Below are 57,671 nucleotides of genomic sequence, written 5' to 3'. Positions count from 1 at the left end.
CGGTCAGCCGCAAGATGGGGACCAGCCAAATATTGGGAATTGTCTTGGGGATCTGTTTGATTTCGCCTAACCAATTGCTTAATGCCTATGATTTTGCTTCAACTTCAGCGGCTGAGATTGCTTCTAAATGGACTTGGGATTTCGGTTTCTTTACCGTTGAAAAAGTCGGGTATCAAGCTCAGGTTTTACCTGCCCTCTTAGCTGGTTTATCCCTAGCTTATCTGGAACGCTTCTGGCGCAAACATATTCCAGAAGTTGTCTCTATGATTTTTGTACCATTCTTATCCTTAATGCCAGCCTTGATTTTGGCTCATACAGTTTTGGGGCCAATCGGTTGGACTATCGGTAAGGGAATTTCTTTCGTCGTTCTGGCTGGTTTAACGGGTCCTGTTAAATGGCTCTTTGGTGCTCTCTTCGGTGCCCTCTATGCACCGCTTGTTATCACAGGTCTTCATCACATGACCAATGCCATTGATACCCAATTGGTGGCAGATAGCGGAGGTACAGGTCTCTGGCCGATGATTGCCCTCTCTAATATTGCCCAAGGTTCAGCTGTTCTTTCTTATTATTGGATGAATCGCCATAATGAACGTGAAGCACAAATCTCTCTACCTGCTGCTATCTCAGCTTATCTGGGGGTCACTGAACCAGCTCTCTTTGGGGTCAATTTGAAATACATCTATCCATTTATCGCCGGAATGATTGGCTCTTCTATCGTTGGTCTTCTCTGTACGACTTTCAATGTTACGGCTAATGCCATCGGTATCGGTGGTTTGCCAGGAATTTTGTCTATTCAGGCTAAATATATGATCATCTTTGCCTTCCTGATGATTGTCGCTATCGTTATCCCGTTTGCTGTAACCATATTTTTCCGCAAGGCAGGTTTCTTTACCAAGACAGAAGATGCAACTGTTAAGGCTCCTCAAGTTGATGCCGTTGCAGAAGCTAAGAAAACAACAGAAGTTGAAAGCGGTACCTTGATTACAGTTCACAGTCCGCTTCAAGGGACAGTAGATGTGCTAAGTCAGGCACCTGACCCAGTCTTCGCCCAAGGGGTAATGGGACAAGGAGTCGTGATTGAACCAAGTGAGGGGGAACTAGTTGCTCCTGTGGATGCTACTATTTCTGTGCTATTTCCAACCAAACATGCGGTGGGTCTAGTGACTGATCAAGGTTTGGAAATGCTTATACATATTGGTATGGATACAGTTAACTTAGATGGAGAAGGTTTCACGGCTCATGTTAACCAAGGAGACCAAGTCAAAGCAGGCGATAAACTCATCAGCTTTGATATTGAAACCATCAAAGCCGCTGGCTACCCTGTTTCAACACCGGTTATTGTGACTAATCAAAATGACTTCCAAACAGATGCTCTAGGCAGCTTACCACATGATGTCAAACGTGGTGATGATATCCTAACAGCAAGTAAACTATAAGATACAAAGTCGTTAAGCACTCCAAAGGAATTTAGGAAATGGAGTGACGATTCATTAAGAATCAAGCAACATTTATCTAATTCCACTGGAGTGTAGGCGTGTTCAATTAATAAGATACAAAGCCATTAAGCACTCCAAAGGAATTTAGGGAGCTTAACGAAAAATCTCTAAAGATTCTAGAAGAGCGAGTCTAATTTCACAGAGTCGTAGGTGTATTCAGTTAATTAAGATACAGCAGAGGCTTGTTATCTAAGTGCTTTGCACTTGATAACAAACGCCAATCACTATGGTGAATTGGCGACCTCTCCTACTAATTTCGTTTGGTTAGTAAAATCGACTAACCAAACTTCGTGTCGCAAGGGCGTAAAAAGTGATGAAGATTTTAGAAAGGTGACGCCGTGTGCTGACACACAAGGAAGCTTATCTAAATCCTGAGCTTTTAGCCCGTGTTCAGTTAAAGCAGATACGCAGAAGCTTGCTATTTAAGGACTCAGTACTGATAACAGGCACCAGAGCGATCTGTCTACTTCTTCTGTTAATTTCGTTTGGTTAGTAAAATCACCTAAGCCAAATGTTGTGTCGCAAAGAGATAATTGGCTTTAGCGAAAATTCCTGACAGACAAGTAGAGATTTACTGTCTAAGTTCAAACGGCTATCTCAGTAGGTGCGTTTTATTAGAATTACATTGAAAATGTAATATAATAGACTAAAAAGTTATTGTAAACATAGAGGGGCTGAGACTTTTGTTTCAACCTCTCTAACTATGTAAAAAGGGGAATATATGACATTTGATAAAAGAAAAGTCGTCTATCAGATTTATCCAAAATCTTACAAAGACACTACAGGTAACGGTGTAGGAGATTTACGAGGAATTATTGAAAAATTACCTTACCTAGCCGATCTAGGTATTGATATGATTTGGCTTAATCCTTTCTATCCAAGTCCTCAGCGTGATAATGGTTATGATATTTCCGATTATACCGCTATTAATCCTGATTTTGGAACCATGGACGACTTTGAAGAAATGGTAGCCACTGCTAAGACTTACAATATAGACTTCATGTTGGACATGGTTTTTAACCACTGTTCTACTGAACATGAATGGTTCCAGAAGGCCTTGGCTGGCGATCCCTACTATCAAGACTTTTTTATCCTAAGAGACACCCCCACTGATTGGCAGTCTAAATTTGGCGGTTCAGCTTGGTCGCCTTTTGGTAATACTGGTCAATACTATCTCCATCTTTTTGATAAAACTCAGGCTGACCTTAACTGGCGTAATCCCAATGTACGTGAAGAGCTCTTCAAGGTTGTTAACTTCTGGCGAGGCAAAGGGGTCAAAGGTTTTCGATTCGATGTTATCAACTTAATCGGTAAAGATGAGATCCTGATTGACTGCCCAGTCGATGATGGCAAACCGGCCTATACAGATAAACCCATCGTTCATGACTATTTAAAAATGCTCAATCAAGCCAGCTTTGGTCAAGATGATGATAGCATGACTGTGGGTGAAATGAGCTCTACCACTATTGAAAATTGTCTGCTTTATTCAGCCGAAGACCGTCATGAATTGTCTATGACTTTCAATTTTCATCACCTCAAAGTTGATTATAAAGATGGTCAAAAATGGAGCCTTATACCCTTTGACTTTGAAACTCTCAAAGACCTCTTTCATACTTGGGGCGAAAAAATGAGTAAAGCCAATGGTTGGAGTGCTCTTTTCTGGAATAATCACGATCAGCCGCGTGCCCTCAACCGTTTTATTGATATTAAGAACTTCCGCAACGAAGGTGCCACCATGCTAGCAGCCAGCATTCACCTTTCTCGCGGCACCCCTTATATCTATATGGGAGAAGAAATTGGTATGCTTGATCCCGATTTTGACAGCATGGATGACTATGTGGATGTTGAGAGTATCAATGCCTATCAAATGATGCTGGAACAGGGCAAGACGGCAGAAGAAGCTTTGGATATTATCAAGGCCAAATCACGTGATAACTCCCGTACCCCTATGCAGTGGGATGATTCAGCCAATGCTGGTTTTACAACTGGAACCCCATGGCTTAAGATTGGCAAATCTTATCAAGATATTAATGTAGAGAAGGAGATTTCTGGTAAGATTTATCCATTTTACAAGGAATTGATCCGTCTACGTAAAGAAATGCCGCTGATTGCTGAAGGCAGTTACAGACCAGCCTATAGAGACAGTCGGCAGATTTACGCTTTTGAACGTGAGCTTAATGGAGAGCGTCTCCTTGTTCTCAATAACTTCTATGGCGAAGTGCTGACAGTAGATTTGGCTAGTGCATATCAAAACGGTCAGGTCCTTCTCAGCAATTATGAAAGTGATGGATTAGGAAAGACTATCACTCTTAAGCCTTATCAGACTCTGGCTATTTTAGCCAAAGGCTAAGGTAAATAGGAAAAAGAATAAAAGTAACCATGGCCACCCGTTTAACAGGTGGTCAATTTACGTCACTCCTATCAGAATGAGACAGAATTAAAGTCATAAGTGAGAGTAGGACAGACAGCTATCGTGACCATTTATCTCAGTTTTAACTGGATATAAAATCTAATTAATTGTACAGAAACTGTGATGACACCTATTCTTATAGGAAATTGATTCTTGTGTTTCTCCTAATTTTTCTGATAAAACCTTTTCGCAATACAAACCTTCCCATAGCTTATGCTTGACTTAGAGTTAACTCCAAGTGATACACTACTATCGTCGTTAGAGTCTTTTGAAGACTTGCAATCTTAATGTTGAGAAAGGAAATGTATATGTTTGATTACACACTTGCCAATGGTCAAAAAATTCCTGCTATTGGTTTTGGAACCTGGCAGACACCGGATGGTGATGTAGCTGAAAGTTCTGTGAAAGCTGCTATTGAGGCTGGTTACCGTCACATCGATACAGCTGCTATTTATGGCAATGAGGAGTCAGTTGGCCGTGGTATCAAAGCTGCTGGAGTGCCTCGTGAAGAGCTTTTCATTACAACTAAATTGTGGAATAGCAACCACTCATACGAAGCTGCCAAGGCTGCAATCGATGAGTCTATCGCTAAGCTAGACTGCGATTATTTGGATCTTTACCTGATCCACTGGCCAAATCCAAAAGCCTTCCGTGATAACTGGAAAGAAGCTAATGCTGGCGCATGGCGTGCCATGGAGGAAGCTGTAGAAGCTGGTAAAATCAAGTCTATTGGTGTTTCTAACTTCTTACAGCACCACTTGGATGCTCTGCTTGAAACAGCTAAAATCAAGCCTGTCATCAACCAAATCTACCTCAGCCCAAGTGTCCAACAAAAAGAGTTGGTGGCTTACAATAATGCCCATGACATTCTCAGTGAAGCATACAGCCCACTTGGAACTGGTAAAATCTTTAGCATTGACTCCCTCAAAGAACTAGCAGCTAAATATAATAAAACGGTTGCCCAAGTCGTTCTTCGCTGGAGCCTGCAAAAAGGATTCTTACCATTGCCAAAATCAGTCCATGAAGATCGTATCGTCGAAAATTTCCAAGTCTTCGACTTTGAATTAACAGCTGATGATATGGCAGTTATCGATGCCCTCGAAGGCCAAGCAGGAGAAGCACCAAAACCAGATGAAGTAAACTTCTAATGAGGCTAGAAAATCATATACGAAAAGTGTTCTGAATTAATCAGAGCACTTTTTTATTTTCCAAATATATCGTATAACGATATAAGGAGGAAATATGAGAACACAAGCATTAACAGAAGCAGTTTACTATATCTTGTAGTCCTACTTGAGCCAAAGCATGGCTATGGGATCATGCAGAAAGTTGTCCAAAGGTCGCATCAAGTTGGCAGCTGGCACGCTCTATGGGGTACTAACCAACCTGCAAAAGAAAGGATGGATCGTCCTCGTGTCCGAAGAAATCAAAGAACGCAAGAAAAAAGAGTATTTGATTACTGAACGAGGTAAAAAGACCTTAGAGGCAGAAATCAATCGTTTAGAAGAACTGGTCGATAATGGCCATAAGTATTTGAACAAATAGGAGATGAAAGATGAAGAGAAAAATAACGAAGTGGAAATTTTTTGGATCCGGTGATTTTCAAAAAGAAGAAGACTGGCTCAATAACATGAGTGCGCACGGTTGGGTTTTTGTAAAGCACAAGGGTGCATATAGGTATATCTTTGAGCCTTGTCAGCCTTCTCAGTATACTTATCGTCTGGATTACTTTGGCCGCAAGAGTAAGAAAGAAGTGGCAGACTACATTGGGCTTGTCCAAGAGACAGGAGCTGATTGTGTCGAGCAATTTAATAAGTGGGGTTATTTCCGACATACGGATCCTGATTTCAAGCTTTACTCAGATAGCGCTTCAAAACGAAGATTTTTAAATGAAATTTTGTCAGTATTAATGATGTTTATTCTGGGTCTAATATACTCTTTATGGAATCTACCACCACGATCACTTATTTGGATCCTGTGTGGTTTAACCTCATTTCTCATTTTGAGTCAAATCATCAGGATTCAGCGCCTCAAGCATGACCTCAAAAAATCTAGCCAACCAGATATCTTTGAAGATGGTGAGGTGTAGAGCACTTATTTTATGCAAGGCTTCCTACCTCTAGGGATAAGCTTTTCTTAAAGGTAAAAAGAATAGTTTCGAGACAGGAACTATTCTTTTTATTTGTTAGCTGGAGTAAACCTCCCAAATAGATAAATATTTTATATATTTATATTGACATCTCCAAACAATAGCAGTATATTTTATATATAAAAAAATTATATATGAATAGATAAATATAAACATGGAAGTGATGCGACTTACAAGTGTCAATAAACGTTTGCCTTAAATGCTAGGAGGTAACCTTATGCAATATCGAGTTAAAACTTACTTAGTTTGGACTTTTATATGGACTTGGGGATTTTGGGGATTGGCTATTGTGCTGAAGCGATTAGGGTATGATACTGGCTACATGCTTATGCCCCTGATGATTGTAGCCAGTTTTGGACCATTTTTAGGAGCCAAATCTGCTCTTAATCTGACATGGAGGGACCTTCCACGTTTTCTATTCTCAGGAACTATAACTTCTTGGAAACTTTTGTTACCTTTTATTGGATTATTGATCTTAAGCTCGTTTTTGTTATCAGGCGGTGACCCTGTCGGTCATGCCCCGTTATGGTTGTTGCCGATTGATTGGGCGATCAATATCATTATTATTGCCCTAATTGGAGGTGGCAACGAAGAGCCTGGTTGGCGTGGCTTCTTGCAGCCGGAATTGGAAAAAGTCATGCATGTTCCCTTAGCAACATTCTTGGTAGCTGTGATTTGGACGATTTGGCATCTGCCCTTGTGGTGGTTGGATAGAGGGCAAAATTCTTTCTTGGTATTTTTTGTCAGTGTGCTCTTTATGGCATTGTGGCTAGCCGCTTTACGCCGAGCGGGAGGGTCTGTCCTCATCTGTGTCCTATTTTATGCTGCCGTTAATCGTATTCCTATTACTTTCAATGGTGTTTATGGACTTTTGTCTGTAGGCGATACACACCAAATTTCAGTCCCTTATTTGGTTTTGGGTTTATTCCTCCTGACAGGCTATAGTCTATTTTTGATTGCAAAGAAGATGTAATAGGTACAAATGATCAAAAGTCCTAATTTTGGGACATTTTTGTTACAATAGAGCCATTGATAAATTAAAGGAGATTATTATGGTACGTTTACAAGATGATTTTTTTGAAGCGGTCAATGGTGAATGGGAAAAGACGGCTGTGATTCCCGATGATAAGCCCCGTACTGGCGGTTTTTCTGATCTGTCCGATGAGATTGAAGCTTTGATGTTGGCGACCACAGATGAGTGGTTAGCGGGTAAAAATTTACCTAGCGACCAGATTCTAACTAACTTTGTTAAGTTCCACAAATTAGTAGCCGACTATGATCAACGCGAGGCTCTAGGTGTAGCTCCTGTTTTGCCTTTGATTGAAGAGTATCAGGATTATAATTCTTTTTCGGAATTCGCCAAAGACGCTGGTAAACTAGAAATGCAGGGCAATCCCAATCTCTTGCCATTCAGTGTTTCACCTGATTTTATGGATGCTAGAACTAATGTTCTCTGGGCAGAAGCACCAAGAACTATCCTGCCAGATACCACCTACTACGCAGAAGGTAATGAGAAGGGCAAGGAACTCCTCGCCTTATGGCGCAAATGCCAAGAAGATCTCCTGCCTAAGTTTGGTTTCTCAAATCAAGAGATTGCTGACATGCTGGACAAGATTTTAGAGCTTGATGCTAAATTGGCCAAGTACATTCTCTCTAACGAGGAATCTTCAGAGTATGCTAAGCTTTACCATCCTTACAGCTGGACCGATTTCACCAAGTTAGCTCCTGAATTGCCTCTAGATGCTATCTTTATGGATATCTTAGGCCAAGTTCCAGACAAAGTTATTGTACCTGAAGAACGCTTCTGGACTAATTTTGCAAAAGACTATTACAGTCAAGCTAACTGGCCGGCCCTTAAGGCTGTTTTGGTTCGCTCTGCAGCCTTTTCTTATAATTCCTACCTAACCGATGAGATTCGTGTGATGTCAGGAGCCTTTGGGCGTGCCCTTTCAGGGACTCCGCAAGCCATGGACAAGAAAAAAGCAGCCTACTATTTGGCCCAAACACCTTATAATCAAGCTATCGGCCTCTGGTATGCTGGTGAAAAATTCTCTCCTGAAGCCAAATCCGACGTAGAAACTAAGGTTGCAACCATGATTGAAGTTTACAAAGAGCGTTTATCTAAGAATGATTGGCTCCAAAAGGCTACGATTGACAAGGCTATCACCAAGCTCAATGCTATTACGCCACACATTGGCTACCCTGAAAAATTACCAGAAACCTACGAGAAAAAGGTTATTGATGAAAACTTGTCTCTGGTAGAAAATGCTCAAAAGCTGGCTCAAATTTCTATTGCCCATGCTTGGAGCAAGTGGAACCAGCCGGTAGACCGCAGTGAGTGGCACATGCCTGCCCACATGGTCAATGCTTACTATGATCCACAGCAGAATCAAATTGTTTTTCCAGCAGCTATCCTGCAAGCGCCATTTTACTCACTGGAGCAAAGCTCATCGGCTAATTACGGTGGTATCGGAGCTGTCATCGCTCACGAAATTTCCCACGCTTTTGATACCAATGGCGCTTCATTTGACGAAAACGGCAGTCTCAAGAACTGGTGGACTGAAGAAGATTATGCAGCTTTCCAAAAGCGCACAGATAAGGTGGTTAAACAGTTTGACGGTATTGACTTTGCTGGCGGCAAGATTAATGGAAAGTTAACTGTCTCAGAGAATGTTGCTGACTTAGGCGGTCTGGCCTGTGCTTTAGAAGCAGCTAAAAAGGATACAGATTTTTCAGCCAAGGATTATTTCATTAACTTTGCTACCATCTGGCGGATGAAGGCAAGGGAAGAATACCTACAACTCCTGATTTCCATTGATGTTCATGCTCCAGGTAAGCTCCGTACTAATGTCCAAGTGGCTAACTTTGATGACTTCTTTAGTACCTTTGAAATCAAAGAAGGTGATGGCATGTGGCGAGCTCCAGAGGAACGAATTCTTATTTGGTAAATTTTTTCTCACTCAGTAACAGTTATTAAGGCCATTTTAAGTGATCTCAATTATACTGTAGTTAATCCTAAATAAACTTTTCTTTTTCATAATCTCCGGGAAGTGCCTGACCATTTGGTCAGGTTCTTTCTTTGTATCTAAAAGAGGCTCTTTGTCAACCGTAGTGGGTGACTTATAGCTAAGCACGAGAGGAGATAAATTTTGTCTTCTCTTTTTCTATGTTCAAAGCGAGGTAAATGCGTTTTTTTAAGCTGTCGAAGTTTCTGAATCCAAACGCATTGCGCTTGATGTCTTTGATGAGTTTGTTAGTAGCTTCTAACTTGGCGTTAGAATAAGAAAGTTCAATGGCATTGGTAATAAAATCCTTATAGCGACTGACAGTGTTCAAAGCAACTTTGAAGGTGTGATTGAGATACGGTAACGTATCATAGATGAGGTCAAAAAATTGCTTGGTATTCTTCTCCTGCAAGTGAAAAAGGAGCAGCTGGTAAAGGTCATAATAGCCTTTTAGTTCAGGGACTAGCTTGACTATCATCTTATTGAGACATTGTTTAGGCGTCAGCGTTTCTCTAAAAGTCCGAGAGTAGAAAGTGTTAAAAGAAAGTTTCCGGCTATCTTTTAGAATGAGCTTCCAGTGATATTTAAGAGCGCGGTATTCAAGGGATTTCTTATCCCATTGATTCATGATCTGAACTCTTGTTTGATTGAGCGCACGACTCATGAGCTGGACAATATGAAAGCGATCGAGGACAATTTTAGCTTTAGGAAATAGTCGTTTAATGAGAGGAATGTAACTTCCGGACATATCGACCGTGACGACTTTGACCCTATTTCTGGCTTCCTTAGAGTACTTAAAGAAATGATTTCGAATGGTTGCTTGTCTTCTGTTATCGAGAATAGTGATGATTTTCTTGGTCTTGAAATCTTGAGCGATGAAAGCTAGTTTGCCTTTTTGATAAGAGAATTCGTCCCAGGAGAGAACTTCTGGTAACGTGGCGTAATCCTCTTGGAAATGACATTGGTTGAGCTTGCGATAGACGGTAGAGGTAGAGACAGCCAACTTAGAAGCGATATGGGTTAAAGCTTCTCTATTGAGTAATAGCTGAGCCACCTTCAGTCTCACCATCTCAGAAATTTGGCAATTTTTCTTAACAAGATTGGTTTCAGATACAGTGACTTTACGACAGACTTTGCATTGAAATCGTCTCTTTTTCAAACGAATGAGACTAGGGAAGCCACCAATTTCGATAAAGGGGATTTTAGAAGGCTTTTGGAAATCGTATTTGATCTGTTTTCCTCTGCAATGTCTGCATTTCGGAGGGGGATAGGCAAGAGTTGCCATGACGTCGATATGAGTATTGTGCTTAATGACATGATTTAAGGTAATATTTTTATCTTTGATTCCGATGAGTTGTGTGGTATGATTGAGGTGTTCCATAAGAGTCTTTCTAATGAGTTGTTTGAACGCTTTTCATTATAAGTCTTGGGGGACTTTTTTTGTACTCAAAAAGCCCTATAACTTCCTAAGTGGAGTTACCCACTACAGAAATTATAGAGCCCTAAAAGAACAACTTTTAATGACTTATAGCGTTACATCAGTATCTGTCAGCCCAGATTCATTGTGTATCGCAGGCCATCGCACTTTTAAATGCCAAGAAGAAAGAATTTTAATTTAGCTGATTCTATCAGTAGGCGCAAGACCTAATGCAGCTTTGCTGACTTAACCCGACTTGTTCTAGATTATCACTTTAATCATAGAAAAATGCCCAGCCAAAAGCTGAGCATTTTTAAATTTTATTGTTGGTTGAGTTCATCTACCAAGTCTCTAACCTTTTTATTGTAATTGTCAATTCTGGGTAAGTTATATTGACTTTGCAGGCTGGTAAGTCCTGTTGAATTGGAAGGATCCAAGGTCGTCCCATCTGCTAGGTTGACCTGATAGGAGCCGTCTTCGTAAGTTGTCAAAGAAATTCCCGTAGCAGTGGTTAGGAAGTAAGTTTCATCTGCATAGGTTCTTGCTTCAGCCCCATCTTTAGTCTTGAAATCATAAGTATTATCAGCATAAGTAGTTAATACTGAACCGTCTTGATAATTAGCTTTAAGGGTTTGATTTTCATTGACTGTAACTTGAGCTCCCTCCTTGGTCTTATATTGACCAGGCTTAGCTTTAACAATGGTCGTCTCCAGTTGAACAGCCTCATTGCTGCTTGCTGCCGGTTGACTCACTGCCTGACTAGTCGATTCTTGATTAGTCGTAATAGCAGTAGCACTAGTCTTAGCCCGGTTAGGATTGATGATAACAGCTAAAATTGTTGCTACCGCCGTTAACAAGGTTAGATAGGTCAATTTTTTCATAATCATTTATATCTCCTTAAATTGTATTATACTAGAGGCACAAATAGAAGGCAAGAAAAATTTGCAAAAAAGCAAAAATTTAACTTAATCTTAATAAAAAGAAATAAAAAAACAAGACTCAAATACCCTAAACCACAGGTTTAGGGTATTTGGAATATAAATATTAAGGCGGTAGACGGATTTGAACCGACGATCAAGCTTTTGCAGAGCCGTGCCTTACCACTTGGCTATACCGCCTAATAACGAAGACTATTCTATCTTAAAAATGCCACTTCGTCAAGTAGACGGCAGAGTGAATATTAACGATTACAATGATGGATTTTAAATGTTAAATTTATATCTAGCCTTTAACAATCCAAGTTCCTGCCCCTTCTTTAATGGCTGGACCAAGGTTTTGAAAAGAAGTAATGATGGCTTGTCGCTTAGAATTGTTTTCAGTAAAAAGAATAGCTGAAGACACTTTTGGTAGCATACTGCCAGCAGCGAATTGTCCTTGATCAATATAGTTCATCAATTCAGATGTTGTTACTTGTTCCAGTGGCATTTGATTACTTTGGCCGAAATTGATATATACATAATCCACCCCAGTTAAGATTATTAATAAATCAGCATCAATGAGATCAGCTAGGGTTTGACTGGCAAAATCTTTATCAATTACGGCCTCTATTCCTTGTAGATCTCCTGTGTCTGTTCGGACAACGGGAACTCCGCCCCCTCCAGCAGCTATTGTAACTATTCCAAGATTTAGGAGGTCTTCAATAATTGGACTTTCCTTAATGGAGATAGGCAAAGGCGAGGGAACAACCTTGCGCCATCCTCGACCAGAATCTTCCTTAAACATGTTGATAGCTACCACTCCTTGAACATCAAAATTCAGAATCGAAATTTCTCTGAGGACATTTTTATTTGTCTGATCGCTAATCATTACTTCTTATTCGATTATCCCAAGAAAAAACATCTGGCTAATGGGAATATCAATCAATTAACAAAGAAAGAGGAACAATTTTTCAGTTACTATAGATTGACAGACAGAGAGTGTGAAATTTGTCAACTCTTACTCGAGCATAAAAATAATCAGGAAATTGCCGATTGCCTTTACCTATCCATCGGAACAGTCAAGGCACATATTCATAATATCTATCTTAAGATGGCTATTCATCAACGAGACCAAATTTATAGTCTCTTTGAAGATTTCCAAATGTAGAAAGATAGTTAATAACTTGCAAATAAGTGAGATTTTTGCTATGATAGCAGAGTCGCAATCGGCGATAATACTCATCTTGGATGAATCGTGGGTCTGTTGCCTTGGAGGTGGATTTGCGAGTTGAAATCCAAGAGAGGAAAAAAACAAAAGGAGAAACTACTCATGTCAGTAATTTCAATGAAACAATTGCTTGAGGCTGGTGTTCACTTTGGTCACCAAACTCGTCGCTGGAACCCTAAGATGGCTAAGTACATCTTCACAGAACGTAACGGTATCCATGTTATTGATTTGCAACAAACTGTTAAGTTAGCAGACCAAGCTTATGATTTTGTTCGTGACGCAGCTGCTAACGATGCTGTTATCTTGTTCGTAGGTACTAAAAAGCAAGCTGCTGAAGCAATCGCTGAAGAAGCAACTCGTGCTGGTCAATTCTATATTAATCACCGTTGGTTGGGTGGTACCTTGACTAACTGGGATACTATTCAAAAGCGTATTCGTCGTTTGAAAGAGATCAAACAAATGGAAGCTGATGGTACTTTCGAAGTACTCCCTAAGAAAGAAGTTGCCCTTCTTAACAAGCAACGTGCGCGTCTTGAAAAATTCTTGGGCGGTATTGAAGATATGCCGCGTATTCCGGATGTGATGTATGTTGTTGACCCACATAAAGAACAAATTGCTGTTAAAGAAGCTAAAAAGCTTGGCATTCCAGTTGTTGCTATGGTTGATACTAACACTGATCCAGATGACATCGATGTAATCATCCCGGCAAACGATGATGCTATCCGCGCTGTCAAATTAATTACTTCTAAGTTGGCTGATGCCATTATTGAAGGTAAGCAAGGTGAAGACAACTCAGTTGAAGAAGAGATGGCTGAACAGGCTGCCTCAACTGAATCTCTTGAAGAACTAGTTGAAGTTGTCGAAGGCGATAACAAGTAAAGAAAACATTAAAAATCTGTATGATAGGAAACTGAGGGAAAATTCTGGTTTTTAAGACTGTTTATATCAAAATAGCATAGTTTTAAAAGCAGGGCTCTAACGTATGTTTCTTTTTCATTAGGATTTTAGTACTATTGCAATTCAAATTGATTCATAGATAATCGCTTTGAATTGTCCCATTATTGTAAAACTACGAAAGGGGCGGGGCCGGCCTAGCCCTCGTCCCTTTCTTTCATCATATAAATTTGGAGGAAGAAAACTCATGGCAGAAATTACAGCTAAGCTGGTTAAAGAATTGCGTGAAAAATCAGGTGCAGGCGTTATGGACGCTAAGAAAGCCTTGGTTGAAACTGATGGTGATATGGATAAGGCCATTGAATTGCTTCGTGAAAAGGGTATGGCAAAGGCTGCTAAGAAAGCTGACCGTGTTGCTGCTGAAGGTTTGACCGGTGTTTATGTGGCTGGTAACGTAGCTGCAGTTGTTGAAGTTAATGCTGAAACAGACTTTGTGGCGAAAAACGCTCAGTTCGTTGAATTGGTAAATGAAACAGCTAAAGCTATCGCAGAACAAAAACCTGCTGATAACGATGCTGCCCAAAATATTAAACTGGCTTCAGGTGAAAGCTTGGCTGATGCTTATGTTAATGCAACAGCCACAATTGGAGAAAAGATCTCTTTCCGTCGTTTCCAAGTTTTGGAAAAAACAGATACTCAACACTTTGGTGCTTACCAACACAATGGTGGTCGTATCGGAGTTATCTCCGTTATTGAAGGTGGCGATGAAGCCTTGGCTAAACAAATCTCAATGCACATCGCTGCAATGAGTCCAAAAGTTTTATCATACAAGGAACTGGACCCACAATTTATTCATGACGAATTAGCTCAAATGAACCACAAGATTGACCAGGACAATGAGAGCCGTGCAATGGTTAACAAGCCAGCGCTTCCACACTTGAAGTATGGTTCTAAAGGTCAATTGACTGATGAAGTTCTTGCTCAGGCAGAAGCAGATATCAAGGCTGAATTGCAGGCTGAAGGCAAACCAGAAAAAATCTGGGATAAAATTATTCCAGGTAAGATGGATCGCTTCAAGCTAGATAACACTAAGGTTGACCAAGAATATACATTGCTTGCTCAAGTTTACATCATGGACGACAGCAAGACTGTTGAAGCTTATCTTGATTCAGTAAACGCTAAAGTCACTGAATTTGCTCGCTTTGAAGTTGGTGAAGGAATTGAAAAAGCTTCTAACGACTTTGAAAATGAAGTAGCTGCTACAATGGCTGCAGCGTTAAATAAGTAAGAGGTAAAATCATTAAGTAGTTCAAAGAAAAAAGTGGGTATTTTGAACCCAACTTAAAAGTAAAAAATTGAGCTGATAAAATAAGCGAAGGTATAGGGTTCCGAGTCTGCTTTGTCGTTGTACGAGGATTCTGAGGCAGTCTTTATAACTAGTTTGTGTATAAAATAGAAAGAGCTTGGGACAACAATCCTGAGTTCTTTCTATTTTTATATAGCTTATACAGCATTAAGTTGGTGGCATATTAGCAGTATGGTGCACAAGTGGATGGCAGCTACCTTAATAATGAAACTGAGGGTAATGATAAAAGACTCCATTGTAAAATTTAAACTCAATTTTAAATATTAAAGAGCATCAGAACTTCATCGATAAATTTCGGATACATCAGCTTAAGGGTTGATGATTTTGTGAGAGAAGCGCAACACTTCAAGAAGATTTATCATCCTTTTTATTTTATTTTGTAAGAGTTCCACGGACTTTTGAACTTTGCTGCAGTTACCATAACTCAACTTGAGTCTCTTAAAGGATTTTGACGTCAATGGTTGATTGTATCAATGGCTAGAACAAGATACACAGTCACATAAAATTTAAGAAATCCTGTGCCAAGTAGCTTTAAGTCCTCTGGCCAATTGACAGTTCATGTCAACAGGCTCTCATTCTTAGCTAAATTCCACTCCAAAATCACTACTCGAGCTATTTGCGAGTTTTCGCGAGAGACTCGCAAGCATTATGAATGGGAATAAAAATAAAAAAATTAATCTAAAGGTATTGACAAAGGAGGAGGTGTTTGCTAGAATAAGGGAGCTGTCCTCGAGAGAGGGGCAAGACCTTTGAGAACTGAATAGAGACGAACCAAGACGTGCGGGTTACGAGAGTAACCTGTCAAAGGACAATAAGTCAGCGATGACACAAGTGAGTTAAGCGCTCAAACTATTAGATGAGAGTTTGATCCTGGCTCAGGACGAACGCTGGCGGCGTGCCTAATACATGCAAGTAGAACGCTGAGTACTGGAGCTTGCTCTAGTACGAGGAGTTGCGAACGGGTGAGTAACGCGTAGGTAACCTGCCTGTTAGCGGGGGATAACTATTGGAAACGATAGCTAATACCGCATAATAGTGACTAACTCATGTTAGTGATTTGAAAGGTGCAAGAGCACCACTAACAGATGGACCTGCGTTGTATTAGCTAGTAGGTGAGGTAAGGGCTCACCTAGGCGACGATACATAGCCGACCTGAGAGGGTGAACGGCCACACTGGGACTGAGACACGGCCCAGACTCCTACGGGAGGCAGCAGTAGGGAATCTTCGGCAATGGGGGGAACCCTGACCGAGCAACGCCGCGTGAGTGAAGAAGGTTTTCGGATCGTAAAGCTCTGTTGTAAGAGAAGAACGATGTGTAGAGTGGAAAGTTACACAAGTGACGGTATCTTACCAGAAAGGGACGGCTAACTACGTGCCAGCAGCCGCGGTAATACGTAGGTCCCGAGCGTTGTCCGGATTTATTGGGCGTAAAGCGAGCGCAGGCGGTTTAGTAAGTCTGAAGTTAAAGGCAGTGGCTCAACCATTGTTTGCTTTGGAAACTGTTGAACTTGAGTGCAGAAGGGGAGAGTGGAATTCCATGTGTAGCGGTGAAATGCGTAGATATATGGAGGAACACCGGTGGCGAAAGCGGCTCTCTGGTCTGTAACTGACGCTGAGGCTCGAAAGCGTGGGTAGCGAACAGGATTAGATACCCTGGTAGTCCACGCCGTAAACGCTGAGTGCTAGGTGTTAGGCCCTTTCCGGGGCTTAGTGCCGGAGCTAACGCATTAAGCACTCCGCCTGGGGAGTACGACCGCAAGGTTGAAACTCAAAGGAATTGACGGGGGCCCGCACAAGCGGTGGAGCATGTGGTTTAATTCGAAGCAACGCGAAGAACCTTACCAGGTCTTGACATCCCGATGCCATCCCTAGAGATAGGGAGTTACTTCGGTACATCGGTGACAGGTGGTGCATGGTTGTCGTCAGCTCGTGTCGTGAGATGTTGGGTTAAGTCCCGCAACGAGCGCAACCCTTATTGTTAGTTGCCATCATTAAGTTGGGCACTCTAGCGAGACTGCCGGTAATAAACCGGAGGAAGGTGGGGATGACGTCAAATCATCATGCCCCTTATGACCTGGGCTACACACGTGCTACAATGGTTGGTACAACGAGTCGCAAGCCGGTGACGGCAAGCTAATCTCTGAAAGCCAATCTCAGTTCGGATTGGAGGCTGCAACTCGCCTCCATGAAGTCGGAATCGCTAGTAATCGCGGATCAGCACGCCGCGGTGAATACGTTCCCGGGCCTTGTACACACCGCCCGTCACACCACGAGAGTTTGTAACACCCAAAGTCGGTGAGGTAACCTTCGGGAGCCAGCCGCCTAAGGTGGGACGGATGATTGGGGTGAAGTCGTAACAAGGTAGCCGTATCGGAAGGTGCGGCTGGATCACCTCCTTTCTAAGGAAAAACTAAGTAACGGAGGGCGTTTAAAAGCGACTTGATTTTAGGAAACCAAGGCAGTATGCTTGCATACAAGGTGGTTTATCTAAATCACAAGCTTTTAGCCCGAGTACAATTTAGCCGATAAGGTTAAAGGTACCCTTATTTAGCTACGGAAGCACGTTTTAGGGCGTCTCTATTTAGTTTTCAGAGGTTTTGTGGGGCCTTAGCTCAGCTGGGAGAGCGCCTGCTTTGCACGCAGGAGGTCAGCGGTTCGATCCCGCTAGGCTCCATAGGATACGAGAGATGATTCGCTTTAGCGAAAACTTGTATTCTAAGCTAAATAAGATATTGTTCAAGAAATTGAACACGACCTCATTTTTTAGGAAAAAAGATAAATCTCCTTGTGTGCAAGTCACACAGCGTTGATTTCCTATTTTTCTACAAAAATGCCCAACAAGTTGGGACGGTCTTAGTATCTTAGACTTGTCCATTGAAAATTGAATATCTATCAAATAGTAACAAGAAAATAAACCGAAACGCTGTAAATATTTAATGAGTTTTTTAATAAGGTTAAGTTAATAAGGGCGCACGGTGGATGCCTTGGCACTAGGAGCCGATGAAGGACGTGATTAACGACGAAATGCTTTGGGGAGCTGTAAGTAAGCTGAGATCCAGAGATATCCGAATGGGGGAACCCGGCAACTACAGGTTGTCATCCATATCTGTTAAGGATATGAGAAGGAAGACGCAGTGAACTGAAACATCTCAGTAGCTGCAGGAAGAGAAAGCAAGAGCGATTGCCTGAGTAGCGGCGAGCGAAAGGGCAGGAGGGCAAACCAGGATGTTTACATTCTGGGGTTGTAGGACTGTGAAGAGTGATCAAACGTCATAAAAGAACGACTTGGGAAAGTCGGCCAAAGAGAGTAAAAGCCTCGTATTTGAAATGATGGAAGACGCTAACAGGATCCTGAGTACGGCGAGACACGAGAAATCTCGTCGGAAACTGGGAGGCCCATCTCCCAACCCTAAATACTCCCTAGTGACCGATAGTGAACCAGTACCGTGAGGGAAAGGTGAAAAGCACCCCGGAAGGGGAGTGAAAGAGAACCTGAAACCGTGTGCTTACAAGAAGTTCGAGCCCGTTAATGGGTGAGAGCGTGCCTTTTGTAGAATGAACCGGCGAGTTACGTTATTGTGCGAGGTTAAGTTGAAGAGACGGAGCCGTAGGGAAACCGAGTCTGAAGAGGGCGGATAAGTACAATGACGTAGACCCGAAACCAGGTGACCTACCCATGAGCAGGGTGAAGGTGAGGTAAGACTCACTGGAGGCCCGAACCAGAGTACGTTGAAAAGTGCTTGGATGACTTGTGGGTAGCGGAGAAATTCCAAACGAACTTGGAGATAGCTGGTTCTCTCCGAAATAGCTTTAGGGCTAGCGTCGACAATAAGAATCTTGGAGGTAGAGCACTGTTTGGGTGAGGGGTCCATCCCGGATTACCAATCTCAGATAAACTCCGAATGCCAACGATTTATGGTCGGCAGTCAGACTGCGAGTGCTAAGATCCGTAGTCGAAAGGGAAACAGCCCAGACCACCAGCTAAGGTCCCCAAATAATTGTTAAGTGGAAAAGGATGTGGGGTTGCACAGACAACTAGGATGTTAGCTTAGAAGCAGCTATTCATTCAAAGAGTGCGTAATAGCTCACTAGTCGAGTGACCCTGCGCCGAAAATGTACCGGGGCTAAAACAATTTACCGAAGCTGTGGATCCTTTAGGGATGGTAGGAGAGCGTTCTATGTGTGGAGAAGGTATACCGTGAGGAGTGCTGGAGTGCATAGAAGTGAGAATGCCGGTATGAGTAGCGCAAGACAGGTGAGAATCCTGTCCACCGTAAGACTAAGGTTTCCAGGGGAAGGCTCGTCCGCCCTGGGTTAGTCGGGACCTAAGGAGAGACCGACAGGTGTATCCGATGGGCAACAGGTTGATAGTCCTGTACTAGAGTATAGAGTGAAGGAGGGACGCAGAAGGCTAACTCAACCAGACGACTGGAAGTGTCTGGCCAAGCAGTGAGGTGTGGACTGAGTCAAATGCTTAGTCCTGTAACATTGAGCTGTGATGGGGAGCGAAGTTTAGTAGCGAAGTGAGTGATGTCAGGCTGCCAAGAAAAGCTTCTAGCGTTAATGTATACTCTACCCGTACCGCAAACCGACACAGGTAGTCGAGGCGAGTAGCCTCAGGTGATCGAGCGAACTCTCGTTAAGGAACTCGGCAAAATGGCCCCGTAACTTCGGGAGAAGGGGCGCTCAGCTAGACTGAGCCGCAGTGAAAAGGCCCAAGCAACTGTTTATCAAAAACACAGCTCTCTGCGAAATCGAAAGATGAAGTATAGGGGGTGACGCCTGCCCGGTGCTGGAAGGTTAAGAGGAGGGTTTAGCGTTAAGCGAAGATCTGAATTGAAGCCCCAGTAAACGGCGGCCGTAACTATAACGGTCCTAAGGTAGCGAAATTCCTTGTCGGGTAAGTTCCGACCCGCACGAAAGGCGTAATGATTTGGGCACTGTCTCAACGAGAGACTCGGTGAAATTTTAGTACCTGTGAAGATGCAGGTTACCCGCGACAGGACGGAAAGACCCCATGGAGCTTTACTGCAGTTTGATATTGAGTATCTGTACCACATGTACAGGATAGGTAGGAGCCATAGAGATCGGGACGCTAGTTTCGAAGGAGGCGCTGTTGGGATACTACCCTTGTGTTATGGCTACTCTAACCCGCTAGGCTAAGCGTCTAGGGAGACAGTGTCTGACGGGCAGTTTGACTGGGGCGGTCGCCTCCTAAAAGGTAACGGAGGCGCCCAAAGGTTCCCTCAGATTGGTTGGAAATCAATCGCAGAGTGTAAAGGTATAAGGGAGCTTGACTGCGAGAGCGACAACTCGAGCAGGGACGAAAGTCGGGCTTAGTGATCCGGTGGTTCCGCATGGAAGGGCCATCGCTCAACGGATAAAAGCTACCCTGGGGATAACAGGCTTATCTCCCCCAAGAGTTCACATCGACGGGGAGGTTTGGCACCTCGATGTCGGCTCGTCGCATCCTGGGGCTGTAGTCGGTCCCAAGGGTTGGGCTGTTCGCCCATTAAAGCGGCACGCGAGCTGGGTTCAGAACGTCGTGAGACAGTTCGGTCCCTATCCGTCGCGGGCGAAGGAAATTTGAGAGGCTCTGCTCCTAGTACGAGAGGACCAGAGTGGACATACCGCTGGTGTACCAGTTGTTCTGCCAAGAGCATCGCTGGGTAGCTATGTATGGAAGGGATAAACGCTGAAAGCATCTAAGTGTGAAGCCTCCCTCAAGATGAGATTTCCCATGATTATATATCAGTAAGAGCCCTGAGAGAAGATCAGGTAGATAGGTTGGGAGTGGAAGTAGTGTAAGCTATGAAGCGGACCAATACTAATCGCTCGAGGACTTATCCTAAAGAAGGTATTGACAGCGCGAGGTAAGGCTTGATACAATAGATAGGTATTCAATTTTGAATTGGCAAAATAAGTAATGAGAACGTGAAGAAAAGCGTATGATTTTAGGAAATCACCGCAGAAGTCTAAGGACTTCAAGAGGATTTATCTAAATCACTAGCTTTTAAGTTCGAATACAATTCAATTCATAGTTAAGTGACGCTAGCCTAGGAGAGACACCTGTATCCATGCCGAACACAGCAGTTAAGCCCTAGCACGCCTGAAGTAATTGGGGGTTGCCCCCTGTGAGATAAGGGAGTCGCTTAGCGTATTATTATCCACCATAGCTCAGTTGGTAGTAGCGCATGACTGTTAATCATGATGTCGTAGGTTCGAGTCCTACTGGTGGAGTAGAGATGTGACTGGAGGGAGTTCTTAAGGGAACTCTTTTTTTATTTATTAGACTTGCTTGGACAGGTCTCGGCTCTTTGTCAACTGTAGTGGGTGACTTATAGTCTGGTATGGGAGGAAGACTAAGCTCACCTTCTTTTTGTCAAGTGAATGAGAAGAGAAGCTACCAATTTCGATGAAGATGAAAGGGATTTTAGAGTCTTTTTAAAAGCCGTATTTGATCCGTTTGTGGGGTGATTTGTATATTCTTGGAATGCTAAGGTATAACTATTCTTGTTCAAACTATAATCTTTATTTAGCCGTTATACATGTTAATGCTTGCTCTCAGAGAAGTGAAAAAGGAATGAGTCAATGGAGAGAGATAATAGGGGCATCTTTCTTTTGGGGTGGTTTTCCTCTTGTTGAGTTCTTGCTTTTAGCTTTTAAAATTTTCTCTTTTAAGGTATAATAGTCAAAGTTAGTCAAAGATAAGGAAGGGGAGTCTATGCCTGTAAAAAATACTTCGGATAGTATCGAAGAATATATTAAAAATATTTTGGCCCAGTCGGGGATTGTGGAGCTTAAACGTTCTCACTTAGCGGACTCTTTCGATGTTGTTCCTAGCCAGATTAACTATGTTATCAAGACTCGTTTTACTGAAAGTCGTGGCTATGTGGTTGAAAGTAAGCGGGGTGGAGGCGGTTATATCCGTATTGCTAAAGTTGCTTTTTCGGATAAACACCACCTACTTAATGCTCTGGCCAATTCTATTGGAGAAGCTATCAGCAGTCAAGTCTTTGATGATCTTATCCAACAGCTCTATGATCAAGGAATTATTAGCGAGCGAGAAGGAAATATTATCCTGGCTTCATCCTCTGATGATGTCCTAGGTGCTGATGCTCCACAAATTCGCGCCCGGATGCTTAAGAAAATTATTCAACGAGTAGATAGAAAAGGAAATCCAGATGACTGATTATTCTCTTAAAATGCAAGAAATCTTTAGCCGAGCTCAGTATCAAGCCACTCGTTTTCAAAGTCGATTTTTGGAAACTTGGCATGTTTTTTTGGCTATGGTCGATACTGATGAGACGGTGGCTCACCTGGCTTTGATGGATTTTGCTGATCAAATTGATTTAGACGAGTATGAGGATGCAGCTGTCTTGGTGATCCGCCGCAAGCCCCTTAAAACTGTCAAGGTCCAAGAGCTTTTACCAGCTTCAAGAGCCTTGGAGCGTGTTTTGGCTTATGCTGGTCGGATTGCTCGAGCGGTTAAGGCACCTGAAATTGGCAGTGAGCATGTTCTTTTATCTATGATGTTTGGCCGCGATAATCTAGCAGCGCGGATTTTAGAGCAGGTTGGCTTTCGTTTTCAAGACGAAGGTAAAGATACACTGCGTCTGATTGATCTGCGTAAGGTCTTAGAGCGTTATGCTGGTTTTTCTAAGGAAGATGTTAAAGCCATTTTTGACTTGGCTAAGCCTAAGAAATCTGGTAATAACAACTTTAGTAATATGATGGGTCCTCAACCCACTGCTGGTGATTTAGCTGATTTCACAAGAGATCTGACAGCTTTGGCCAGTCAAGGTCAATTGGATAGAGTTGTAGGCCGTGATGAAGAAATTACTCGTATCTTACAAATTCTCAGCCGTAAAACTAAAAATAATCCTGTTTTAGTCGGTGATGCTGGTGTTGGTAAAACAGCCTTGGCTTACGGTCTAGCGCAGAGAATTGTTGAGGGAGAGGTCCCTTATGAACTAGCTGAATTCCGAGTTTTAGAATTGGATATGATGTCAGTTGTAGCGGGCACCCGTTTCCGAGGCGATTTCGAAGAGCGGATGAATCAGATTATTGCTGATATCGAAGCAGATGGTCATATTATCCTCTTTGTTGATGAAGTCCATACTATCATGGGATCTGGAAGCGGAATTGATAGCACTTTAGATGCTGCCAATATTCTCAAACCAGCACTTTCAAGGGGAACCCTCCACATGATTGGAGCAACGACTCAGGAGGAATATTCTAAGCACATTGAAAAAGATGCCGCCCTTTCGCGTCGTTTTGCCAGAGTTTTAATTGAAGAACCTTCAGTTGATGAGGCCTATCAGATTCTTTTGGGACTTAAAGGAAGCTATGAGGTCTACCACAATGTTATCATCTCTGAACAAGCTATTTTGACGACTGTAAAATCGGCCCATCGCTATTTAATCAGCAAGAATCTTCCGGATTCAGCTATTGATTTACTGGATGAGACCAGTGCCATGGTGCAAAATACGGTTAAACGTTCTCTGCCAACATTCCTAAGTTCAGCCGACCAAGCCCTCTTATCGGGAGATCTAGGAGCAGTTGCAGATCTACTTCGTGCGGAGGATAAGCAAAAGATTCGTAAACCTGTTGTTGTCGGAGAAGAAGACATTCTGCGGACCCTTAGTAAGCTGTCTGGTATTCCGCTAGAGAAGATGACTCAGGCTGACAACCAGCGCTACCTCAATCTAGAAAGGGAACTCCACAAACGGGTTATTGGTCAAGAGGATGCCGTATCTGCTGTGTCTAGAGCGATCCGCCGGAACCAATCGGGCATTCGAACAGGTAAGCGTCCAATCGGCTCTTTTATGTTCTTAGGGCCAACTGGGGTTGGTAAGACTGAGTTGGCCAAGGCTCTAGCTGAGCTCCTCTTTGATGATGAGTCGGCTTTGATTCGCTTTGATATGTCTGAGTACATGGAAAAATTTGCTGCCAGTCGCCTCAACGGGGCTCCTCCGGGTTATGTTGGCTATGAAGAAGGTGGCGAGTTGACTGAAAAAGTTCGGCAGAAACCCTACTCTGTTCTCCTTTTTGATGAGGTAGAAAAGGCCCATCCAGATATTTTTAATGTTCTCTTGCAAGTTTTGGATGATGGGGTATTAACTGACAGCCGCGGCCGTAAGGTTGATTTTTCTAATACTATCATCATCATGACTAGCAATCTGGGAGCAACTGCCTTGCGTGATGATAAGACTGTTGGGTTTGGGGCCAAAGCCATTAGTCATGACTATGAAGCTATGCAGAGTCGGATTATGGAAGAACTCAAGAAAACCTACCGTCCGGAATTCATTAATCGAATTGATGAGAAGATTGTTTTCCATAGTTTGACACCAGATCACATGCGTCAAGTTGTTAAGTTGATGATTAAGCCGCTGGAAGTTACTTTGGCTGAAAAAAATATCGTTCTAAAGGTTCAGCCGTCTGCTCTCAAACTTTTGGCAGAGCATGGTTATGACCCTGAAATGGGAGCTCGTCCGCTACGTCGGACCATCCAAATAGAAATTGAAGATAAGTTATCTGAATTGCTCTTGTCTGGCCAATTAAAACCAGGTGCAAACCTGAAAATTGGCAGCCATAAAGGAGTCTTGAAATTTAATCTGGTATGAGATAAAAAAACCAACCTAGAAGTTTAATTCTAGGTTGGTTTTAGTCTATAGAGTTTAAATGACTAGTTTCACTCCTTTTAGTTATCGGCGAGTCGCTCTAGCCTATATATATAAAAGTACCGAGTCATGTAGGCGACTCATTTGTTTGTACTAGCTCCGGCATAATTAAGAAATAATCAGAGTGAAGGTGCTTGTGGTGAATTTTACTCTCCCTCTGAATGTGAGTAGTAAAAGGGGGCCTGTGTGTTCCCGTTGAACCTTTTTCCCAGACCACGACTCTTATATAAAGATTTAAAAAACTGGATATGAGATAAATGATGGTTAAAAGAAGATAAGGGTTACGATTACAGTCAAAGTCATACCATTAAGCCACGAACTATGCTATTCCTATAAATCGAGTAGAAATTGCTTTTGAGTCCAAGTTAGTTTCGAGATCTAAGGAGATAGAGGCAATAAGCAAGAGTAACATAGACAACAATAACTGTAGCTAAACTAATTTCAAAAGTACTCAAACCAATAAACCAGTTCTGAGATAAACGTAGTCTAGTCAAACTTAATTTTAAGGCCGTCGCTGTACTGACACTGGGGAAGGTGAAGGCTGAAAAACTGGGAGCAAACCAAGTTTTGATATGGCATACAAGATAGAGAAAGGTTCCCCAATAAAATCCTTGCGATAGTAAGAGTAGGAGAGTTAGAAAAACAGGTTGTCCAAAAGGGTGAAGCTGTAAGAAGGCTAAAAGTAGGAGAGAACTCGGAGCAGCCATGATGGCCATGTTGGGTAATTCCTGCTCACCCAAAGGCCACTGAGATAATCGATAGAGCAAGGCAATCATCAGTACCAAATAAGCTAGAAAGGTCAGATAAAAAATCATCTGCCCAAGAAGTAGCTGTCCAACAGCTCTAGCTGTTATAGAAGCAGCGGCTGGTCCAACATAGATAACAAACCAACCTGGATAGACTTGCTCCCAAGTTGCTTGTCTTTTAGCCCTTATACTAAAAATTGCCAGAAAGACCAAGTGTCCAAATAAACCGACAGCCCAAATGCTAAGTAGGTAAGGCTTTGCTAGAGGAAGAATCAAAGGAGCAAGCATCATAGCCATGAAATAGGTTGGAAAAGTTGAAGCTGCTAAGAGGCTGGTCAATTGTTTTTGACAGTCTTGCTTCTCCAGACAGAGATAAGCTGTTAAAAGAAGCCACAGCCCTAGACTTAGAAAGAGCAGTCCTTGAGCTGCGAGCTGATTGACAAATTTTAAAATTAAGTTAGCCAGAGCAGTCAGTCCCAGTAAGAGCCCTGTTAAGGCCAACGGTAGTCTATTTTTCATGAATCTTCCCATTCAAATGCTTCGGAACAGAAATCTCTTAGGTTGGAATACCATCAAAGATTTCCTTGACCTGAGCTAGGTTTTCAGCCCGAGCGACAGCTCCACGGATTTTAGCAGCACCAGAGGTTCCTCGCAGATAGTAAGGAGCTAAGCCGCGGAATTCTCGTACAGCAATCTTTTCACCCTTAAGAGCAACTAGACGGCTGAGGTGGTCATAGGCAATCTCTAACTTTTTAACGAAGGTAAGATTAGGTAGGATTTCCCCAGTCTCGAAGTAGTGGTTGATTTGGGTAAAGAGATAGGGATTGTTGAGGGCTCCACGACCAATCATAACAGCATCGGTGCCGATCTCTTCCAGCATGAACCTAGCGTCTTCAACGGTCTTAATATCTCCATTACCAATGAAAGGAATTGTTTTGAGGGTTTCGGCTACTCTAGCTAGGGTTTCATAGTCACAGTGACCAGTGTACATCTGCTCACGGGTCCGACCGTGCATGGCCAAAGCAGCCACCCCAGCTTCCTCTGCAGCCAGAGCATTTTCCACAGCTAAGGAGCTGTCAGCCCAACCTGTCCGCATTTTAACAGTCAGTGGGATATTGAGGACAGACTTAACAGTTTTTACCACCTGATAAATCTTTTCAGGATCCTTGAGCCACATGGCCCCAGCTTCATTTTTGACAATCTTATTGACAGGGCAGCCCATGTTGATATCAACCATATCAGTCTCAGTATTGGTTTGGATAAATTCAGCAGCTCGTGCTAAGCTATCGCCGTCGTTACCAAAGAGTTGGATGGAAACAGGGTGCTCACCTTTGTCAATGTGAAGCATGTGGAGGGTTTTTTCGTTATTGTAGAGGATTCCCTTATCAGAAACCATCTCCATAACAGCTAAACCAGCTCCAAATTCCTTAGCGATAGTTCGAAAGGCTGAATTAGTCACACCAGCCATGGGAGCTAGAACTGTACGGTGGGGAATTTCTACATTCCCAATCATAAAGGACGAGTTAAGCTTGGTCATCAATAATTTCCTCCAGATCTTTTTCATCAAAGTTGTAAGTTTTACCACAGAACTGGCAGGTGATTTCAGCACCATGGTCTTCATCCTTCATGGCCTGTAGTTCATCTTTACCCAGACTGGCCAGAGCAGCCCGAAAACGTCCCTTGCTACAATCGCAGGCAAAACTCAACTCTTCCTCAGCCAAAATCTTGTAAGAGTCGTCACCATAGAGGGCATCGATCAAAGCCTGAGTGTGGTTGTCGGACTCTAAAAGAGTGGAAATGGCAGGCATCTCTTGAATACGTTTCTCGAAACGAGCAATGTCTTCTTCTTTGGCATCTGGTAGGACCTGAAGCATAAATCCTCCAGCTACCTTGACTTGATCCTTGTCATCCAAGAGGACATTGAGGCCTACAGCAGACGGAGTCTGTTCACTTTCAGTCAAGTAGTAGGCAAAGTCCTCACCGATTTCTCCGGAAATCAATGGCGTTGCCGAAGTATAAGGACGACCTGTTCCATAGTCAATGATGGAGACAAATTGTCCCTGCCCCATGAAAGGTCCCACTAAGACCTCACCAGTCGCAGTTTTCTTAATATCAACACCGGGATTTTGGATGTAGCCTTTAACATGACCAGCCGTATCTGCGACGGAAATAATATGGCCAAAAGAACTGTTGCCGATAACCTTAACCGTTACTTTGGCTTCACCTTTTTGATTGGCAGCTAAAATTTGATTGGCAATTAAGGTTCGTCCCAAAGCGACCGTTGATGATGACAGGGTGTGGTGTTTGTCTTGGGCATCCCGAACAGTTTCGGTACTATCCAAGATATAGGCCCGGAAAGAGCCAGATGTTGCAATTGTTTTAATCAGTTTATCCATAATGCCTCTATTATAGCATAAAACCGGGATTGAAAGGGTCTGCTGGATATGAGAAAGAAGGGAAATAGATCGCTACAAACGGTACTGATTTAGGATCTTTACCTTAGTTATATCTAGCAAGTTTTCTTGCCCGCCTTGGCAAAATTTGATATAGTTATGATTAGTTATATTTTGGAGGGATTTTTATGCAATACACTACAATTCTTATTTTAGCCATCTTTCTCGGAGGAATGATATTTGTTAATTCACGTGCCCAAAAGAAGCAAAGACAAGCACGTGATGATATGCAAAATAAGCTAGTCAAGGGAGCAGAAGTCGAAACTATCGGTGGTTTAATTGCGACCGTTGATGAAGTCGACCAAGCCAACAACCGTATCGTTCTTGATGTTGAAGGGGTTTATTTGACTTTCGACCTGAGCCGTTCAATTTTAAAAGTCAATGCCTCGCCAGCGGATACTTCTGTAGTTTCAGCTGAGTCAACTGATGACCAAGCGAACGATAATGATGAAGTAGAATCAGCTATTGAAGACTAAGGAATTTATTTAAAATCTGGGGCTGCTCAGTCTATCACCACTGAGCTGTTGATGGCAAACCCGGCGTAAACTTATTAAAGCGACTCAGTTCTCACTTAGAGATAACGTGATAGCCTGATTTAATCGTTGACATATATTCTTCCTGAGTGGTAAAATACAGGGGAGTAATGGCAGGAAAATCAGGTTGAGAACTCTCAACAGGCTTCGATGCTGCCCTTGAAGCGTTAGCTTCTAAAGAATCGGGATTGCGATGTAAATCGCCCGCATGACTAAGCTCTTGGCTTTAGCTAAGAGTTTTTTTCTTGTTATTGTCACTAGGATTTATTCAGCAAGTTCCTTTATCTGCTGTTGGATTGATTCTTATTCAAGTCAGTCAATAGTCAGGTTCAAGATTCGCTGTTGCTGGGCAAAACAATTTTCATTTTGGAATTTCTTTGCCACTATTCCATATTTCTTAATACTAAAAGCCAAAAATGAACAAAATTAGAATTTTCTTCATCAGAACTCTAACTTTGTTCGTTTTTTAATGCTGTCGATGGACTTTTTATAAGAGCAGGACAGCCAACTTTTTGAAGTTACTGATTGCGTGCCACAACTAAAAGTGCAATCTCCCTTGATTTATGGTAAAATTCTAAGAGTATGGCTGTATTTAAGTTTAAGAAAAAACAAGAGACGCAAAGTCTGGAAAAAATTCCTAAACATATTGGGATTATTATGGATGGTAATGGCCGCTGGGCTAAGAAACGCCTGCAACCACGTGTTATGGGACATAAGGCTGGTATGGATGCTTTGCAAAGAGTGACCATCAAGGCTTCTGAGCTAGGCATTAAGGTCCTGACGGTCTATGCCTTTTCAACAGAAAACTGGTCACGACCTGCTGATGAAGTTAAATTCATTATGAACCTACCGGTTGAGTTCTTTGATAAATATGTTCCTGAACTCCATCAAAACAATGTTCGGGTTCAGGTTATCGGGGATACCAGTAAGCTGCCTCAGGCTACTTTTGAGGCTATGGAGCGGGCCTGTGCTAAGACCCGGCATAACTCAGGGCTGATCTTAAATTTTGCTCTCAACTACGGTGGCCGAGCAGAGATTACAGCAGCTGTTAAGACTCTGGCACAAGAGGTGAAAGATGGCCACTTGCAACCTGAGACTATTGATGAGGAATTGCTTGCTAAGCATTTGATGACTAGCGCACTTCCTTATTTGTACCGCGATCCTGATCTGATTATTCGAACGAGTGGAGAGCTGCGACTTAGTAACTTCCTGCCTTGGCAGGCAGCCTACAGTGAGTTTTACTTTACCAAGGTGCTTTGGCCTGATTTCAATGAAGACGAGCTAGTCAAGGCTATTGCAGAATTCAACCACCGCCAAAGACGTTTTGGTGGTGTCTAAGAGGAGACAAGTATGCGTGAACGTGTAATTTACGGAGGGATTGCGGGCGTCATTTTTCTGGCTTTTTTAGTGCTGGGGCACCTCCCCTTCCAATTATTTGTCGGAGTTTTGGCTATGATTGGTATCTCCGAGCTTTTTAAGATGAAAGGGTTAGAAATTTTTTCTTTTGAGGGAGTTCTAGCCATGTTGGCAGCCTTTGTCCTGACGGTTCCTATGGGGACCTATCTGACCTTCTTGCCCCTAGATGCTAGTTGGACCTGCTTTGGTTTACTTAGCTTTATAATTTTGGCTGGCACGGTACTCAATAGTGATACTTATTCTTTCGATGATGCGGTCTTTCCAATTGCTTCAGCTGTCTATATTGGTTTTGGTTTCCAAAATTTGGTCAATGCTCGGCTGGATAGTATTAATAAAGTTCTTTTCGCCATCTTTATTGTCTGGGCAACTGACATCGGTGCCTATATGATTGGTCGGCAATTCGGTCAAAATAAGCTCATGCCAAAGGTATCCCCCAACAAGACTATTGAGGGTAGTCTGGGAGGAATTCTCTCAGCCTTGATTGTCTCTTTGATTTTCATGCTGGTGGACAAGTCTGTTTACAGTCCCAAATCCTTCCTAATTACCATGATTTTAGTTGTTGTCTTTAGTATCTTTGCCCAATTTGGCGATTTGGTAGAAAGCGCCATTAAGCGTCATTTTGGTGTTAAAGATTCTGGGAAATTAATTCCTGGCCACGGTGGTATCTTAGACCGTTTCGACAGTATGATTTTTGTTTTTCCAATTATGCATTTCTTTGGATTATTCTAAGAACTGGGGGTTAAGCCTACCCAGCATTATTTAGAGGTTATCAATGCTTTTAAACATTATTATTTTTATCATCGTCTTTGGTGTCATCGTGACGGTGCATGAATTTGGTCATTTTTATTTCGCTAAAAAATCTGGCATTCTGGTTCGTGAATTCGCCATCGGGATGGGGCCAAAGATTTTTGCCCATATTGGGCAGGATGGAACGGCTTATACCATCCGTATGCTACCTCTTGGCGGTTATGTTCGGATGGCTGGATGGGGCGACGACAAGACAGAAATTAAGACAGGAACACCCGTCAGCTTGACTTTAAATGATCAGGGTCTTGTCAGTCGGATTAATCTGTCTGATAAACAACTGGATACTGACAGCCTGCCCATGAATGTGACCGCCTACGATTTGGAAGATCAGTTGCACATCACGGGTTTGGTTCTTGATGAAACCAAGACCTATTCGGTTGATCATGATGCTACAATTATTGAAGAAGACGGGACTGAAATTCGGATTGCTCCGCTGGATGTTCAGTATCAGAATGCCAGCGTCTGGGGACGGATGATTACCAACTTTGCCGGTCCCATGAATAATTTTATTTTGGGAACTGTGGTTCTCATTATCATGGTTTTCATACAGGGGGGAGCACCAAATCCTAATACCAATGCTATTCGTGTTGCTGATGGCGGACCAGCTCAAGCGGCTGGAATTAAGTCTGGCGATAGGATTTTAAGTATTGCGGATAAAAAGGTTGAGAATTGGAGTGACCTAACTGAGGCAGTTGCCAGCTCGACCAAGGGGTTAAAAAAGGACGAGCAGATTAATCTCACTATCCAAGATAAATCTAAGCACATTAAAAAGGTGAAGGTCAAGCCCAAAAAGGTTAATGGCAGCTATCTAATTGGTGTTCAGCAAGCTATGAAAACCGATTTTTGGGGGAAGTTAGTTGGTGGCTTCAATTTAGCCCTGACTGCCATGACCCAATTGATTCGGGCTGTGGGGAATATTATTCTCCATTTCAGCCTCAATAAGTTGGGAGGGCCTGTCGCCATGTACCAAATGGTCGGTCAAGCAGCCCACTCAGGCTTTGTGGATGTCCTTTTCTTGATGGGGATGCTGTCTATGAATCTGGGAGTGGTCAACCTTTTCCCTATCCCAGCTTTAGATGGCGGTAAGATTCTCATTAATATCATTGAGGCGATTCGCCGTAAGCCGCTTAGGCAGGAAACAGAAACCTATATCACCTTAGTTGGTGTGGCTATTATGTTGGTACTCATGGTTGCCGTCACTTGGAACGACATCATGCGGGCCTTCTTCTAAAAATTAGTTTCCCTACAGTCATTACTCTAGTTGAAAGGAAAGCCTTGTCCAGCGATAGGGCGAAAAAACTCATGAAACAGTCTCAAATGTTGATTCCAACCTTGCGTGAAATGCCAAGTGATGCTCAGGTTATCAGTCACGCTCTCATGGTTCGGGCTGGTTATGTCCGCCAAGTTACCTCAGGCGTTTACTCCTACCTCCCTCTGGCTAATCGGGTTATTGAGAAATTCAAAACCATCATGCGGGAAGAATTTGATAAGATTGGTGCAGTGGAAATGCTGGCACCCGCTCTTTTGACGGCAGACCTCTGGAAGGAATCCGGTCGTTACGATACCTACGGTGAAGACCTCTATAAACTAAAAAATCGTGATCAGGCTGACTTCATCCTAGGACCAACCCATGAAGAAACCTTTACAGCCATCGTGCGAGATGCGGTAAAATCTTACAAACAGCTGCCAGTAAATCTCTACCAAATTCAGTCTAAATATCGTGATGAGAAACGTCCTCGTAATGGTCTCTTGCGGACGCGTGAATTTATTATGAAGGATGGTTATAGCTTCCATGCTAATTACGACAGCTTGGATGACACCTATGAAGATTACCGCAAGGCCTATGAAGCCATCTTTACCCGAGCTGGTCTTGACTTCAAGGGCATCATCGGTGATGGCGGTGCTATGGGCGGTAAGGATAGCCAAGAATTTATGGCGGTTACTCCTGACCGAACTGATCTAGAGCACTGGTTGGTACTGGATAAATCTATTGCTTCTGTGGATGAAATCCCAGAAGATGTTCTGGTCCAAATTAGAGAAGAACTCAATAACTGGTTAGTTTCAGGAGAAGATACGATTGCCTATTCTGACCAATCCAACTATGCGGCTAATCTGGAAATGGCTACTAGCCTTTATAAACCCAGTCAGGCTGTCACAATTCAAGAAGACCTGACCAAGGTTGAAACCCCAGGATGTAAGACTATTGATGAGGTGTCAGCCTTCCTGCAAGTTGATGAAGGCCAAACCATCAAGACCTTACTCTTTATGGCAGATGAACATCCAGTTGTCGCTCTTTTGGTTGGCAATGACCAAGTCAATGATGTTAAGCTCAAAAATTATCTGGGAGCTGATTTCCTTGAGCCAGCCGATGAAGAACAGGCTAAGGCTATCTTTGGAGCTCATTTTGGTTCACTGGGGCCAGTTGGTATCCCAGAAGAAGTGACTATCATTGCTGATCGTAAGATTCAAGATCTGGCTAATGCTGTTGTTGGTGCCAACGAGGATGGTTATCACTTGATTGGTGTCAACCCAGAACGCGACTTTACGCCTCAAGCGTATGTTGATATTCGTGAAGTTAAGGAGGGAGAACCATCGCCAGACGGCCAAGGAACCCTTAAATTTGCACGTGGTATTGAAATCGGTCATATCTTTAAATTGGGTACCCGTTATTCAGATAGCATGGGAGCCAATATTCTCGATGAAAATGGCCGTTCGGTCCCAATCATTATGGGGTGTTACGGCATTGGTGTTAGCCGAATTCTCTCAGCGATCATCGAGCAGCACGCTCGTCTCTTCGTCAACAAGACACCAAAAGGAGCTTACCGCTTAGCTTGGGGAATCAACTTCCCTAAAGAGCTGGCTCCATTTGATGTTCACCTGATTACAGTTAACATTAAAGATCAAGAAGCGCAAGATTTAACAGCTGTGCTGGAAGACCAGTTGACAGCAGCTGGCTACCAAGTACTGACTGATGACCGCAACGAGCGGGTTGGCTCTAAATTCTCAGACAGTGACCTGATTGGCTTGCCAATTCGTGTTACCGTTGGCAAGAAGGCTGCCGAAGGTGTTGTTGAAGTCAAAATCAAAGCGACTGGAGACACCATCGAAGTCAATGCCGAAAATCTCTTAGAAACTCTGCCAATTCTAATGAAGGAAGCGGATTGAGTTATAAAATAAATAAAGGTCATCGTCCAGTGATGGCCTTTTATCGCAAAATCAGGACTGGATTTGCTGCCTATTTTTCATCTGAGTTTTGTTATAATAGACCTACTAAGAAAAGAAGGTGATTCTATGAAATTAACAACTTTGGGGTGCTGGGGAGCCTATCCCTACCAAGATGGAGGGACGACGTCTTATTTGGTAACAGGCCATGATGGCTTTCAGTTACTCATGGATTGTGGCAGTCGGGCCGTAACCGAGCTGGAAAAGGAAATCAGTCCGCTGGATTTGGATGCGGTCATCATCAGTCATTACCATCCCGATCATGTGGCTGATCTAGGTGTGTTGCGTCACTATTTCCAACTCTATCCCAAACACCTCTGGGAACCAAAGGTACTTCCCATCTATGGTCACGATGAAGATAATGATGAGTTCACCAAGCTGACCATGGACGGAGTCTCTCAAGGATATGTTTACGATGTGGCAGGGACTCAGCAAATTGGTCCTTTTGACATCAGTTTTATCAAGACGGTCCATCCTGTTCCCTGCTATGCTTTTCGGATTATGGAAAGAGAAACTGGACAAACCCTAGTTTTCACTGGAGATACGGGTTATTTCGATGGTCTAGCTGATTTTGCCAAGGGAGCAGACCTCTTTTTAGCGGATGTCTATCTTTATGAAGGAAATGAAAATCACCCAGCTCACCTGACTTCTAAGGAAGCTGGGACGATTGCCCAGCAAGCTAGCGTGAAAAAATTAGTCCTGACCCATGTCCCACCTCTACCCCCGCAAGGGATCGATCCCGACCGGCACTTGGAAATTCTGCAGGAGCAAACTCAGGGATATGCTGGAGTAATTCCAGTAGAATTAGCTGAACCCCACAAGGCTTGGGCTCTGGGAGCTAACGGATGACGGAGTTTACCCAGAATCAAAAAGAAGTCTTCATGCGAGAAGCTCTCAAGGAGGCGCAGAAGTCTTTAGCTAAGGAAGAAATTCCCATCGGCTGTGTTATTGTTAAGGACAGCCAAGTTATTGGCCGAGGTCACAATGCGCGTGAGGAGCTCAACCAAGCCATCATGCACGCCGAGATTATGGCTATCAATCAGGCCAACCAAGCAGAAGGAAACTGGCGGCTTTTGGACACGGCCCTCTTTGTCACCATTGAGCCCTGTGTCATGTGCAGCGGGGCTATCGGGCTGGCTCGGATTCCTCAAGTCATTTATGGAGCTCCTAACCAAAAATTTGGAGCTGCCGGCAGTCTTTATGATATTTTGAGAGACCAGCGCCTCAACCATCGCGTTCAAGTTGAGGCTGGTGTTCTGGAAGCAGACTGTGCTAGGATTATGCAGGATTTCTTTCGCAAACGACGGGAGAAGAAGTCCCAGCCCAATCTTAGCCGGACTTAATTTTCAAGTTTGCAGGCTGTTAAAATTATGCTATAATAATCATCGGAGCGACACTTTCGCGTGAAGTGGGTCAGGGGAGGAATCCAGCAGCCCTAAGCGATGTTAAGTGTGTGCTCTTTTTACGTATAGAAAATAATCCTATGAAATCGGGCTTTCATAGGATTTTTTATCTTATCAATTATCAAAACGGACAAAAATTTTATAAATTAGCCTATTCTGTAAAAATAAAAAATAGTGTATGGGGCAATTGATTATAGGCTGATTAAACTTAATCTAGTTTATCTGTAAAAGTCTTAAATCTGCCGAATGATGTAAGGAAGCAGTTAATCTTATTGTTTACACCTACCTAAAGAGTGTCAAAGAAGGAGACAAGAACTGATATAATGTGCTAGGCAAATGAGTTTGACGGAGAAGCAGCTGGTCTGTTACCGTTTTCTTTTTTTATCAAAAAGGTTGAAAAATCAGTGATAAAAGGGTACACTGTATAAGAAATATTGTTTTTTAAAGGGAGTACGTAATGGGACACATTAAATTTGATTATTCAAAAGTGCTTGATAAATTTGTAGCAGCTCAGGAAATTGATTATATGCAGCCACAAGTATCAGCGCTTGATAAAATCTTGCGCGATGGATCAGGTCAAGGCGGAGAAATGACTGGCTGGCTTAATTTACCGGAATCCTACGATAAGGAAGAATTTGCCCGTATCCAAAAAGCAGCAACTAAAATTCAATCGGATAGCGATGTACTTGTTGTTATCGGTATTGGCGGTTCTTACCTTGGTGCTCGTGCTGCCATTGACTTTTTGAATAATGCGTTTGTCAATTTGCAACCAGCTGATAAGCGTAAAGCACCGCAAATTCTTTATGCTGGGAACTCCATTTCTTCAAATTACTTAGCCGATTTGGTTGACTACGTAGCTGATAAAGATTTTTCTGTCAATGTTATCTCTAAATCTGGTACAACGACAGAGCCTGCTATTGCTTTTCGTGTTTTTAAGGAACTCTTGGTTAAAAAGTATGGTCAAGAAGGAGCTAATAAGCGCATTTATGCGACCACAGACCGTTCTAAGGGTGCTGTTAAGGTGGAAGCGGATGCTAATGGTTGGGAAACATTCGTTGTTCCAGATAGTGTCGGAGGTCGTTTCACTGTCTTGACACCAGTTGGTCTTTTGCCAATTGCCGTTTCAGGAGCTGATATCACTAAATTGATGGAAGGCGCTAATGCAGCTCGTAAGGCTTACTCATCAGATAAAATTGAAGAAAATGAAGCTTACCAGTATGCTGTTATTCGTAACATCCTTTACAGAAAAGGTTATGTGACTGAGATCTTAGCTAATTATGAACCGTCTCTCCAATACTTTAGCGAGTGGTGGAAGCAGTTGGCTGGTGAATCAGAAGGTAAGGATCAAAAGGGTATTTACCCAACATCTGCCAACTTCTCAACTGATTTGCATTCACTCGGTCAATTTATCCAAGAAGGGATGCGCAATCTCTTTGAAACGGTTATCCGTGTTGAAAAGCCTCGCAAGAATATCACGGTTCCAGAATTGACAGAAGATCTTGATGGGCTGGGCTATCTCCAAGGTAAAGATGTTGACTATGTCAATAAGAAAGCAACTGATGGTGTGCTCTTGGCTCATACAGATGGCGGTGTTCCAAATACTTTCTTGACTCTTCCAGAACAGGATGAGTATACACTGGGTTACACTATTTACTTCTTTGAACTGGCTATCGGTCTATCTGGTTACCTCAATGGTGTCAATCCATTTAACCAGCCAGGTGTAGAAGCTTACAAGAAAAACATGTTTGCCCTTCTTGGTAAGCCAGGTTTCGAAGAACTAGGCGCTGAATTGAACGCCCGTTTGTAAAAGTATCTCCTTATTAAAACTAATCAGAAGCAGTTCCCTTGAGGGTCTGCTTTTTTTGTGGCAATTAGTGCACGATTTTTTATGGAATTGCAAAAAAGAGTGTCTTAATTATTTTTTGTAAGCGCTTTATAATACAGTTAGAAAGAAACTGATGCACTCGTTCTACTCTTGTGAAAAAAAGACCAATCTTCCTTGGATTTTTATCATTCATCGTCAGGTTCTCTATTTTTCTCTGGAGTGCTTCACCGTTTAGTATCTTGTTTCTTGTTCACCAAACACGAGCTAAAATCTTAGTAAAAAAGATAAACGTCCTTGTGCCTTAATGGCACAGTGTTAGTTTCCCGTTTTTATACAGATTTTTAAAAGCTCTTTATATCTTAAATAAAGGAGTAAGAAGATGAAAGATTGGTTAAATATCGCTGGAAAAACGGTTATCGTTACAGGTGCCTCATCTGGAATTGGTCACGCCATTGTAGAAGAATTACTTGATTTAGAGGTTAACGTTGCCAATTTTGATATTAGTGACAATGATGTCAAGCATGATCACTATCTCTTTGTGAAGGTTGATGTGACTTCGCGTCAAGAAGTTGAGGCAGGTGTTGCAGCAGTCCTTGAGCGTTTTGGTACGGTTGATGCAGTCGTCAACAATGCTGGGATTAATGTTCCTCGTCTCCTAGTTGATCCTAAGGATCCTCACGGTCAGTATGAACTGGACGATGCAACCTTTGAAAAGATGACAATGATTAATCAAAAGGGTGTTTTCTTAGTTAGTCAGGCTGTTGGTCGTATTCTGGTTGATAAAAAACAAGGAGTAATCATCAATATGGCCTCTGAAGCAGGTCTTGAGGGTTCTGAAGGTCAAAGTGCCTATGCAGCAACCAAGGCAGCTGTCTACAGTTACACGCGATCTTGGGCTAAGGAACTCGGTAAGCACGGTGTTAGAGTTGTCGGAATTGCGCCAGGGATTATGGAAGCGACTGGACTGAGAACGCTTGCATACGAAGAAGCTCTTGGTTATACTAGAGGAAAAACAGTAGATGACATCCGAGCAGGTTATGCTTCAACGAGTACAACGCCACTTGGTCGTAGCGGTAAGTTGAGTGAAGTGGCTGATTTAGTTGCTTACTATATTTCAGATCGCTCGAGTTATATCACTGGAATTACAACCAATGTGGCCGGAGGTAAGACTCGTGGATAAGATAATTAAAAACAGATACAGAGGGTGTCCGCGGATAAAATCAAAATAGGGAGTGGAGTACGATGACGAATCACTAAAGATTCTAGGAAAACTCATCTTTTTAGCACAATCCGCAGCCCGTCTTCAATGAAATTAGAAGGATTAGGAAAAGTGGCAGTAGTTAATCGCTGGTATCGAATCTTAGATATCCTAGTTGCTCAACACCATGTTTCGGTAGATGATATGCGGAAGATGCTTGGGATTAGTCCTCAAACGCTTCAAAGCAGCATTGAACAGCTAAACGATATTTTGGACCAAGATATTCAAATTAGACAAAAAGATAATACTTTGTATCTAGATGTGCTTGACTATGCTCGTTTAGAAGATATTTTATTGGGGCAATTGAGAAAAGAGACAGATTTCAATTCTTCTAGCAAGCGGGTGTCCTATTTGATTAAACGCCTTTTGCAAACAGCTCAGCCCCTTCTTATTGATGACTTGGCAGAGGATATGGGGGTTAGCCGCTCAACTATTAATAAAGATTTGAAGAAGGTTAAACAGCTGTCTAGCGATTATCAGATCACTATCACAGGTACCCCTAATCGAGGTTTAGAAGCAGAAGGGAAAGAATTAAATCTCAGACTCTTTTACATTGATAATGTTTATACCTATTTTGAATCCAGTCACTTAAAAGATGAGACTCAATTATTCCTAGATCAGCTCCGAGAAAGCTATCTCCTCCCCAAAAATACAGAGGATTTGCTCAAAAAAGTTTTAGCGATTACCGTCTCGCGTATCAATTGCCAGCGTTTCCTATCTGATGAGATTCCCTACTTCACTAATGAACTAAGAGAATCTGAGATTATGGCAAAGTTAATTTACCATGTGGAATTAACTTATCAAATCTCTTTGAGTCAGTACGAACAAGACTTCCTCAGTTACCCGCTCAATATTCAGTTTATTGACGGGCTGGATTATCATCCTTCTTTGTCCGATCATCTCAAGCTCATTTATCAGTCCATGGTTGACCATGTAAAAGAGGCGCTTGATATTGATTTTGATCAAGACAAGCTCTTCCAAAACTTACAAACACATTTTAAATTCATGATCAATCGCTTGATTTTTCACGCTCAAGCTAACGATATTTTTCATGGTGAGATTCGTTTAAAGTACCCCTTTGCCTATGAGATGTCACGAGTGGCTGTCGAAAAGCTGCAGACCTATTTTAAGTATCAGGTTGCTCCCTCAGAAATCAGTTATCTTGCCCTGTATTTCGAATTAGTGTTAAATGAACGGGATTTAGAACAGACTGCTCTGCGTCCTCAAATTGCGGTTGTTTGTACAACTGGACGGGGAACAGCAGCGATGATCAGTCACCAACTCACACATGTCTTAGGAAATGATGTTGAGATCACCCAATTTTCTGAGGAAAGCTTTAATCCGCAAAACGATGATAATTATTTCGCTATTTTTACAACTATTCCTTTAAAACTAGAACAGTTAAAATCTCCCGTTATTAAAATCAGCAATCTCTTTGATGACCAATGGTTGCGGGATGAATGGCAGAAGATTAATGCTTACCATCAGAGCCGTTTGGAGACCGTCCAGCTGAGATTTGTCAAGTTGTCTCCCGGTCCGTCCTATCTGCACTATCTAGAAACAATGTGTCAGTTACTTGCAGATGAAGGGCTGGTCGATAGTGATTTTAAAAGGCGTATTTTGAGTCGTGAGCAAAGGCAGTCAACCATTTTTAGTAATGCTATTGCTTTTCCTCATGCTATTAATCAAGCGAGTAGGCAAACAATTTTAATGTTAGGTGTGCTAGAGGAGACCTACAAAAGCGATGATGATTCGGTTGATTTCATCTTCATGGTAGCTATTTCTGAGCAGGTGGATGAACGAACCGAGACAGAGCTCTTAGATCTTTATGATGATATTTTCCGCATTGCTAGTGATCAGTCCATTAAGGATGAGTTGAAGTTGGTTGAAACTCAGGAAGATTTTCTCGATTTCGCCAAAAGCAAAGGAGTATTCTAATGAATTATATCTATACTTTTGCAGTCTTTGTGGTATTTGCCTACCTTGTGCAAATAATCTTAGGCCTGCGACAACTGAAACATTTCAACCAAGTTTATGCCAGATTGCGGAAAAAAGGCCGTGTTGCGATTGGTCGTAATTCGGGTCGGATTAAGGCTGGAACCATTGTCATGTTTGCTATTGATAAGCAGGGGACGGTCCTAGAAGCTCAAAAAATGCAAGGAGTCACGATAGCAGCTAAATTTAAACCTATGCCAGCTTATCTTGGTCAGGACATCCATTACTTTGATCACTATAATCCTTTGGTTCGCCAAGAGAATAAATTGCTGCAGGCGGCCATTGAAGATGCTCGGGATGTCTTCTTAAAAACCGAGGCTGGTGTTTATCGCGATGCTCCACAATCTAGTCCGTTTTCAGAACTCGGTTTGCGCGCCAAACTCTTCTTAGCCCGCTTGAAAAATCATATACAGTAAATTTAACTGAGTGTTTAAAATCATCACATACAAAACTAAAAGATCATATAAGGAGTTTCTTATGAATTACGTTACAAAATTTGCTGAGGGCTTTATGAAGCTCTTTCAGTCAGGCGGTGACACCTTCATGTCTTGGATGACAAGTATTGTTCCGGTTGTCCTCATGCTTCTGGTTGCCATGAACGCCTTGATTGCTCTTCTAGGTGAAGAAAGGGTTAATAAGCTGGCTGCAATTTCTGCCAGTAACCCGATCAGTCGTTACATGATTTTGCCCTTTATCTCGGCTTTCATGCTGGGGAACCCTATGGCAATCAGCATGGGGCGCTTCATGCCAGAATATTATAAGCCTAGCTATGTTGCCTCACAAATGCAATTCTGTCACACCTCGAACGGTGTTTTTCCTCATATCAATCCAGGTGAGCTCTTCGTTTGGTTAGGGATTGCCTCAGGTATTAAAACCTTGGGATTGAGCCAGATGGATCTGGCTATCCGCTATATGTTGGTGGGGATTATTATGAATTTCTTTACTGGCTGGATTACCGACTTCACAACCGCTTGGGTTTGTAAGCAACAAGGTGTTAGCTTGAGCAAGTCATTGAACAATTGATGTGAGTGAGAAAGAGGTTTCTTATGAGTTACAGAAGTATACAGGTTGTCAAAGGGAATGGTGGTTTCGGCGGCCCTTTGGTTATTACCCCAACGGACGAAAAACATAAATTTATCTATATCACAGGTGGCGGAGAAAAGCCAGACATTGTGGATAAAATCGTTGAATTAACCGGGATGGAAGCTGTCAATGGTTTTAAGACTTCTATTCCAGATGAAGAAATCGCCCTTGCGATTATTGATTGTGGTGGGACTCTTCGATGCGGTATCTATCCAAAAAAGGGCATTCCAACTATCAATATTGTGGCTACTGGTAAAAGCGGACCACTGGCCCAATACATTACAGAAGATATCTATGTTTCAGCCGTAGGTCTCAATCAAATCACTGCTACCGATGCAGTTGGGCAAACTAACCAGTCTGTCGCTGCTAGTCCTGAAAGCACATCGACAAGTACTTATGATACCAGTAAAAAAATTACAGAGCAACGGGCCGAAACGAGCTTTGTGGCCCGAATTGGTATGGGAGCTGGTAAGGTTGTAGCTGTTTTTAATCAGGCTGCGCGTGAAGCAATCCAAACCATGTTAAATACCATTCTCCCTTTCATGGCTTTTGTGTCACTCTTGATTGGTATTATCAATGGTTCGGGAATCGGGAACTGGATTGCTAAGCTGATGATACCTCTAGCTGGCAATATTTGGGGGCTAATTCTCATTGGATTTATTTGCTCCCTACCATTTCTCTCTCCCCTTTTGGGGCCAGGAGCCGTAATCTCCCAAATTATCGGGACCCTGATTGGTGTTGAAATCGGTAAGGGTCATATTCCTCCACAAATGGCCTTGCCAGCTTTATTTGCTATTAATACTCAGAATGGCTGTGACTTTATTCCAGTAGCTCTCGGTTTGTCTGAAGCTAACGCTGAAACAGTTGAAGTCGGGGTGCCGTCTGTCCTGTATTCTCGTTTCTTAAGCGGTGTTCCTCGTGTTATCGTCGCTTGGCTGGCCAGCATCGGTTTGTATCAATAAGAAAGGTAAGTTAGAAAAGAGGTCCGCATGGCGAAGATATTTGAAACAAAAGTACTTGAAGTTGGTCCAGAGGCCCAAGGGATGATTGACGGGGCCGATATGATGATTCTCTTTGGAGAAGGAGCCCCGCAGGATTTGGCGGAATACTGCTTCACAATTGATAATAAGCATTTAACTGGCCCAATCAAAGTTGGCGGTCGCCTAGTTGTTGATGGAGAGGATTTTCCCATCACCTCTGTTGGTGAGGTCGTTGAAAAGAATCTAGTCAACCTAGGGCATATCACGATTGCCTTCGATGGTGATAGAGAAGGGAGTCTGCCTGGCACCTTGCATGTTTTGGCTCCAAACAAGGTCCAACTGGGGTCGGGCTCAATCATTCAGCTGTTTAGTGATTAAAAATATTACAGTCAATCAGGCTTGATTTCAAGTCTGATTTTTTTAAATCAACCTTCATCAATCAGAAAAGGTGGAGGTTTTTGCCATTTATTTTGGAAAAAACATCTACTTTTTAATACGATGAAAACGCTTTATAATTGAAACAGATGGGAGAAAGAATCGTATGAAGGACAGAACGCATGCCATCTTGAATCGCTTGTTAGACTCTGAAATTCCGCTAACGGTCAGGTATCTTTCAACAGAATTTAAGGTTAGTGAAAGAACCATTCGTAATGAAATAAGGGTTATAAACGAGTTGTTGAGACAATGTCAGCTACCTTTAGTAAATGCCATCCGCTCCAAGGGGCTAGAATTAAATCTATCTCAGTTTGACAGAGAACGGCTAATGGCTTTTATTGGCCAACATTCAGGCTTCAAGTATCTTAGCCGAGAAGAAAGAGTATTAGATTTAATTTTGGATATAGCCTTTGGAGACGCGCCCGTCTTTTTAAAGAAAAAGGAGGAATGTTATCAGGTGTCAAAATCTTCTATTGATGAAGATATTCGGCAGGTAAGAAAAAATTTAGCCTATTACCAAATAAAAGTTATCAGCTTACCTAAGCAAGGGTTCAAGTTTCAGGGCAAAGAACAATTTATCAGGACCATGCTTTTTTCTATTGTGAGTTCAGTTTTAGTAGCTGAGGAACAAGGGAAGAAAGAGCTTGTTTATAAATATGTTAATAAAGAACGGTTGCATCATTTAGACACCATATACAGTAATGTCATTTCGCAGGTGGAAGTGAGTCCTTATCGGATAAACTTTAACCTCTTGACTTATATTTGGATTAATCGTCTCAGTCGTGGTCACTACATTTCGCCTTCTAGTAAAAGCGAGAGTCGCCGAGAGAAAAATGATCGCATTTCAGCTTATATCAGTAGGGTTGCGAGTGAGTTTAAAGTTGGAGCTAGCACAGAGGAAGAGCGTTATATCTATTTCTTACTGAATAGTTTGAATAAGGAAAAAACGTATCATCCCTCCAATTGGCTGGATCTTCAACTATTAATCATGCAGCTTATCCAGTTTGTGGAGGAAGAAACAGGCATTCCTTTTAATAAAAAGGAAGTTCAGTTACAAGAAGCCCTATACAGTCATATGATTGGCATGGTTGACCGCATTAAAAACGGTCTCCAATTGGTCAATCCTCTTAAAGATAAAATCAAGCAAACGTATGGTGTCGTATATGCCGTTCTTGAAAAATTTTTAAGAAGAGAGCAGGACCAACTTGGTGGGATTATTACTGATGATGAGATTGCCTTTTTAACCATTCATTTTTCTACAGCTTTGAGCGAAATTAACCAGAATAATCAGTATTGGTATCGTGCCATTGTCATTTGTAACCATGGGATTGCAACCGGTCGTTTGTTGGCAGAAAACCTGAAAGAGTACTTCAATATAGAAGTTCTAGCCGTTTTAAGCAGCCGCGAGATTGACTTGGTCGAAAAATTTGATGTTGATCTAGTTTTTTCAACAGTAAAACTGAATTATAAAGCCAAGCCTATCATGATTATGGATACTATTTTCAATGAGGAAACAAAACTGATGGTTCACAATTTTTTAGAAGCGAATCGACAGCATCAAAGGTTGATTACGAGGAAAAGCGACTATACAGAAATGTTCCAAATTCTGCTCAAAACGATAGAATCCCAGTTTGGAAAGTTGACTAAAAATTTTTACAACGATTTGGAGAACCTATTTCGGAAAAATGGGCTAACAATCAATCAAAAGGAGGTACAGCCTATGATTCAAGATGTGCTATCTGATGATAATATCTTGTTTGAAAAGGGAGATTTTACATGGCAGGAGGCCATTGAGCAGGTGGCAAAGCCGTTATTGGAGAAAAAGAATATCACCGAAGGATATGTTCAGGCCATGATCGAGGATGTCAAAAAGTACGGCCCTTATATTGTGATTGGTCCTCATCTGGCTTTAGCGCATGCTCGGCCAGAGGACGGTGCAAATCAGCTGGGGTTAAGTCTGGCTATTTTTCAAACTCCCGTTCACTTTGGTCACGAATTCAACGACCCTGTGAAAGTTATTTTTTGCTTATCTGCGGTAGATTCCTATTCGCATTTAAATATTATGAAGAGTTTAGTCAGCCTAATTAGAAAGGAAGATAATTTGAAAAAACTAGCTGACGCCTCAAATATTCAAATGGTTAAAAAAATTTTGTTTACAGATGATTCAGAGGAGGAAAAATAATATGGCTAAAAAATTAAATATCCTGTTTGTTTGTGGAGCAGGATTAGGTTCTAGCTTTGCTGCTCAAATGGCTGCAGAGGATGTCCTAAATAAATACGGTATAGACGCTAAATTGGATCATGTTGATATTTCGACAGCCGCTTCTGTTGGTCCTGATGTTATCATCACTGCTCAGAATTTTGAAAAACAATTTGCCCAATTTTCAATTGACCCAGAAAAAACGGCCTTGGTTTTTTTGAAGAATATTGTTTCCAGTCAGGAAATAGAAGAAAAATTACTGCCGGTTTTGCGAGAACGTAACTTCATCTAGGTCATTACCATAAAGGAGGTAACACTATGGGAGTCATTAATTTTATTATCAATAATATTTTGACCCAGGCCTCAATTACGATTGCCTTAATTGCTATGCTTGGGTTGATCCTACAGAAAAAATCCATAGGTCAAATTATTTCAGGGACTTTAAAGACGCTGCTCGGTTTTCAAGTCTTGAGTGCGGGTTCTAATATTATTGTTTCCAGTTTAACCTACTTTGGCAAAATTTTTCAAAAGGGATTCCATACCCACGGTATTGTCCCTTCTATTGAGGCTATTAATGGTCAAGCGATGAATGATCTTGGTTTGGGAAGAGAGATAGCTCTAACTTTTCTGGCCATCTTTATTGTTAATATTTTAATTGCCCGTTTTACAAAGTGGAACTATATCTTTTTAACTGGTCAAGCCTTACTCTGGATGGCTACCATGACCACGGTATTTGGTTATTTTGCTGGCTTACGAGGCTTCTTACTAATTGTGATTGGTGGTATTGTTGGAGGAATTTTCGCAGTCGCCATGCCTGCCCTAGCTCAGCCGATTATTCGTAAAGTAACCGGTAATAATGATATTGCTCTTGGACATTTTTGTACCATTGGTTACTTATTTGAAGCTGGGGTAGCAAAAATTTTTGGAGAACGTGGAGACAAAAAGAAGTCTATTGAGGACATCGAAATGCCTAAATCCTTTGAGTTTTTGCAAGATACTTACCTGTCTGTAATGGTGGTTATGGTTCCGCTATATCTCATTACAGCAGCCTTTGCAGGATCAGGAGCGGTTAATACTGGCAGTCAAAACTATTTAATGTATGCTTTCTTGCAGTCTATTCAGTTTGTTGTTGGGATCTATGTCTTGCTTGCAGGTGTTCGCCTCCTACTTGGGGAAATTGTTCCTGCCTTCCGCGGTATTGCGATGAAGCTGGTTCCAGATGCTATTCCTGCTTTGGATTGCCCAGTCTTCTTCCCTTATTCTCCTAACGCTGTCATCCTAGGTTTTATTACAACAACTATTGGTACCATCGTAGCCATGTTTATTCTGCCAGTATTTGGATTGGCCATGATTCTCCCAGGAATGTTGACCAATTTCTTTGCTGGCGGCACCGCTGGGGTATTTGGAAATGCTGTAGGTGGACGCAGAGGAGCGATTATTGGAGGGGTTGCTCATGGCTTTTTCATCACGCTTTTGCCCGCCTTATTGGTTACAGCCTTTAGTTCATTAGGCTTTGTCAATGCAACAGCTACTGATGTTGATACGGTTACAGCAGCTCTCCTCTATTACTGGATCTTAAGTCCCATTTTCAAAATGTTTTAGCTAACCTATCAGCTTAAGAAAGGAGGATAACCGTGTTCAAATTTTTAAAGAAAATCCCTAAACCTAGTCCAGAAAGCCAAACTGCTCTCCCAAAATACAGTGAGGAAGAGCTCGAAAAGTTTAAGCAGGAACTTGAAGACTTGCTGCAGGTAAAAGAAGAGCACCTAGACGATGCTCAATATTTCGAAAAGTTAGGTTTGCTCTATGCCCAAGTGTCTCAAGAAGAGGAGGCAATTAAAAATCTTGAAAAGAGCCTGTCCATTAAATTATCTATGGGAGACGGTTATAAAAAACTGATGTCACTTTACAATCAAAAAAGAAGAGAAGCAGCCCGTTCTCATGATGATGAATTGATAGAGTACTATATGGGGAAAATGGATGATATGCGAAATATCGCTAAAAAAGTGACCCTAACAGCTAAGGAGGATTAAAGATGTATAAAACCTTAAAAGAAATTACAGATAAGGCAGACCAATTAAATATGACTGTCGGTGCCTTTAATATGCATAATTTAGAGATGCTTCCTAGCATGATCAGAGGTGCCCAAGAAGTTGGACTGCCAATAGTGATTCAAACCAGTGTAGCAACAGCCCAATACATTGGCTATGATGTCATTGTAGCGGTGTGCAAGCAGTTAGCCAATAACGATTTGGTTGATGTTGCTCTTCACTTGGATCACGCCAGAGATTTTGATGCAATTAGAGCTGCTATTGAAGCCGGCTATTCAAGTGTTATGTTCGATGGTTCAAATCTCCCCTTTAAAGAAAATATTGCAAAAACCAAAGCAGTCGTTGATTATGCGCATGCTAGAGGCGTTTCTGTAGAAGGAGAACTGGGCACTATTGGGGGAACAGAAGAAGGTATCTCGGTTTCTGAAGATGATAAAGAATATACGAGACCTAATGATGCTGTTCGATTTTTAGCAGAAACTGGTGTTGATGCCTTAGCTGTCGGGATTGGGACAAACCATGGCCAATTTAAATCTAAAACCAATGTCAAGATTCCTCTACTAAAAGAAATTCACAGTCTTGTTGATGTTCCGCTTGTTATACATGGAGGAACGGGTGTCAAAGAAGAGGATTATCCAGAATTAATTAATAATGGGATTAGAAAATTCAATGTTGGAACTGAACTATTGGTCGGCTGGACAGCGGTTGCTAAGGAAACGTTTGGAGCAACTGAGGTTAATAAATCCCTGCGTTACAATATTATTCCATGCAATGATAAGGTTAAGGAGATTGTTAAACACAAACTAAGCCTCTTTATGAATAGTGACAGTCCTCTAAAATAGGAGGAGTCAATGAAAGAAACCTTACTTTTAATAGCTGGTCCGCCGGCGACAGGAAAATCTTATTTAGTCGGTTTAATTGAAAAAATTCAGCCAAGCTTATACAAAATAACACCTGATGAACTAAAAGAGGCAATTGCTGACAGCAAAGGATTTAACAGTTTAGAAGAAAAGGCGGCTTTGGAAACCACTGTTTGGAAATCTTATTACCAAGCTTTGGAGGCTTATATGATGGTCGGTAAGAAGATTGTTGTCAGTGAGTATCCTTTTTCCGACAAACAAAAGCCTGCTTTGCTAACGTTAGCTGATCGTTATTCATACGAAATCATTACCGTTCGCTTGGTCGCTGATTTTGAAGTTCTATGGCAAAGACGCTATCACAGAGATCGCGAAGCCAGCAGGCATCTGAGCCATATTATGACGCATTATCACTACGGCGACCAGTTATTCCAGCGCGAATTAGCAGACAATCATATTACAAAAAACGAATTTTGGGATATCCTCAAGAAGAGAGATTACAATCATTTTCAACTAGGCCAACTATTTGAATTTGATGTCAGTGATTTCGCAAAGGTAGATTACACTGACCTTTTGGCCTATCTTGCTAAGCTATAATTTACGGCTTCTCTTTAAGAATCAAAACGATACGTTGCGTTGTTGACTCCAATTTGTCGGACAAAGAATGGCCTGAACCTTAGATCCTGTCCACCTTAATTTTCTTTGAGTAGGATTTAATAGAATTGCCCAACTTTTAACAAAATCGTCAAATACTACAAAGGCCCCATTCGTTAAGGTGGGGCTCTTTGTAGCGTACTTAGTAATAACTAAATGAAAGAAGAGAGGATGTGATATGAAATTGTATTATTATCTTTCCAAATAATTTTAGAAGAATAAAAGAGGTTTTTGTGAACGCTTGTTTGATACGTTTTGCTCTTATATTATGATAGGCAAGGAAGGTACCACTAGTATAGTAAAGTAACCATGCACTATAATGAGATCCAGCCCAAATTACTTGTGGCTGATTTTACAAAAAGGCTTGAAGCATATCACTTCAAGCCTTTTGATTTGTTATAAATTTTAGTCTTCTTGCTTTCCAGACAGTTCTTTCCCCAGTTTAATGATGTAATCTTTAAGATCATCTTTAACTTGAGGATGCTGTAAAGCATAATCAATGGAAGTTTTCATAAAGCCAAACTTATCGCCGACATCATAGCGTTTACCGGTAAATTCACGCGCAAAGACGCGTTGGGTTTTATTGAGGGTATCAATGGCATCGGTTAATTGAACTTCGTTGCCTGCTCCCGGCGCTTGGGTTTCCAAGATTTCAAAAATTTCCGGTGTCAGGAGGTAGCGCCCGATGATGGCTAAGTCACTTGGAGCCTCTTCGGGTTCTGGCTTCTCGACAAAAGTTTCAACGGAATACAGGCCCTTATGCCCTTCACCTTGGGGAGCAATGACCCCGTAGGCAGAAACATCTTCGTGAGGGACAGGCATAACGGCGATAGTGGAGGCGTGAGTTTCTTTATAATCATTGATGAGCTGCTGAGTCAAAGGAACAGCTTTGTCATCGGTAATGTCCATCAGATCATCACCTAACATAACGACAAAGGGTTCATTTCCAACGAAAGCTTTGGCTTGCAGGACAGCATCTCCAAGACCGCGTGGGTGACTCTGGCGGATAAAGTGGAGGTTAATAGCCGTTGTGTCATTAACCAATTTAAGTAGGTCAGTTTTGCCCTTCTGCTCCAAGTTGTATTCTAATTCAAAGTTAGAGTCAAAGTGGTCTTCGATGGAGCGTTTGGCTTTACCGGTTACCACCAAGATGTCTTCAATCCCTGATTTGAGGGCCTCTTCAACAATAAATTGAATAGTCGGTTTGTCTACAATTGGTAACATTTCCTTGGCTAAGGCCTTGGTTGCTGGCAAGAAACGAGTTCCTAACCCGGCAGCTGGAATGACGGCTTTTCTTACTTTAGTCATACTGTCTTTCATTTCCTTCTTATTTATTCTTTTAGTTTATTTTTTATCTTCCTGCCATTCATTTTCTGAACGCAGTTCATTAGACATCATATTAAAGATGGATTCCTTAATATCAGCACCTTCATAGATAGCCTTATAAATAGCTGTGGTGATTGGCATATAGACGCCGAGTTGCTGGGCCAATTCATAGGCCACCTTTGTCGTTGAAATGCCTTCGATTACCATCCCCATGTTGCGCTCAACATCTTCTAATTTTTCACCGCGTCCTAGGGCATCACCGGCCCGCCAATTGCGAGAATGAACAGAAGTCCCAGTAACAATCAAATCACCGACTCCAGACAGACCGCTATAGGTCAGCGGATTGGCTCCCATCTTAACACCCAGACGGGTGATTTCAGCCAGACCACGAGTGATAATAGCTGCCTTGGCATTGTCACCATAACCCATACCATGCAGAGCACCAGCTCCAACGGCAATGATATTTTTCAAAGCTCCAGCTGTTTCCACTCCAATAACGTCTTGATTGGTGTAGAGGCGGAAGTAATGGTTGCTGAAGATAGCCTGAACATATTTGGCAGCTTCCAAATCTTTAGAAGCGGCTGTAATCAGAGTGATATCACGGACAATAGTTTCTTCGGCATGACTTGGTCCAGAAACAACCACGATTTCACTGCGTAAATCAGCAGGAATCTCTTCTTCCAGAATGGTTGATAGGCGTTCATGGGTACCAGGCTCTAAGCCTTTAGAAGCGTGCATGATGACAACCTTGTGGCCGAGAATTTCAGCTACCTGTTTAGCTACTAGACGTGTCACCTTGGTTGGTACTACAAAAAGAATTGCATCAATGCCATCCAAAGTTTGCCTTAGGTCCTTGTAAGCTTTAATCTTATCATCCAGCACAACATCCTTGAAATACAAGGTATTGGTATGCTGGTCATTGATTTCATCAATCTGTTCGGGGATATTTCCCCAAATGCGGACCTCATGCCCGTTGTCATTCAGTACCTGAGCGAGAGCAGTCCCCCAAGAACCCGGTCCCAAGACAGCAACTTTTTGTTTTGTCATAATAGGTCTCCATATCATAGTATCACTTTCATTATATCATAAAATGAAGATACCACGGACAAAAGCAAGTTAAATAATTCAAATGACTGATGAGGAGTGGACAAACAGTCATGATAGCTTAGCCCTCACCCACAAAGCATTGTAATCTCTGAAGATTACGTATAAAAAATTGGTAAATCGTTGTGAAATGACGATTTTGATTTTCCTCGCTCTCCCATTTTGAGGATCAGACCTCTACCGCTCCCTTGTTTTAAGGCGGCAGGTCTTTGGCAGGCTGTCCTCAGATCACAAAATCGAGGGTTCAGTTTTCGCAAGGTCCTAGTCCAATCAACTCAAGGACAATTAATCCAGCTTGTTCGAAGATTTTCTTGAGAAATTCATAGACTAGGCTGGCTTTTTCCTTTTTAATGACGAATATCTTAGTGTATAATAGGAAACAGTAAAAACTGATGCGAGGTTAGTAATGACAAAAATTCGTGGTTTTGAGCTGGTCAGCTCTTACAGCAATCAAGATCTCTTACCCAAACGTGAGACAGCTCATGCAGCTGGTTATGACCTGAAGGTGGCAGAAACTACCAAAATTGAACCGGGAGAAATTGTTCTCGTGCCAACAGGGATCAAGGCTTATATGCAGCCGGGAGAAGTCCTTTATCTTTATGATCGCTCTTCTAATCCGCGTAAAAAGGGTTTAGTGCTCATCAATTCAGTTGGGGTTATCGATGGTGACTACTATGGCAATCCCAATAATGAAGGGCATATTTTTGCGCAAATGCAAAATATCACGGATAAAATGGTGACCTTGGAAGTTGGGGACCGCATTGTCCAAGCTGTCTTTGCCCCTTATCTGGTAGCAGATGGCGATCAGGCAGTGGGAGTTCGCTCAGGTGGTTTTGGTAGCACAGGCCGATAAGCAAGCAGAAGGAGGACGATAACGATCGCTAAGAAAAAATCAATCTTTGTCTGTCAGGAATGTGGTTACAATTCCCCCAAATATCTGGGGCGTTGTCCTAACTGTGGCTCTTGGTCCTCTTTTGTTGAAGAAAAGGAAGTCGAGGAAGTCAAGAATGCTCGAGTGTCTTTGACAGGGGAAAAAACAAAGCCAACCAAGTTAAAAGATGTCTCCTCTATTGATTATGCCAGAACCAAGACGAACATGGAGGAGTTTAACCGAGTCCTCGGTGGCGGTGTCGTGCCCGGCAGTCTGGTTCTTATTGGTGGAGATCCTGGTATCGGGAAGTCAACTCTCTTGCTGCAAGTCTCGACCCAGCTGGCCAATAAGGGAACGGTGCTCTATGTGTCAGGGGAAGAGTCGGCCGAGCAAATCAAGCTGCGCAGTGAGCGCCTAGGCGATATTGACAATGAATTTTACATTTACGCTGAAACGAATATGCAAAATATCCGCTCTGAAATCGAGCGCCTGAAACCGGATTTTCTGATTATTGACTCTATCCAGACGGTCATGAGTCCTGAAATTACCAGTGTTCAAGGTTCTGTTTCTCAGGTGCGGGAGGTGACGGCTGAGCTTATGCAGCTGGCCAAGAGCAATAATATTGCCACCTTTATTGTGGGTCATGTCACCAAGGAAGGGACCTTGGCTGGTCCGCGGATGCTGGAGCACATGGTCGATACGGTTCTCTATTTTGAAGGGGAACGTCATCATACCTTTCGAATATTGCGGGCGGTGAAAAACCGCTTTGGCTCAACCAATGAGATTGGGATTTTTGAAATGCAGACGGGCGGTCTGGTTGAGGTCCTCAATCCTAGTCAGCTCTTCTTGGAAGAACGCTTGGATGGGGCGACAGGCTCGGCTATTGTTGTCACCATGGAAGGAACACGTCCGATTTTAGCTGAGGTTCAAGCCCTAGTCACACCGACGGTTTTTGGCAATGCCAAACGAACCACGACAGGACTCGATTTCAATCGGGTTAGCCTGATTATGGCCGTCTTGGAAAAACGCTGCGGTCTCCTTCTGCAAAATCAAGATGCTTATCTCAAGTCAGCTGGTGGGGTCAAGCTGGACGAGCCAGCTATTGATCTGGCGGTGGCAGTCGCTATTGCATCTTCCTACAAGGAAGCACCGACTAATGCTCAGGATGCCTTCATCGGTGAAATCGGTCTGACAGGAGAAATTCGCCGTGTCAATCGAATTGAGCAACGCATCAATGAGGCTGCTAAACTTGGTTTTACCAAAATCTATGCACCTAAGAATGCCCTGCATGGGATTGATATCCCCAAAAACATTGAAGTCATTGGAGTTTCAACAGTCGGGGAAGTTCTGAAGAAAGTGTTTAAATCATGATAGAAAAACAAACAAACGACATTGTCTATGGTGTCCATGCTGTAACCGAAAGCCTGCAAGCTAATACAGGTAATAAACTCTATATTCAAGACGACCTGAGGGGCAAGAATGTTGATAAAATCAAGGCCTTAGCAGCTCAGAAAAAGGTTGCTATTTCTTGGACTTCCAAGAAAGCTCTGTTCGAGATGACCCAGGGAGCTGTTCACCAAGGCTTTGTCCTGCGGGTTTCAGAATTTGCCTACAGTGATTTGACGACAATTTTAGCCAAAGCAGATCAGGAAGAAAATCCGCTGATTTTGATTTTAGATGGTTTGACGGACCCCCATAATTTCGGTTCGATCCTACGAACAGCCGATGCGACTGGCGTTGCTGGTGTTGTTATCCCTAAGCACCGGGCGGTTGGCGTTACTCCAGTTGTTGCCAAAACATCAACGGGAGCGGTAGAACATATCCCCATTGCCCGTGTGACCAACCTCAGTCAAACCTTGGATAAACTGAAAGAGTCTGGCTATTGGATTTTTGGAACTGATATGGATGGCACGCCCAGCCAAAAGTGGAATACAGCTGGCAAGCTAGCCCTGATTATCGGCAATGAGGGCAAGGGGATTTCCCCCAACCTCAAAAGGCAAGTGGATGAAATGATTACTATCCCTATGACTGGTCATGTGCAAAGTTTAAATGCCAGCGTAGCTGCGGCTATCCTCATGTACGAGGTTTTTCGGCATAAGCTCTAAGCAAAGTATGGAAATCTGATCTCCATCCGTTTAGAGGTCAGGCACAACCTTGTCCAATATTCCTTTTTTTGGAATAAACTCTTAGCGCAGTGGTTGCTTAGCAAGAGATGGGGCAAACAGTTTGGGAGACTGTTTGAGAAAACCAATATCAACTGTGCGGAAGTGGGCGTGAAATGCCCCAGTGGAGTTTGTCAGTCGGGGATAGACTGACAAAGCCTGCCGTCTTAAAACAAGAGTTCGGCAGCAGTCTAAGCCTTAAAATGGGAGAGCGAGGAAAATCAAAATCACCATTTCACGACGATTTACCGATTTTCCCCACTCCTTTTTAGCTCCCTAAGAAAAGGAGGCCTTTTCGTGAAAAAGAAAATTCTTTTAGTTGATGGCTACAATATGATTGCCTTTTGGCAGGAAACCCATCGTCTCTTTAAAACCAACCAGCTGGATGCAGCTAGAACTATTCTGCTACGGAAACTCAGCCATTATGCTAGTTTTGAAGGTTTGGAAATTATCTGTGTCTTTGATGCTCAGTATGTTCCTGGCAGCCGCCAGAAATATGATGACTACGCTCTGACAGTTATCTTTACCGAGGAAGATGAGACAGCTGATTCTTATATCGAGCGGACGGCTGCTGAGCTGAACAGTCCCCTCAATCGGGTCGAAGTAGCTACTAGCGACCTCAATGAACAATGGACGGTCTTTTCTCAAGGGGCTCTGCGAGTCTCTGCTCGAGAACTTGAAGAACGGGTTAATGTGGTCAAGTCAAACTTGGACAAGATGTCTAAAAATATTGATCTCTATACCCCTCGACTAGGATCTCTAGATAACGAACAGCTCGCCAAACTCCGATCTTATTTGGACGATCTTTAACTGGAGAGCAGGAAGAGTAAGCCGATTTTCTTTCATTTAATCAACACTATTGGCACGGTGCTTTTTAATGAAAGAAAATCATTTACAAATGCTTCAAAGTCGGTTATGCTAGTCTTTGGAGAGAGAACCATCATAAAAACGGAGGTTGGCATGACTTTTAAAATCATTACTGATTCGACTGCCGATTTAGACGAAAACTGGGCTCAGGCCCAAGATATTGATATTCTCGGATTAACCATTACCTTAAACGATAAAACCTATCCCACGGTTGGTCCTGAACGCGTGACAAGTGAGTTTCTTTTGCAGGCCATGAAAGCTGGTGCTCAGCCGACGACTAGTCAGGTTAATGTTGGTCAATTTGAAGCTAGTTTTAAAACTTATGCCCAAGAAGGGCGGCCAATTCTCTATCTAGCCTTTTCCTCGGTTCTTTCAGGGACTTACCAGTCCAGCCAGATTGCTAAAGATCTGGTCCTAGAGACCTATCCAGAAGCAGTCATTGAAATTATTGATACTAGGGCCGCTGCTGGAGGGGAAGGCTATCTTTCTATCCTCGCCGCTCAAATGCGGGACCAAGGGGCTAGCCTTGAGGAGGTCAAGGCAAAAATTATTGATGTTCTGCCTCGCTTGCGAACCTTCTTTTTAGTAGATGACCTTTATCACCTTATGCGAGGGGGGCGTCTATCTAAGAGTTCTGCTCTGATTGGCAGTTTAGTTAATATCAAACCCCTGCTTTGGCTGGATGCTGAGGGCAAGCTAGTTCCCTTAGCAAAGTTGCGGGGGCGTAAGAAGGCTATAAAGGAAATGCTGGTTCGGGCAACTCAGGATGTGGAAACCAGCACTGCTGTTGTTGCCTATTCTAACGATGAAGCCAGTGCCCAAGATCTCAAGGCTAGATTGCTGGAAAATTCCGCTATTTCTGAGGTACTCATGATGCCGCTGGGACCAGTTATCTCGGCCCATGTTGGCCCTAAGACCTTAGCCATCTTTACGATTGGTCATGAACCTCGCTAGGCGGGCCAGTACTGACAATTTTCGATGGCGAAATGGCTTTGACTGATTTGTAAACGATGAGCTTTAACCATAAAAAACTTCAAGTTCTTGAACCACAATATTCAGGAGCTTATTTTTTTATGAAAATGACCTTGTAGAATGGCCTTTGTTATGTTATCATGGTACAAAATTTAAATGAAGCTTTAAGAAAAGAATACTATGACAATGTAAAAACTGCGCATGTCTATTAGGTTAGTCTGGAAATACTGGTCGTTACTGAAATCTTCATACGAGGACTGGGTTGCTTTATCGCTATTTGATTGCCCTTGTCCAAGATGGTGCCCTCCTTCTTATTTGCTGTTTTTTTTCAGTGAGAAATTTATAGTTCTGTACGAAGGTGCTATTGGATTTTGACGACAAGTAAGCTAGTTTTATACGCAATTTTCAGAGCTTACAATATTTTATGGGTAATTGCGCAGCAATCACGGCTGTCTGTCCCCTTATCGTGTCCTCTTTATTAGGAGAAATTACCTTCATCGCAAGATTTGTTGGCATCTTCCTTATCCATTGGTCTTGCAGCGAGTATTCTTGAAGGGTATCTTTTTATAGTCCTGATTCTAGGCTATTTGAGTAAGGAAGAAGTCCTGCCATAAGCAAAATCAAATAGGCAGTAACTTTTCAGGTCTTAGCTTTAGTAGCGGTATACGTGTTAACGTACTGGTTTGTACCAGTCTTGCCTTGATTTACTTTTTGTCCTCCTGTGTTGTAAGAAATTAGAGGAGCTCTACCCAATTTCTGGAAAATCCAGGTAATGCAGAAGTCAGCGAGGTTCTAAATTGTTAAACAAGAAAAAACAAGGAGAGGAAATGATGTCTGGAAAGATCAAACGAGGTCACCTAAAACTTTGGCAGAAAGCTACTGTAGTCTTGACCGGTTTGGTAACACTGCTAGGAGCTGCTGTCATAATCTATACCCTATTTAGTGAGGGTTCCACATCTCCAAAATCCATTCAGAATGACTTTTTAATGGTTTTAACAGGGATTTTTATGATAGTAATGCTGATCTTTGTGGTTCTCTTACTGCTGGGAAAAGGCTGGGAGCAACTGGGGCCAGAGGAAATGTCACCGCAGGAGCGTAAGTTTCGCTTTCGCTGGAGTAATTTCAACATGGGTAACATAATCTTGATAGTCTTACATCAGATTTTTCATCTACCTTATTGGCTGGCTGTTCTAATTGATGTCATTGTACTCATCAACTTTTGTATTCTAATCTATGTCATGCTGACCCATAAGACTATTCGCTCAGACGAGAATTCACTGTAAAAACGGAGATTTATTATGAAAGTATTTTTAGAAAAACTTAAATGGATTGGTCTTGCTATTGGCCTCTCTCTGGCTGAGCAAGCAGGGATGCTTGTTATTAGCTTTGCAGCTGTTGTTAAAACAGTAGCAAAGTATGGCCGACAAGCCGATCCCAATCATCTTTTACCGGCTGGACCAGTTGGTGTTGGTTTAGCTGTCCTAGTGGAGCTAGGAGCTCTAGCCTTGGCCGTTTGGCTCCTTTATAGGTGGGATTTTATTAAGAAAAAAAGGCTGAACTGGAAAATCTTAGTTTTTGGTCTTATTCTTGCTTATGTTTTGGTGACAGGAATTGAGCAGGTGGCTAGTTTTATCATGCAGCTGGAAGATAAAACCAATACTTCCAACCAACAGGCTGTAGAAAGTATGCTGTCCTACGTTCCAGCTTTCTTTATGATTATTGCGGTGGCTATCACAGCACCGGTTATTGAAGAATTAATTTTTCGTGGTTTTATTCAGCAAAAGCTCTTTCGCAATCCTTGGCTGGGCTATCTCTTTGGCAGTCTAGCTTTTGGTTTGGCGCATACCCCTGATTCTTGGGGAGCAGCGCTGGCTTACATTGGTAT

At 42.4% G+C, this 57,671-nt stretch carries 45 protein-coding genes, 3 tRNA genes, 3 rRNA genes, 1 other RNA gene and 3 pseudogenes (2 of these 55 running past the window's edge); 45 read left to right on the top strand and 10 right to left on the bottom strand.

Annotated features, from left to right (window positions below; genetic code table 11):
• The 7 genes from treP to ACFSN5_RS09795 all read left to right on the top strand — a co-directional run.
• On the top strand, positions 1-1,436 hold the 3' portion of the coding sequence (gene treP, locus ACFSN5_RS09825) for a PTS system trehalose-specific EIIBC component (protein WP_165329504.1). It extends 532 nt beyond the left edge of the window; the window shows 1,436 of its 1,968 coding nt (coding positions 533-1,968); its start codon lies beyond the left edge, outside the window; the stop codon is at positions 1,434-1,436.
• Between the two features lie 781 nt (positions 1,437-2,217).
• Complete coding sequence (treC, locus tag ACFSN5_RS09820) at positions 2,218-3,846, top strand: alpha,alpha-phosphotrehalase (protein ID WP_165329503.1); 1,629 nt, start codon at positions 2,218-2,220, stop codon at positions 3,844-3,846.
• A gap of 368 nt (positions 3,847-4,214) precedes the next feature.
• Complete coding sequence (locus tag ACFSN5_RS09815) at positions 4,215-5,054, top strand: aldo/keto reductase (protein WP_398600737.1); 840 nt, start codon at positions 4,215-4,217, stop codon at positions 5,052-5,054.
• A gap of 163 nt (positions 5,055-5,217) precedes the next feature.
• A complete protein-coding gene (locus ACFSN5_RS09810; protein WP_241154225.1) occupies positions 5,218-5,451 on the top strand; it encodes a helix-turn-helix transcriptional regulator in 234 nt (77 codons plus the stop codon).
• Between the two features lie 10 nt (positions 5,452-5,461).
• A complete protein-coding gene (locus ACFSN5_RS09805; protein ID WP_165212869.1) occupies positions 5,462-5,995 on the top strand; it encodes a DUF2812 domain-containing protein in 534 nt (177 codons plus the stop codon).
• A 277-nt stretch (positions 5,996-6,272) separates the two neighbouring features.
• The gene (locus ACFSN5_RS09800) at positions 6,273-7,028 is read left to right on the top strand and encodes a CPBP family intramembrane glutamic endopeptidase (protein ID WP_165212867.1); all 756 of its coding nucleotides are present in this window, start codon (positions 6,273-6,275) and stop codon (positions 7,026-7,028) included.
• Between the two features lie 79 nt (positions 7,029-7,107).
• Positions 7,108-9,003, top strand: a complete 1,896-nt coding sequence (locus ACFSN5_RS09795; protein ID WP_165212865.1) for a M13 family metallopeptidase — start codon at positions 7,108-7,110, stop codon at positions 9,001-9,003.
• A gap of 178 nt (positions 9,004-9,181) precedes the next feature.
• On the opposite strand, the gene ACFSN5_RS09790 is transcribed toward ACFSN5_RS09795, so the two are convergent.
• From ACFSN5_RS09790 to ACFSN5_RS09775, 4 genes and pseudogenes are all read right to left on the bottom strand, one after another.
• Positions 9,182-10,441 (bottom strand): ISL3 family transposase, encoded by a 1,260-nt coding sequence (locus ACFSN5_RS09790; protein ID WP_165212863.1) that lies wholly within the window; start codon positions 10,439-10,441, stop codon positions 9,182-9,184.
• 356 nt (positions 10,442-10,797) lie between these two features.
• Positions 10,798-11,364, bottom strand: a complete 567-nt coding sequence (locus ACFSN5_RS09785) for a hypothetical protein (RefSeq protein ID WP_165212861.1) — start codon at positions 11,362-11,364, stop codon at positions 10,798-10,800.
• A 160-nt stretch (positions 11,365-11,524) separates the two neighbouring features.
• Positions 11,525-11,595: transfer RNA gene (locus ACFSN5_RS09780), tRNA-Cys, on the bottom strand.
• Positions 11,596-11,698: 103 nt separating this feature from the next.
• Positions 11,699-12,199: pseudogene (locus ACFSN5_RS09775) on the bottom strand (carbamate kinase); the annotation flags it as partial.
• On the opposite strand from ACFSN5_RS09775, the pseudogene ACFSN5_RS09770 reads away from it, so the two are divergent.
• The 10 genes and pseudogenes from ACFSN5_RS09770 to ACFSN5_RS09725 all read left to right on the top strand — a co-directional run.
• Positions 12,197-12,562, top strand: a pseudogene (locus ACFSN5_RS09770) (helix-turn-helix transcriptional regulator); the annotation flags it as partial. The pseudogenes ACFSN5_RS09775 and ACFSN5_RS09770 sit on opposite strands and share 3 nt — an antisense overlap.
• A 162-nt stretch (positions 12,563-12,724) precedes the next feature.
• The gene (rpsB, locus tag ACFSN5_RS09765) at positions 12,725-13,501 is read left to right on the top strand and encodes a 30S ribosomal protein S2 (protein ID WP_165212859.1); all 777 of its coding nucleotides are present in this window, start codon (positions 12,725-12,727) and stop codon (positions 13,499-13,501) included.
• Positions 13,502-13,763: 262 nt separating this feature from the next.
• Positions 13,764-14,804 carry a translation elongation factor Ts gene (gene tsf / locus ACFSN5_RS09760; RefSeq protein WP_165212857.1) on the top strand — a complete coding sequence of 347 codons (1,041 nt, stop codon included), beginning with the start codon at positions 13,764-13,766 and terminating at the stop codon, positions 14,802-14,804.
• Between the two features lie 930 nt (positions 14,805-15,734).
• Positions 15,735-17,282 (top strand): 16S ribosomal RNA (locus tag ACFSN5_RS09755).
• 202 nt (positions 17,283-17,484) lie between these two features.
• Positions 17,485-17,557 (top strand) — tRNA-Ala (locus tag ACFSN5_RS09750).
• Between the two features lie 278 nt (positions 17,558-17,835).
• Positions 17,836-20,734 (top strand): 23S ribosomal RNA (locus ACFSN5_RS09745).
• 190 nt (positions 20,735-20,924) lie between these two features.
• Positions 20,925-21,040, top strand: a 5S ribosomal RNA gene (gene rrf / locus ACFSN5_RS09740).
• The 16S, 23S and 5S rRNA genes sit together here with 2 tRNA genes alongside, the layout of an rRNA operon.
• A 9-nt stretch (positions 21,041-21,049) precedes the next feature.
• Positions 21,050-21,123, top strand: a tRNA-Asn gene (locus ACFSN5_RS09735).
• A 484-nt stretch (positions 21,124-21,607) separates the two neighbouring features.
• Positions 21,608-22,075 carry a CtsR family transcriptional regulator gene (locus ACFSN5_RS09730; protein ID WP_165212123.1) on the top strand — a complete coding sequence of 156 codons (468 nt, stop codon included), beginning with the start codon at positions 21,608-21,610 and terminating at the stop codon, positions 22,073-22,075.
• Positions 22,068-24,509: an ATP-dependent Clp protease ATP-binding subunit gene (locus ACFSN5_RS09725; RefSeq protein WP_165212125.1), complete on the top strand. Its 2,442-nt coding sequence runs from the start codon at positions 22,068-22,070 to the stop codon at positions 24,507-24,509. The genes ACFSN5_RS09730 and ACFSN5_RS09725 overlap by 8 nt, the downstream gene beginning before the upstream one ends.
• 422 nt (positions 24,510-24,931) lie before the next feature.
• Here ACFSN5_RS09725 and ACFSN5_RS09720 read toward each other — a convergent pair whose 3' ends face one another.
• Genes ACFSN5_RS09720 through hslO form a run of 3 tightly spaced genes read right to left on the bottom strand, consistent with a single transcriptional unit; the run spans position 24,932 to position 27,708 of the window.
• Positions 24,932-25,831, bottom strand: coding sequence for a C4-dicarboxylate ABC transporter (locus ACFSN5_RS09720; protein ID WP_346773317.1), 900 nt, complete (start codon positions 25,829-25,831; stop codon positions 24,932-24,934).
• Between the two features lie 37 nt (positions 25,832-25,868).
• Complete coding sequence (gene dusB / locus ACFSN5_RS09715) at positions 25,869-26,849, bottom strand: tRNA dihydrouridine synthase DusB (RefSeq protein WP_165212127.1); 981 nt, start codon at positions 26,847-26,849, stop codon at positions 25,869-25,871.
• A complete protein-coding gene (gene hslO / locus ACFSN5_RS09710) occupies positions 26,836-27,708 on the bottom strand; it encodes an Hsp33 family molecular chaperone HslO (protein WP_165212129.1) in 873 nt (290 codons plus the stop codon). The genes dusB and hslO overlap by 14 nt, the downstream gene beginning before the upstream one ends.
• Before the next feature lie 185 nt (positions 27,709-27,893).
• Here hslO and yajC point away from each other — a divergent pair, with 185 nt between their 5' ends.
• Complete coding sequence (gene yajC, locus ACFSN5_RS09705) at positions 27,894-28,241, top strand: preprotein translocase subunit YajC (protein ID WP_165212131.1); 348 nt, start codon at positions 27,894-27,896, stop codon at positions 28,239-28,241.
• Positions 28,242-28,335: 94 nt separating this feature from the next.
• Here the strand turns inward: yajC and ACFSN5_RS09700 are convergent.
• A pseudogene (locus ACFSN5_RS09700) lies at positions 28,336-28,524 on the bottom strand (hypothetical protein); the annotation flags it as partial.
• Between the two features lie 356 nt (positions 28,525-28,880).
• On the opposite strand from ACFSN5_RS09700, the gene ACFSN5_RS09695 reads away from it, so the two are divergent.
• The 20 genes from ACFSN5_RS09695 to ACFSN5_RS09600 all read left to right on the top strand — a co-directional run bounded on the left by ACFSN5_RS09695 (position 28,881) and on the right by ACFSN5_RS09600 (position 48,427).
• Complete coding sequence (locus ACFSN5_RS09695) at positions 28,881-29,636, top strand: isoprenyl transferase (RefSeq protein ID WP_165212133.1); 756 nt, start codon at positions 28,881-28,883, stop codon at positions 29,634-29,636.
• Between the two features lie 12 nt (positions 29,637-29,648).
• Positions 29,649-30,443, top strand: coding sequence for a phosphatidate cytidylyltransferase (locus tag ACFSN5_RS09690; RefSeq protein WP_165212135.1), 795 nt, complete (start codon positions 29,649-29,651; stop codon positions 30,441-30,443).
• Positions 30,444-30,486: 43 nt separating this feature from the next.
• The gene (gene rseP, locus ACFSN5_RS09685; protein WP_165212137.1) at positions 30,487-31,752 is read left to right on the top strand and encodes an RIP metalloprotease RseP; all 1,266 of its coding nucleotides are present in this window, start codon (positions 30,487-30,489) and stop codon (positions 31,750-31,752) included.
• A gap of 71 nt (positions 31,753-31,823) precedes the next feature.
• Positions 31,824-33,686: a proline--tRNA ligase gene (locus ACFSN5_RS09680; protein WP_206221359.1), complete on the top strand. Its 1,863-nt coding sequence runs from the start codon at positions 31,824-31,826 to the stop codon at positions 33,684-33,686.
• 126 nt (positions 33,687-33,812) lie between these two features.
• Entirely contained in the window at positions 33,813-34,592 is a 780-nt protein-coding gene (locus tag ACFSN5_RS09675) for an MBL fold metallo-hydrolase (protein ID WP_165212139.1), read from the top strand.
• Complete coding sequence (tadA, locus tag ACFSN5_RS09670) at positions 34,589-35,086, top strand: tRNA adenosine(34) deaminase TadA (RefSeq protein ID WP_165212141.1); 498 nt, start codon at positions 34,589-34,591, stop codon at positions 35,084-35,086. Before ACFSN5_RS09675 ends, tadA begins: the two co-directional genes overlap by 4 nt.
• Before the next feature lie 41 nt (positions 35,087-35,127).
• Positions 35,128-35,208, top strand: an RNA gene (gene ffs, locus ACFSN5_RS09665) — signal recognition particle sRNA small type.
• 395 nt (positions 35,209-35,603) lie between these two features.
• Positions 35,604-36,953: a glucose-6-phosphate isomerase gene (locus ACFSN5_RS09660; RefSeq protein ID WP_165212143.1), complete on the top strand. Its 1,350-nt coding sequence runs from the start codon at positions 35,604-35,606 to the stop codon at positions 36,951-36,953.
• Positions 36,954-37,350: 397 nt separating this feature from the next.
• A complete protein-coding gene (locus ACFSN5_RS09655) occupies positions 37,351-38,151 on the top strand; it encodes an SDR family oxidoreductase (RefSeq protein ID WP_165212145.1) in 801 nt (266 codons plus the stop codon).
• Between the two features lie 150 nt (positions 38,152-38,301).
• Entirely contained in the window at positions 38,302-40,167 is a 1,866-nt protein-coding gene (locus ACFSN5_RS09650; RefSeq protein ID WP_165212147.1) for a BglG family transcription antiterminator, read from the top strand.
• Positions 40,167-40,640, top strand: coding sequence for a transcriptional regulator GutM (locus tag ACFSN5_RS09645; protein ID WP_165212149.1), 474 nt, complete (start codon positions 40,167-40,169; stop codon positions 40,638-40,640). The genes ACFSN5_RS09650 and ACFSN5_RS09645 overlap by 1 nt, the downstream gene beginning before the upstream one ends.
• A 61-nt stretch (positions 40,641-40,701) precedes the next feature.
• Positions 40,702-41,247 carry a PTS glucitol/sorbitol transporter subunit IIC gene (locus ACFSN5_RS09640; protein ID WP_165212151.1) on the top strand — a complete coding sequence of 182 codons (546 nt, stop codon included), beginning with the start codon at positions 40,702-40,704 and terminating at the stop codon, positions 41,245-41,247.
• 23 nt (positions 41,248-41,270) lie between these two features.
• Entirely contained in the window at positions 41,271-42,269 is a 999-nt protein-coding gene (locus ACFSN5_RS09635) for a PTS glucitol/sorbitol transporter subunit IIB (protein ID WP_165212153.1), read from the top strand.
• Between the two features lie 27 nt (positions 42,270-42,296).
• Positions 42,297-42,665, top strand: coding sequence for a PTS glucitol/sorbitol transporter subunit IIA (locus ACFSN5_RS09630; RefSeq protein ID WP_165212155.1), 369 nt, complete (start codon positions 42,297-42,299; stop codon positions 42,663-42,665).
• A 163-nt stretch (positions 42,666-42,828) separates the two neighbouring features.
• Entirely contained in the window at positions 42,829-44,904 is a 2,076-nt protein-coding gene (locus ACFSN5_RS09625) for a BglG family transcription antiterminator (protein ID WP_165329418.1), read from the top strand.
• Between the two features lies 1 nt (position 44,905).
• On the top strand, positions 44,906-45,214 hold the full coding sequence (locus tag ACFSN5_RS09620; RefSeq protein ID WP_004225481.1) for a PTS sugar transporter subunit IIB: 309 nt from the start codon (positions 44,906-44,908) through the stop codon (positions 45,212-45,214).
• A gap of 26 nt (positions 45,215-45,240) precedes the next feature.
• Positions 45,241-46,524 carry a PTS sugar transporter subunit IIC gene (locus ACFSN5_RS09615; RefSeq protein ID WP_165212161.1) on the top strand — a complete coding sequence of 428 codons (1,284 nt, stop codon included), beginning with the start codon at positions 45,241-45,243 and terminating at the stop codon, positions 46,522-46,524.
• A gap of 32 nt (positions 46,525-46,556) precedes the next feature.
• The gene (locus tag ACFSN5_RS09610) at positions 46,557-46,955 is read left to right on the top strand and encodes a tetratricopeptide repeat protein (RefSeq protein ID WP_165212163.1); all 399 of its coding nucleotides are present in this window, start codon (positions 46,557-46,559) and stop codon (positions 46,953-46,955) included.
• 2 nt (positions 46,956-46,957) lie between these two features.
• Positions 46,958-47,815: a class II fructose-bisphosphate aldolase gene (locus ACFSN5_RS09605; protein WP_165212165.1), complete on the top strand. Its 858-nt coding sequence runs from the start codon at positions 46,958-46,960 to the stop codon at positions 47,813-47,815.
• Between the two features lie 9 nt (positions 47,816-47,824).
• Positions 47,825-48,427 carry an AAA family ATPase gene (locus tag ACFSN5_RS09600; protein WP_165212167.1) on the top strand — a complete coding sequence of 201 codons (603 nt, stop codon included), beginning with the start codon at positions 47,825-47,827 and terminating at the stop codon, positions 48,425-48,427.
• 462 nt (positions 48,428-48,889) lie between these two features.
• Here the strand turns inward: ACFSN5_RS09600 and galU are convergent, their stop codons facing one another.
• Both galU and ACFSN5_RS09590 read right to left on the bottom strand, forming a co-directional pair.
• Positions 48,890-49,792 (bottom strand): UTP--glucose-1-phosphate uridylyltransferase GalU, encoded by a 903-nt coding sequence (galU, locus tag ACFSN5_RS09595; protein WP_165212169.1) that lies wholly within the window; start codon positions 49,790-49,792, stop codon positions 48,890-48,892.
• Positions 49,793-49,828: 36 nt separating this feature from the next.
• A complete protein-coding gene (locus ACFSN5_RS09590) occupies positions 49,829-50,857 on the bottom strand; it encodes an NAD(P)H-dependent glycerol-3-phosphate dehydrogenase (protein ID WP_165329419.1) in 1,029 nt (342 codons plus the stop codon).
• A gap of 463 nt (positions 50,858-51,320) precedes the next feature.
• On the opposite strand from ACFSN5_RS09590, the gene ACFSN5_RS09585 reads away from it, so the two are divergent.
• The 7 genes from ACFSN5_RS09585 to ACFSN5_RS09555 form a co-directional block, all read left to right on the top strand.
• Entirely contained in the window at positions 51,321-51,767 is a 447-nt protein-coding gene (locus ACFSN5_RS09585; RefSeq protein ID WP_165212173.1) for a dUTP diphosphatase, read from the top strand.
• A 24-nt stretch (positions 51,768-51,791) separates the two neighbouring features.
• Complete coding sequence (radA, locus tag ACFSN5_RS09580) at positions 51,792-53,156, top strand: DNA repair protein RadA (RefSeq protein ID WP_165212325.1); 1,365 nt, start codon at positions 51,792-51,794, stop codon at positions 53,154-53,156.
• The gene (gene rlmB / locus ACFSN5_RS09575; RefSeq protein ID WP_165329420.1) at positions 53,153-53,890 is read left to right on the top strand and encodes a 23S rRNA (guanosine(2251)-2'-O)-methyltransferase RlmB; all 738 of its coding nucleotides are present in this window, start codon (positions 53,153-53,155) and stop codon (positions 53,888-53,890) included. The genes radA and rlmB overlap by 4 nt, the downstream gene beginning before the upstream one ends.
• 354 nt (positions 53,891-54,244) lie before the next feature.
• A complete protein-coding gene (locus ACFSN5_RS09570) occupies positions 54,245-54,757 on the top strand; it encodes an NYN domain-containing protein (RefSeq protein ID WP_165212177.1) in 513 nt (170 codons plus the stop codon).
• Between the two features lie 150 nt (positions 54,758-54,907).
• Complete coding sequence (locus ACFSN5_RS09565) at positions 54,908-55,768, top strand: DegV family protein (RefSeq protein ID WP_004229784.1); 861 nt, start codon at positions 54,908-54,910, stop codon at positions 55,766-55,768.
• 845 nt (positions 55,769-56,613) lie between these two features.
• Positions 56,614-57,069, top strand: a complete 456-nt coding sequence (locus ACFSN5_RS09560; RefSeq protein WP_165212179.1) for a hypothetical protein — start codon at positions 56,614-56,616, stop codon at positions 57,067-57,069.
• Positions 57,070-57,084: 15 nt separating this feature from the next.
• Positions 57,085-57,671: the 5' portion of a CPBP family intramembrane glutamic endopeptidase gene (locus tag ACFSN5_RS09555; protein ID WP_165212181.1), read on the top strand. Its footprint extends 124 nt past the window's final position; 587 of the gene's 711 nt are visible here — the first part of the coding sequence; the start codon lies at positions 57,085-57,087; the stop codon falls past the right edge of the window.

The organism is Streptococcus tangpeifui, assembly GCF_044503215.1.
In the GTDB taxonomy this organism is placed as follows: Bacteria; Bacillota; Bacilli; order Lactobacillales; family Streptococcaceae; genus Streptococcus; species Streptococcus tangpeifui.
Note: the sequence above shows the minus strand (reverse complement) of the source record. Positions and strands in the feature narration are given on the sequence as shown.

Bases quoted from the DNA above. Each gene is read 5' to 3' on its own strand.
- rpsB (WP_165212859.1), top strand. From the start codon at position 12,725: ATGTCAGTAATTTCAATGAAACAATTGCTTGAGGCTGGTGTTCACTTT.
- ACFSN5_RS09600 (WP_165212167.1), top strand. From the start codon at position 47,825: ATGAAAGAAACCTTACTTTTAATAGCTGGTCCGCCGGCGACAGGAAAA.
- dusB (WP_165212127.1), bottom strand. From the start codon at position 26,849: ATGACCAAGCTTAACTCGTCCTTTATGATTGGGAATGTAGAAATTCCC.
- tsf (WP_165212857.1), top strand. From the start codon at position 13,764: ATGGCAGAAATTACAGCTAAGCTGGTTAAAGAATTGCGTGAAAAATCA.
- ACFSN5_RS09805 (WP_165212869.1), top strand. From the start codon at position 5,462: ATGAAGAGAAAAATAACGAAGTGGAAATTTTTTGGATCCGGTGATTTT.
- ACFSN5_RS09800 (WP_165212867.1), top strand. From the start codon at position 6,273: ATGCAATATCGAGTTAAAACTTACTTAGTTTGGACTTTTATATGGACT.
- ACFSN5_RS09680 (WP_206221359.1), top strand. From the start codon at position 31,824: ATGAAACAGTCTCAAATGTTGATTCCAACCTTGCGTGAAATGCCAAGT.
- galU (WP_165212169.1), bottom strand. From the start codon at position 49,792: ATGACTAAAGTAAGAAAAGCCGTCATTCCAGCTGCCGGGTTAGGAACT.
- ACFSN5_RS09645 (WP_165212149.1), top strand. From the start codon at position 40,167: ATGAATTATATCTATACTTTTGCAGTCTTTGTGGTATTTGCCTACCTT.
- ACFSN5_RS09785 (WP_165212861.1), bottom strand. From the start codon at position 11,364: ATGATTATGAAAAAATTGACCTATCTAACCTTGTTAACGGCGGTAGCA.
- hslO (WP_165212129.1), bottom strand. From the start codon at position 27,708: ATGGATAAACTGATTAAAACAATTGCAACATCTGGCTCTTTCCGGGCC.
- ACFSN5_RS09630 (WP_165212155.1), top strand. From the start codon at position 42,297: ATGGCGAAGATATTTGAAACAAAAGTACTTGAAGTTGGTCCAGAGGCC.
- ACFSN5_RS09695 (WP_165212133.1), top strand. From the start codon at position 28,881: ATGGCTGTATTTAAGTTTAAGAAAAAACAAGAGACGCAAAGTCTGGAA.
- treC (WP_165329503.1), top strand. From the start codon at position 2,218: ATGACATTTGATAAAAGAAAAGTCGTCTATCAGATTTATCCAAAATCT.
- ACFSN5_RS09690 (WP_165212135.1), top strand. From the start codon at position 29,649: ATGCGTGAACGTGTAATTTACGGAGGGATTGCGGGCGTCATTTTTCTG.
- rseP (WP_165212137.1), top strand. From the start codon at position 30,487: ATGCTTTTAAACATTATTATTTTTATCATCGTCTTTGGTGTCATCGTG.
- rlmB (WP_165329420.1), top strand. From the start codon at position 53,153: ATGATAGAAAAACAAACAAACGACATTGTCTATGGTGTCCATGCTGTA.
- ACFSN5_RS09730 (WP_165212123.1), top strand. From the start codon at position 21,608: ATGCCTGTAAAAAATACTTCGGATAGTATCGAAGAATATATTAAAAAT.
- ACFSN5_RS09605 (WP_165212165.1), top strand. From the start codon at position 46,958: ATGTATAAAACCTTAAAAGAAATTACAGATAAGGCAGACCAATTAAAT.
- ACFSN5_RS09815 (WP_398600737.1), top strand. From the start codon at position 4,215: ATGTTTGATTACACACTTGCCAATGGTCAAAAAATTCCTGCTATTGGT.
- yajC (WP_165212131.1), top strand. From the start codon at position 27,894: ATGCAATACACTACAATTCTTATTTTAGCCATCTTTCTCGGAGGAATG.
- ACFSN5_RS09660 (WP_165212143.1), top strand. From the start codon at position 35,604: ATGGGACACATTAAATTTGATTATTCAAAAGTGCTTGATAAATTTGTA.
- ACFSN5_RS09625 (WP_165329418.1), top strand. From the start codon at position 42,829: ATGAAGGACAGAACGCATGCCATCTTGAATCGCTTGTTAGACTCTGAA.
- tadA (WP_165212141.1), top strand. From the start codon at position 34,589: ATGACGGAGTTTACCCAGAATCAAAAAGAAGTCTTCATGCGAGAAGCT.
- ACFSN5_RS09790 (WP_165212863.1), bottom strand. From the start codon at position 10,441: ATGGAACACCTCAATCATACCACACAACTCATCGGAATCAAAGATAAA.
- ACFSN5_RS09615 (WP_165212161.1), top strand. From the start codon at position 45,241: ATGGGAGTCATTAATTTTATTATCAATAATATTTTGACCCAGGCCTCA.
- ACFSN5_RS09810 (WP_241154225.1), top strand. From the start codon at position 5,218: ATGGGATCATGCAGAAAGTTGTCCAAAGGTCGCATCAAGTTGGCAGCT.
- ACFSN5_RS09640 (WP_165212151.1), top strand. From the start codon at position 40,702: ATGAATTACGTTACAAAATTTGCTGAGGGCTTTATGAAGCTCTTTCAG.
- ACFSN5_RS09635 (WP_165212153.1), top strand. From the start codon at position 41,271: ATGAGTTACAGAAGTATACAGGTTGTCAAAGGGAATGGTGGTTTCGGC.
- ACFSN5_RS09725 (WP_165212125.1), top strand. From the start codon at position 22,068: ATGACTGATTATTCTCTTAAAATGCAAGAAATCTTTAGCCGAGCTCAG.
- ACFSN5_RS09795 (WP_165212865.1), top strand. From the start codon at position 7,108: ATGGTACGTTTACAAGATGATTTTTTTGAAGCGGTCAATGGTGAATGG.
- ACFSN5_RS09590 (WP_165329419.1), bottom strand. From the start codon at position 50,857: ATGACAAAACAAAAAGTTGCTGTCTTGGGACCGGGTTCTTGGGGGACT.
- ACFSN5_RS09675 (WP_165212139.1), top strand. From the start codon at position 33,813: ATGAAATTAACAACTTTGGGGTGCTGGGGAGCCTATCCCTACCAAGAT.
- ACFSN5_RS09560 (WP_165212179.1), top strand. From the start codon at position 56,614: ATGATGTCTGGAAAGATCAAACGAGGTCACCTAAAACTTTGGCAGAAA.
- ACFSN5_RS09655 (WP_165212145.1), top strand. From the start codon at position 37,351: ATGAAAGATTGGTTAAATATCGCTGGAAAAACGGTTATCGTTACAGGT.
- ACFSN5_RS09620 (WP_004225481.1), top strand. From the start codon at position 44,906: ATGGCTAAAAAATTAAATATCCTGTTTGTTTGTGGAGCAGGATTAGGT.
- ACFSN5_RS09720 (WP_346773317.1), bottom strand. From the start codon at position 25,831: ATGAAAAATAGACTACCGTTGGCCTTAACAGGGCTCTTACTGGGACTG.
- ACFSN5_RS09565 (WP_004229784.1), top strand. From the start codon at position 54,908: ATGACTTTTAAAATCATTACTGATTCGACTGCCGATTTAGACGAAAAC.
- ACFSN5_RS09585 (WP_165212173.1), top strand. From the start codon at position 51,321: ATGACAAAAATTCGTGGTTTTGAGCTGGTCAGCTCTTACAGCAATCAA.